General features: G+C 53.3%; 69 protein-coding genes and 1 tRNA gene (1 of these 70 running past the window's edge). 60 read left to right on the top strand and 10 right to left on the bottom strand.

Annotated elements, in window-relative coordinates; genetic code table 11:
* The 13 genes from RJ38_RS19035 to RJ38_RS02575 all read left to right on the top strand — a co-directional run.
* Positions 1-200, top strand: a 200-nt coding sequence (locus tag RJ38_RS19035) for a hypothetical protein (RefSeq protein ID WP_039017356.1), incomplete at its 5' end; no start/stop codon positions are given.
* Complete coding sequence (locus tag RJ38_RS02520) at positions 193-846, top strand: DUF3164 family protein (protein ID WP_202903857.1); 654 nt, start codon at positions 193-195, stop codon at positions 844-846. The genes RJ38_RS19035 and RJ38_RS02520, both read left to right, overlap by 8 nt.
* 2 nt (positions 847-848) lie before the next feature.
* Positions 849-1,289 carry a regulatory protein GemA gene (locus RJ38_RS02525; RefSeq protein ID WP_039017324.1) on the top strand — a complete coding sequence of 147 codons (441 nt, stop codon included), beginning with the start codon at positions 849-851 and terminating at the stop codon, positions 1,287-1,289.
* On the top strand, positions 1,286-1,627 hold the full coding sequence (locus RJ38_RS02530; RefSeq protein WP_052245139.1) for a dATP/dGTP pyrophosphohydrolase domain-containing protein: 342 nt from the start codon (positions 1,286-1,288) through the stop codon (positions 1,625-1,627). Before RJ38_RS02525 ends, RJ38_RS02530 begins: the two co-directional genes overlap by 4 nt.
* Before the next feature lie 2 nt (positions 1,628-1,629).
* On the top strand, positions 1,630-2,016 hold the full coding sequence (locus RJ38_RS02535) for a hypothetical protein (RefSeq protein WP_039017325.1): 387 nt from the start codon (positions 1,630-1,632) through the stop codon (positions 2,014-2,016).
* A gap of 101 nt (positions 2,017-2,117) precedes the next feature.
* On the top strand, positions 2,118-2,993 hold the full coding sequence (locus RJ38_RS02540; RefSeq protein ID WP_039017326.1) for an N-acetylmuramoyl-L-alanine amidase: 876 nt from the start codon (positions 2,118-2,120) through the stop codon (positions 2,991-2,993).
* Positions 2,990-3,517: a hypothetical protein gene (locus RJ38_RS02545; protein ID WP_039017327.1), complete on the top strand. Its 528-nt coding sequence runs from the start codon at positions 2,990-2,992 to the stop codon at positions 3,515-3,517. The genes RJ38_RS02540 and RJ38_RS02545 overlap by 4 nt, the downstream gene beginning before the upstream one ends.
* On the top strand, positions 3,514-3,861 hold the full coding sequence (locus tag RJ38_RS02550) for a DUF2730 family protein (RefSeq protein WP_052245140.1): 348 nt from the start codon (positions 3,514-3,516) through the stop codon (positions 3,859-3,861). The genes RJ38_RS02545 and RJ38_RS02550 overlap by 4 nt, the downstream gene beginning before the upstream one ends.
* Complete coding sequence (locus RJ38_RS02555) at positions 3,858-4,157, top strand: VpaChn25_0724 family phage protein (protein ID WP_039017328.1); 300 nt, start codon at positions 3,858-3,860, stop codon at positions 4,155-4,157. The genes RJ38_RS02550 and RJ38_RS02555 overlap by 4 nt, the downstream gene beginning before the upstream one ends.
* A 2-nt stretch (positions 4,158-4,159) precedes the next feature.
* Positions 4,160-4,696: a phage protein Gp27 family protein gene (locus RJ38_RS02560; protein WP_039017329.1), complete on the top strand. Its 537-nt coding sequence runs from the start codon at positions 4,160-4,162 to the stop codon at positions 4,694-4,696.
* Between the two features lie 19 nt (positions 4,697-4,715).
* Positions 4,716-6,161, top strand: a complete 1,446-nt coding sequence (locus RJ38_RS02565) for a phage terminase large subunit family protein (protein ID WP_039017330.1) — start codon at positions 4,716-4,718, stop codon at positions 6,159-6,161.
* Complete coding sequence (locus RJ38_RS02570) at positions 6,161-7,648, top strand: DUF935 domain-containing protein (protein ID WP_052245141.1); 1,488 nt, start codon at positions 6,161-6,163, stop codon at positions 7,646-7,648. Before RJ38_RS02565 ends, RJ38_RS02570 begins: the two co-directional genes overlap by 1 nt.
* Before the next feature lie 54 nt (positions 7,649-7,702).
* On the top strand, positions 7,703-8,845 hold the full coding sequence (locus RJ38_RS02575) for a phage head morphogenesis protein (RefSeq protein ID WP_052245142.1): 1,143 nt from the start codon (positions 7,703-7,705) through the stop codon (positions 8,843-8,845).
* On the opposite strand, the gene RJ38_RS17945 is transcribed toward RJ38_RS02575, so the two are convergent.
* Complete coding sequence (locus tag RJ38_RS17945; RefSeq protein ID WP_156121728.1) at positions 8,846-9,868, bottom strand: Hint domain-containing protein; 1,023 nt, start codon at positions 9,866-9,868, stop codon at positions 8,846-8,848. It lies immediately after the preceding gene.
* A gap of 437 nt (positions 9,869-10,305) precedes the next feature.
* On the opposite strand from RJ38_RS17945, the gene RJ38_RS02585 reads away from it, so the two are divergent.
* From RJ38_RS02585 to RJ38_RS02715, 27 genes are all read left to right on the top strand, one after another.
* On the top strand, positions 10,306-11,265 hold the full coding sequence (locus tag RJ38_RS02585) for a phage protease (protein ID WP_039017331.1): 960 nt from the start codon (positions 10,306-10,308) through the stop codon (positions 11,263-11,265).
* Positions 11,266-11,277: 12 nt separating this feature from the next.
* Positions 11,278-12,189, top strand: coding sequence for a Mu-like prophage major head subunit gpT family protein (locus RJ38_RS02590; protein ID WP_039017332.1), 912 nt, complete (start codon positions 11,278-11,280; stop codon positions 12,187-12,189).
* A gap of 74 nt (positions 12,190-12,263) precedes the next feature.
* Entirely contained in the window at positions 12,264-12,641 is a 378-nt protein-coding gene (locus RJ38_RS02595; RefSeq protein ID WP_039017333.1) for a hypothetical protein, read from the top strand.
* A 30-nt stretch (positions 12,642-12,671) separates the two neighbouring features.
* Entirely contained in the window at positions 12,672-13,118 is a 447-nt protein-coding gene (locus RJ38_RS02600; protein WP_052245144.1) for a gp436 family protein, read from the top strand.
* A gap of 1 nt (position 13,119) precedes the next feature.
* Complete coding sequence (locus RJ38_RS02605; protein WP_052245145.1) at positions 13,120-13,566, top strand: phage virion morphogenesis protein; 447 nt, start codon at positions 13,120-13,122, stop codon at positions 13,564-13,566.
* A complete protein-coding gene (locus RJ38_RS02610) occupies positions 13,563-14,078 on the top strand; it encodes a hypothetical protein (protein WP_039017334.1) in 516 nt (171 codons plus the stop codon). The genes RJ38_RS02605 and RJ38_RS02610 overlap by 4 nt, the downstream gene beginning before the upstream one ends.
* Entirely contained in the window at positions 14,078-14,509 is a 432-nt protein-coding gene (locus RJ38_RS17950) for a phage baseplate assembly protein V (protein ID WP_052245146.1), read from the top strand. The genes RJ38_RS02610 and RJ38_RS17950 overlap by 1 nt, the downstream gene beginning before the upstream one ends.
* On the top strand, positions 14,509-14,745 hold the full coding sequence (locus RJ38_RS02620; protein ID WP_039017335.1) for a hypothetical protein: 237 nt from the start codon (positions 14,509-14,511) through the stop codon (positions 14,743-14,745). Before RJ38_RS17950 ends, RJ38_RS02620 begins: the two co-directional genes overlap by 1 nt.
* The gene (locus RJ38_RS02625) at positions 14,742-15,122 is read left to right on the top strand and encodes a GPW/gp25 family protein (RefSeq protein WP_039017336.1); all 381 of its coding nucleotides are present in this window, start codon (positions 14,742-14,744) and stop codon (positions 15,120-15,122) included. Before RJ38_RS02620 ends, RJ38_RS02625 begins: the two co-directional genes overlap by 4 nt.
* Positions 15,119-16,018, top strand: coding sequence for a baseplate assembly protein (locus RJ38_RS02630; RefSeq protein ID WP_039017337.1), 900 nt, complete (start codon positions 15,119-15,121; stop codon positions 16,016-16,018). The genes RJ38_RS02625 and RJ38_RS02630 overlap by 4 nt, the downstream gene beginning before the upstream one ends.
* A complete protein-coding gene (locus RJ38_RS02635; RefSeq protein WP_039017338.1) occupies positions 16,011-16,574 on the top strand; it encodes a phage tail protein I in 564 nt (187 codons plus the stop codon). Before RJ38_RS02630 ends, RJ38_RS02635 begins: the two co-directional genes overlap by 8 nt.
* Positions 16,574-17,818 carry a phage tail protein gene (locus RJ38_RS02640; protein ID WP_039017357.1) on the top strand — a complete coding sequence of 415 codons (1,245 nt, stop codon included), beginning with the start codon at positions 16,574-16,576 and terminating at the stop codon, positions 17,816-17,818. The genes RJ38_RS02635 and RJ38_RS02640 overlap by 1 nt, the downstream gene beginning before the upstream one ends.
* Complete coding sequence (locus tag RJ38_RS02645; RefSeq protein WP_039017339.1) at positions 17,818-18,354, top strand: DUF4376 domain-containing protein; 537 nt, start codon at positions 17,818-17,820, stop codon at positions 18,352-18,354. The genes RJ38_RS02640 and RJ38_RS02645 overlap by 1 nt, the downstream gene beginning before the upstream one ends.
* 8 nt (positions 18,355-18,362) lie before the next feature.
* Complete coding sequence (locus RJ38_RS02650) at positions 18,363-18,758, top strand: hypothetical protein (protein WP_039017340.1); 396 nt, start codon at positions 18,363-18,365, stop codon at positions 18,756-18,758.
* Entirely contained in the window at positions 18,755-19,060 is a 306-nt protein-coding gene (locus RJ38_RS02655; protein WP_039017341.1) for a hypothetical protein, read from the top strand. Before RJ38_RS02650 ends, RJ38_RS02655 begins: the two co-directional genes overlap by 4 nt.
* A complete protein-coding gene (locus RJ38_RS02660) occupies positions 19,053-20,234 on the top strand; it encodes a phage tail sheath subtilisin-like domain-containing protein (protein WP_039017342.1) in 1,182 nt (393 codons plus the stop codon). Before RJ38_RS02655 ends, RJ38_RS02660 begins: the two co-directional genes overlap by 8 nt.
* A 56-nt stretch (positions 20,235-20,290) precedes the next feature.
* On the top strand, positions 20,291-20,788 hold the full coding sequence (locus RJ38_RS02665) for a phage major tail tube protein (protein WP_039017343.1): 498 nt from the start codon (positions 20,291-20,293) through the stop codon (positions 20,786-20,788).
* 85 nt (positions 20,789-20,873) lie between these two features.
* Entirely contained in the window at positions 20,874-21,188 is a 315-nt protein-coding gene (locus RJ38_RS02670) for a phage tail assembly protein (RefSeq protein WP_039017344.1), read from the top strand.
* Positions 21,189-21,214: 26 nt separating this feature from the next.
* Positions 21,215-21,346, top strand: a complete 132-nt coding sequence (locus tag RJ38_RS18405; RefSeq protein ID WP_082005603.1) for a GpE family phage tail protein — start codon at positions 21,215-21,217, stop codon at positions 21,344-21,346.
* A gap of 5 nt (positions 21,347-21,351) precedes the next feature.
* The gene (locus RJ38_RS17955) at positions 21,352-24,144 is read left to right on the top strand and encodes a phage tail tape measure protein (protein WP_052245147.1); all 2,793 of its coding nucleotides are present in this window, start codon (positions 21,352-21,354) and stop codon (positions 24,142-24,144) included.
* The gene (locus RJ38_RS02680; protein ID WP_039017358.1) at positions 24,141-24,566 is read left to right on the top strand and encodes a phage tail protein; all 426 of its coding nucleotides are present in this window, start codon (positions 24,141-24,143) and stop codon (positions 24,564-24,566) included. Before RJ38_RS17955 ends, RJ38_RS02680 begins: the two co-directional genes overlap by 4 nt.
* Complete coding sequence (locus RJ38_RS02685) at positions 24,563-24,766, top strand: tail protein X (RefSeq protein ID WP_039017359.1); 204 nt, start codon at positions 24,563-24,565, stop codon at positions 24,764-24,766. The genes RJ38_RS02680 and RJ38_RS02685 overlap by 4 nt, the downstream gene beginning before the upstream one ends.
* 2 nt (positions 24,767-24,768) lie before the next feature.
* A complete protein-coding gene (locus tag RJ38_RS02690) occupies positions 24,769-25,749 on the top strand; it encodes a phage late control D family protein (protein WP_039017360.1) in 981 nt (326 codons plus the stop codon).
* A 140-nt stretch (positions 25,750-25,889) separates the two neighbouring features.
* On the top strand, positions 25,890-26,786 hold the full coding sequence (locus tag RJ38_RS02695) for a DUF4123 domain-containing protein (RefSeq protein ID WP_039017361.1): 897 nt from the start codon (positions 25,890-25,892) through the stop codon (positions 26,784-26,786).
* On the top strand, positions 26,740-27,210 hold the full coding sequence (locus RJ38_RS02700) for a hypothetical protein (protein ID WP_156121729.1): 471 nt from the start codon (positions 26,740-26,742) through the stop codon (positions 27,208-27,210). Before RJ38_RS02695 ends, RJ38_RS02700 begins: the two co-directional genes overlap by 47 nt.
* Positions 27,203-27,985: a hypothetical protein gene (locus RJ38_RS02705; protein ID WP_039017363.1), complete on the top strand. Its 783-nt coding sequence runs from the start codon at positions 27,203-27,205 to the stop codon at positions 27,983-27,985. The genes RJ38_RS02700 and RJ38_RS02705 overlap by 8 nt, the downstream gene beginning before the upstream one ends.
* Before the next feature lie 633 nt (positions 27,986-28,618).
* Complete coding sequence (locus RJ38_RS02715) at positions 28,619-29,242, top strand: hypothetical protein (RefSeq protein WP_039017365.1); 624 nt, start codon at positions 28,619-28,621, stop codon at positions 29,240-29,242.
* Between the two features lie 741 nt (positions 29,243-29,983).
* On the opposite strand, the gene RJ38_RS02720 is transcribed toward RJ38_RS02715, so the two are convergent.
* Positions 29,984-30,058, bottom strand: a tRNA-Thr gene (locus RJ38_RS02720).
* Positions 30,059-30,303: 245 nt separating this feature from the next.
* Between RJ38_RS02720 and RJ38_RS02725 the strand changes: the two genes are divergently transcribed.
* From RJ38_RS02725 to RJ38_RS02755, 7 genes are read left to right on the top strand one after another with little or no spacing between them, the layout of a single operon-like run.
* Positions 30,304-30,486: a hypothetical protein gene (locus RJ38_RS02725; RefSeq protein ID WP_039017366.1), complete on the top strand. Its 183-nt coding sequence runs from the start codon at positions 30,304-30,306 to the stop codon at positions 30,484-30,486.
* A gap of 27 nt (positions 30,487-30,513) precedes the next feature.
* Positions 30,514-31,782: a UDP-N-acetylglucosamine 1-carboxyvinyltransferase gene (gene murA / locus RJ38_RS02730; protein WP_039017367.1), complete on the top strand. Its 1,269-nt coding sequence runs from the start codon at positions 30,514-30,516 to the stop codon at positions 31,780-31,782.
* A complete protein-coding gene (locus RJ38_RS02735) occupies positions 31,782-32,255 on the top strand; it encodes a DUF2948 family protein (RefSeq protein WP_039017368.1) in 474 nt (157 codons plus the stop codon). Before murA ends, RJ38_RS02735 begins: the two co-directional genes overlap by 1 nt.
* A complete protein-coding gene (locus RJ38_RS02740; RefSeq protein WP_039017369.1) occupies positions 32,245-32,739 on the top strand; it encodes a GNAT family N-acetyltransferase in 495 nt (164 codons plus the stop codon). Before RJ38_RS02735 ends, RJ38_RS02740 begins: the two co-directional genes overlap by 11 nt.
* A 57-nt stretch (positions 32,740-32,796) precedes the next feature.
* Positions 32,797-34,101 (top strand): histidinol dehydrogenase, encoded by a 1,305-nt coding sequence (gene hisD / locus RJ38_RS02745; protein ID WP_039017370.1) that lies wholly within the window; start codon positions 32,797-32,799, stop codon positions 34,099-34,101.
* A 3-nt stretch (positions 34,102-34,104) separates the two neighbouring features.
* Positions 34,105-34,587, top strand: coding sequence for a UPF0262 family protein (locus RJ38_RS02750; RefSeq protein WP_039017371.1), 483 nt, complete (start codon positions 34,105-34,107; stop codon positions 34,585-34,587).
* A gap of 3 nt (positions 34,588-34,590) precedes the next feature.
* Positions 34,591-35,049, top strand: coding sequence for an arsenate-mycothiol transferase ArsC (locus RJ38_RS02755; RefSeq protein ID WP_039017372.1), 459 nt, complete (start codon positions 34,591-34,593; stop codon positions 35,047-35,049).
* 7 nt (positions 35,050-35,056) lie between these two features.
* Here the strand turns inward: RJ38_RS02755 and RJ38_RS02760 are convergent, their stop codons facing one another.
* A complete protein-coding gene (locus RJ38_RS02760) occupies positions 35,057-35,575 on the bottom strand; it encodes a hypothetical protein (protein ID WP_052245148.1) in 519 nt (172 codons plus the stop codon).
* 293 nt (positions 35,576-35,868) lie between these two features.
* On the opposite strand from RJ38_RS02760, the gene infA reads away from it, so the two are divergent.
* From infA to RJ38_RS02780, 4 genes are read left to right on the top strand one after another with little or no spacing between them, the layout of a single operon-like run.
* Positions 35,869-36,087 (top strand): translation initiation factor IF-1, encoded by a 219-nt coding sequence (gene infA, locus RJ38_RS02765; protein WP_039017373.1) that lies wholly within the window; start codon positions 35,869-35,871, stop codon positions 36,085-36,087.
* A gap of 4 nt (positions 36,088-36,091) precedes the next feature.
* Positions 36,092-36,667 (top strand): Maf family protein, encoded by a 576-nt coding sequence (locus RJ38_RS02770; protein WP_039017374.1) that lies wholly within the window; start codon positions 36,092-36,094, stop codon positions 36,665-36,667.
* Positions 36,664-37,707 (top strand): ribonuclease E/G, encoded by a 1,044-nt coding sequence (locus RJ38_RS02775; RefSeq protein ID WP_039017375.1) that lies wholly within the window; start codon positions 36,664-36,666, stop codon positions 37,705-37,707. The genes RJ38_RS02770 and RJ38_RS02775 overlap by 4 nt, the downstream gene beginning before the upstream one ends.
* Positions 37,707-37,889, top strand: coding sequence for a DNA gyrase inhibitor YacG (locus tag RJ38_RS02780; RefSeq protein ID WP_039017376.1), 183 nt, complete (start codon positions 37,707-37,709; stop codon positions 37,887-37,889). The genes RJ38_RS02775 and RJ38_RS02780 overlap by 1 nt, the downstream gene beginning before the upstream one ends.
* Positions 37,890-37,970: 81 nt before the next feature.
* Here the strand turns inward: RJ38_RS02780 and RJ38_RS02785 are convergent, their stop codons facing one another.
* The 3 genes from RJ38_RS02785 to RJ38_RS02795 are packed head-to-tail and all read right to left on the bottom strand — an operon-like array spanning position 37,971 to position 40,719.
* Positions 37,971-38,933: an ornithine cyclodeaminase family protein gene (locus tag RJ38_RS02785; RefSeq protein WP_052245149.1), complete on the bottom strand. Its 963-nt coding sequence runs from the start codon at positions 38,931-38,933 to the stop codon at positions 37,971-37,973.
* Positions 38,934-38,960: 27 nt separating this feature from the next.
* The gene (locus RJ38_RS02790) at positions 38,961-39,578 is read right to left on the bottom strand and encodes a helix-turn-helix transcriptional regulator (RefSeq protein WP_039017377.1); all 618 of its coding nucleotides are present in this window, start codon (positions 39,576-39,578) and stop codon (positions 38,961-38,963) included.
* A 1-nt stretch (position 39,579) separates the two neighbouring features.
* Positions 39,580-40,719 carry an aminotransferase class I/II-fold pyridoxal phosphate-dependent enzyme gene (locus tag RJ38_RS02795; RefSeq protein ID WP_039017378.1) on the bottom strand — a complete coding sequence of 380 codons (1,140 nt, stop codon included), beginning with the start codon at positions 40,717-40,719 and terminating at the stop codon, positions 39,580-39,582.
* Between the two features lie 96 nt (positions 40,720-40,815).
* Between RJ38_RS02795 and RJ38_RS02800 the strand changes: the two genes are divergently transcribed.
* The 8 genes from RJ38_RS02800 (at position 40,816) to RJ38_RS02835 (ending at position 49,660) form a co-directional block, all read left to right on the top strand.
* Positions 40,816-41,805 (top strand): ornithine cyclodeaminase family protein, encoded by a 990-nt coding sequence (locus RJ38_RS02800; RefSeq protein WP_082005606.1) that lies wholly within the window; start codon positions 40,816-40,818, stop codon positions 41,803-41,805.
* Positions 41,802-42,779 carry a pyridoxal-phosphate dependent enzyme gene (locus tag RJ38_RS02805; RefSeq protein WP_052245150.1) on the top strand — a complete coding sequence of 326 codons (978 nt, stop codon included), beginning with the start codon at positions 41,802-41,804 and terminating at the stop codon, positions 42,777-42,779. The genes RJ38_RS02800 and RJ38_RS02805 overlap by 4 nt, the downstream gene beginning before the upstream one ends.
* A gap of 317 nt (positions 42,780-43,096) precedes the next feature.
* Positions 43,097-44,056, top strand: coding sequence for a dihydrodipicolinate synthase family protein (locus tag RJ38_RS02810; protein WP_039017380.1), 960 nt, complete (start codon positions 43,097-43,099; stop codon positions 44,054-44,056).
* Entirely contained in the window at positions 44,047-44,979 is a 933-nt protein-coding gene (locus tag RJ38_RS02815; protein WP_039017381.1) for a 4-hydroxyproline epimerase, read from the top strand. The genes RJ38_RS02810 and RJ38_RS02815 overlap by 10 nt, the downstream gene beginning before the upstream one ends.
* Positions 44,976-46,220, top strand: a complete 1,245-nt coding sequence (locus RJ38_RS02820) for an NAD(P)/FAD-dependent oxidoreductase (protein ID WP_039017382.1) — start codon at positions 44,976-44,978, stop codon at positions 46,218-46,220. Before RJ38_RS02815 ends, RJ38_RS02820 begins: the two co-directional genes overlap by 4 nt.
* Before the next feature lie 12 nt (positions 46,221-46,232).
* Positions 46,233-47,258, top strand: a complete 1,026-nt coding sequence (locus tag RJ38_RS02825; RefSeq protein ID WP_039017383.1) for a trans-3-hydroxy-L-proline dehydratase — start codon at positions 46,233-46,235, stop codon at positions 47,256-47,258.
* A 99-nt stretch (positions 47,259-47,357) separates the two neighbouring features.
* A complete protein-coding gene (locus RJ38_RS02830) occupies positions 47,358-48,038 on the top strand; it encodes a GntR family transcriptional regulator (RefSeq protein WP_039017384.1) in 681 nt (226 codons plus the stop codon).
* 116 nt (positions 48,039-48,154) lie between these two features.
* Complete coding sequence (locus tag RJ38_RS02835; RefSeq protein ID WP_039017385.1) at positions 48,155-49,660, top strand: aldehyde dehydrogenase (NADP(+)); 1,506 nt, start codon at positions 48,155-48,157, stop codon at positions 49,658-49,660.
* 133 nt (positions 49,661-49,793) lie between these two features.
* Here the strand turns inward: RJ38_RS02835 and RJ38_RS02840 are convergent, their stop codons facing one another.
* Positions 49,794-50,558, bottom strand: coding sequence for an IclR family transcriptional regulator (locus RJ38_RS02840; RefSeq protein WP_039017386.1), 765 nt, complete (start codon positions 50,556-50,558; stop codon positions 49,794-49,796).
* 176 nt (positions 50,559-50,734) lie between these two features.
* On the opposite strand from RJ38_RS02840, the gene RJ38_RS02845 reads away from it, so the two are divergent.
* The gene (locus RJ38_RS02845; RefSeq protein ID WP_238321629.1) at positions 50,735-51,106 is read left to right on the top strand and encodes a 2,4'-dihydroxyacetophenone dioxygenase family protein; all 372 of its coding nucleotides are present in this window, start codon (positions 50,735-50,737) and stop codon (positions 51,104-51,106) included.
* Between the two features lie 325 nt (positions 51,107-51,431).
* Here RJ38_RS02845 and RJ38_RS19455 read toward each other — a convergent pair whose 3' ends face one another.
* The 3 genes from RJ38_RS19455 to RJ38_RS02865 all read right to left on the bottom strand — a co-directional run.
* On the bottom strand, positions 51,432-51,731 hold the full coding sequence (locus RJ38_RS19455) for a PAAR domain-containing protein (protein ID WP_039017387.1): 300 nt from the start codon (positions 51,729-51,731) through the stop codon (positions 51,432-51,434).
* An 11-nt stretch (positions 51,732-51,742) separates the two neighbouring features.
* On the bottom strand, positions 51,743-52,252 hold the full coding sequence (locus RJ38_RS02855) for a hypothetical protein (protein WP_039017388.1): 510 nt from the start codon (positions 52,250-52,252) through the stop codon (positions 51,743-51,745).
* Between the two features lie 649 nt (positions 52,253-52,901).
* Positions 52,902-53,858, bottom strand: partial view of a DUF4123 domain-containing protein gene (locus RJ38_RS02865; RefSeq protein ID WP_156121730.1) — the 3' portion only. It continues 339 nt past the right edge of the window; the window shows 957 of its 1,296 coding nt (coding positions 340-1,296); its start codon lies off the right edge, out of view; the stop codon is at positions 52,902-52,904.

Consider the following 53,858-nt stretch of genomic DNA (forward strand, 5'->3'; position numbering starts at 1 on the left):
ACGTGTTTCCTGATGGATTGAAAGTTTACCGCAAGTCACTGGATTATACGGTGCCAAAATCTGTGCGCGCCATGATCCTTCCCTATGCCAAACGGCGCAAGATGAGCGTGTCTGATCTGGCCGCCAAACTCATCACCACAATCGCGGAAGATGAACTTATCGACGCTGTGCTGGATGATGGGAAACAAACCTATGTCTGATCTTACTCTCTCCCCGATGTCCCAAAAACAGGAACTTAAAATGACCCCCGAAGGATATATGCAAGACGCGCAGGGCGCGCTGATCCCCCTGACGAAAGTAAAGCCGGAACATAAGCTTGAGGATGAGGTGGTGCGCCGCCTGAGTTGCGGGGCCATGTCCCTGCGTGATGCCTTGGCGGCGTTCCGGGAAACGGTCTTGGATGAGGCCTGGGCATTTCGCGATCTGGTGTTGGAAAAATATGAGGCGCGCAAAGGTGGTGCCAAGGGAAACATGACTTTGCGTAGCTATGATGGCACGCTTGAATTGCAGGTTTCTGTGTCTGACAGCCTGTCATTTGGCCCGGAATTAGACGCCGCAAAAGCCCTGATTGATGCCTGCGTTGAGCGCTGGTCTGTTGGCAGCAATGACAACATGCGCGTGTTGATCAATCATGCGTTTCAAGTGAACAAAGCGGGTCGGATTGATACTGGGCGGGTGCTGGGTTTGCGCAAGCTGGATATCACGGATGAAGACTGGAAACGCGCGATGGAGGCGATCTCTGACGCGGTGCGCGTTACCAGTTCTAAAACCTATGTGCGGTTCTATTCTGTCGATCCTGACAGTGGCGATAAAAAGCCCATCCCACTTGATCTGGCGGGGGTGTGATTATGAGCATTCGTTCCTTGCAAAAACTGGTGCATGTCGGTTGTCGTGAACTTGGTCTTGATGCGGATACACGGCGTGATCTGCAATTGGTGACCACGGGCAAATCGTCCATGTCTGATATGTCTGAGGCTGAGTTGAACAAGCTTGTGGGTGAGTTGAAAGTGCGCGGGTTTCGCCCGACTGATCGCAGTGCAAAGCGTCCCGCCTCTGATCGCCCAGATATCCGATTTTGTCATGTTATGTGGCGTCTGTTGCATGAAGCAGGCGTTGCCAAAGTGGCCGGTGCAAAAGGCTTGAATGCCTTTGTGCGGTCCCGGTTTGAGAAGACTTGGGGCCATGTGCCGCTTGATATTGATCACCTGCGCGAACCGGCCCAGATCCGGGCGGTGGTAGAAGCGCTGAAAGATTGGTGCGCCCGCGCTGGCGTGGAGCTTTCAAAATGAAAGATATTTATACAGCGCATGCCGAATGGTCAGAGAAAACTTTCGGTTCAGATCGGGGACCACTTGGCCCCTTAAAGCACTTGATTAAAGAGGCTGAAGAAGCAGCCGAATGTCCTGAAGATCCGCATGAATTTGCTGATTGTATCTTTTTGGTTTTTGATGCGGCCCGGCGCGCTGGTCATGATTATGACGCGCTTGCGCAAGCTATGTTGGAAAAATTGGAAATTCTCAAGCGTCGCCAATATCAGAAGGTTGCCGATGGAGAGCCCAGCTTTCATATCAAGAAAGCAGTCGATGTGCGAGCCGCGTTATCTGATAAAAAAGGTTCAGGTGCCTGAACATGCGTGAGGCGTTCAAACCATATCTGCCGGGTGTTCTGGCGTATATCGCTGAGGAAATCAGCGTGGATGTGGCGGTGCGCCTTGCGGAAACCCGTGGCGGGCGTGAGGTCTATATTCCACATTCGCCAAATGAGGACTGCAAATTGGCCGGGCTTGTTGGCATCACCGCTGCCCGTCAGCTGTCTAACCTGTTGGGCTGCGGCACTTTGCTTGTGCCCTGCGGCAATATCGGCGGCGCAAATGGGCGTCGTGCGCGTATTGAGGAACTTTGGCGGCTTGGCCTGAGCCAGCCCCGGATAGCTGCAGAGGTTGACGTTCATACCCGAACTGTGGAACGGGTGGTGCGCAGCCTTAAAGATGATCGCCAGTCTGATCTCTTTTCATAATCCCTTTTAAATAGCCTTTCAACCATGACCCCGACACCTGTCGGGGCGCTTATTGCATGCAGGTTTTGCGAAGCTCAATCCAAACGGACGGAGCCCCCGCAATGCAATTTAAAAACCAGATATTGGTTGATCATCCCTTTAATGCTGCACGCTGGACCGGGGGAGAAATCACCCCGGAAATCGTCGTTCTGCATGACACGGCCAGCCGCCTTGATACGGGCTCTGCCGCGCGCTTCCTGCGAGACAATGAGGCCAAGGTCTCTGTGCATTTTGTCGTGGAAATTGATGGCACCGTGACGCAACAAGTGCCGATTGATCGCCGCGCCAATCATGCGGGCAAATCCCATTATCACGGGCGCGATCATTGCAATGGGTTTTCCATCGGCATTGAGATCGTAAACCCGGGGCGCATGACGCGTGCAGGATCCAATGCACGCACATGGTTTGGCCAGCTTTTTGATATTGAGGAACATGGCATTCAGGACATCACCACGCCGGAACATGGCGCGGGTCTTTGGATGCCATATCCTGAGCCACAGATTGATGCAGTTCTGGAATTATTGCAGGCGCTGTTTGGCGCAAGTGCTGACCTCAAAGACATTGTGACCCATTGGTATATCTCGCCGGGGCGCAAGATGGACACCAACCCACTATTCCCACTGAGCCATATCAAAGCACGTGTTTTGGGGCGTGATGATCCGGCTGAGGATGCGGCAGATGGACAATCCACCGCCCTCACAGATACCAATCAACTCATTCAAGTGGATGCGCCCGGCGACACGTTGAACCTGCGCCGCTGGCCATCCTTCAATCCCAACACCATCGCCCAGATCCCGGATCAAGCCATCTTGCCAGTCCTGCGCAAAGGCACGTTCAACGGGCGCGATTGGGCGCAAGTTCTTTACGGCGGCCAGACTGGTTGGATTGTCGCCCGCTACGCCGCCGAAATTACATTTGAAACAGGACCAAAGACATGAAGAATTCTGTCATTAAAGACATCATTGCCACCGTCGCCCCGACATTGGCCACGGCCCTTGGTGGCCCTTTGGCGGGTGTTGCCACACGCGCCATTGCTGCAAAAATCCTCGGGAAGGATGACGCCAGCTTTGCCGAGGTTGAGGCGGCCATCACCGGCGCAAGTGGTGCTGATCTCGTGCGGTTGAAAGAACTTGAATATGAGTTCAAAGCCCAGATGGAAGAGGCTGACATTAAGCTTGAAAGCATTGCTGCAGATGATCGCAACAGTGCCCGCCAGCGCCAAGTGCAGATGAAAGATTGGACGCCCTCAGTGCTTGGCCTTGCCATCATCATCGGGTTCTTTGGTGTGCTGGCTTATATCTTTCGCTTTGGCCTGCCCGCTGAGGGCAGTGAGGTGCTTTTGATCATGATGGGCGCGCTTGGCACAATGACCAGCCAGGTGGGAAATTTCTTCTTTGGGTCATCCTCTGGGTCCAAATCTAAGGACGCGGTGATTGCGGATTTGAAAGGGGCGCAAGGGTGAACCTGGATCTCGACACGATTATCAAACTGGCCAGCCTCGGGTTATCACTCGGGGCTGTTGTCTTCACCTTCTTTGCCACGCGCAAGAAAGATGTGGAACACCGCTTTGAGCTGGGCCGCAAGACATTCGCGGATCATGAATTGCGGATCGCAGCGATGGAAACCGCGCAACTCAACATGCCCAAAAACACGGATTTGCACCGGCTGGAATTGACCCTGTCGGAAATCGGTGGCGACATGAAAGCCCTGCGCGCCACCATGCGCGGCATGTCTGAAAGCATGGCCCGCACTGAGGCCATTGTGAACCGCCACGAAACCCATTTACTTGACGGAGGCAAATCATGAGCGCCTATCAAAAGACCGTGGCCAAACATCGCCGCCTTGCCATTCTGCGCCACCTTGAGGGGTGTCAGGAATATACGTCCAACGCCTCAATCCTCGGCGATGTTCTTAAGGGCGTGGGCGTTGCATCTACACGCGACCAGATCGTGACAGAACTGGCATGGCTGCGGGAAAACGGCATGGCCACCTATGATGATGGCGCTGATTTTGTGGTCGTCACGGCCACCATGCGCGGCGTTGAGCTGGCCACAGGGGCCGCACGTCATCCCGACATTCAACGCCCATCCCCGCGAGGCTGATCATGCCACCGGTACGCAAAATTGACCTGCTCCCCCGCGAGCTGCGCCTTTGGCTTCAAGATGAGCTGAAGGAACGCGGCTTTGCGGGCTATGAGGATCTGGCGGAAAGCTTGAATTTCCGCTTGGCTGAGGAAGGGCTTGAGCTGACCATCGGCAAATCTGCCCTGCACAGCTATGGCCAAGAATTCCAGACCTTCGCGAAGATGCAGGAACAGGCCTCAGATGAAATCCGTGGCTTTCTGGAAAAGGCCAGCTTGAAAGATGAGGTCGATGTGACCTCGGCCCTGTTCCAGCAATTGACCACGATTCAATGGCGGCTTCAGATGATGATGGCGACCACGGATGAGTTGCCTGATCCGCGTGGCATGAAAGATCTGACCTCAGCCCTCAATAACCTGATCCGGTCCACGTCTTTGCGCGATGGTATTTTGAAAGCTGAGCGCGCCGCCCAAGTGGAAAAACTGGAAACAGCGGTTGAGGCTGGCGATATCGAGGCGGAAGCCGCGCGCAAAGCCAAAGAAATCATGGGGTTCGGTTGATGCTGAACATGGTGGCGACGTGACCGATCCCGTCATTAAATTCCTGCCATATCAAAAGGCTTGGTTGGAAGATGATACCCGCTTCAAAATCGGCATGTTCACCCGACGTGGCGGCAAAACCTTTGGGGCCAGCGGTGAGATTGTTGAGGATTGCATTGATGCTGAGATTGCCAACACCAAAGCCCGCTGGACGATCTTGTCACGTTCTGAAGCCACGGCGAAAGAGGCGATTGAAGACGCTTTAAAACCCATGGTGAAGGCCTATTACGCGGCCTATTCAACATTGGCGCGCAAGGGTCGCCCAGAGTTCTCGGAAGAGGATTTCCACGTGCCTGCCCATAAACGCGAGGTGACCCAAAATGGTGATACTCATTTTGTTGATGTGGCTGAGGCGACATATAAAGCGCAGGAAGTGCGCTTTCCCGGTGGGTCGCGTGTGACAGCTATTTCAGCCAGCCCGGATGCGGCGCGTGGCTTTGGCGGCAATATGTTGTTTGATGAATTTGCCTTCCACCAAGACAGCCGCAGGATCTGGGGATCTGCCTTTCCGGTGGCGGCGCGTGGTGGTCATAAAATCCGGGTGATCAGCACGCCAAACGGCAAGGGCAATAAGTTCTATGAGCTGATGACCACGGCAGCCAATGGCTGGTCGAAACATCACGTTGATATCTATGAGGCCGTGAAACAGGGCCTTGATGTTGATATTGATGAGCTGCGTTCTGGCATGGCCGATGAGGATGCCTGGTCTCAGGAATTTGAGCTTAAGTGGTTGGACGCGGCATCCTCATGGCTGGATTATGATCTGATCTCAGCTTGTGAGCATCCACTGGCCGGGCACCCTGCGCTCTATCGCAAAGGCCCTTGCTTTGTTGGCGTTGATATCGCGGCGCGCAATGACCTCTTTGTTATCTGGGTGATGGAACTTGTGGGCGATCAGCTTGTGACCCGGGAAGTCATTGCCCGGCGTCGCATTAAATTTGCCGAACAAGATCGCCTGCTGGCCGATGTGTTTCGGCGCTATCATGTTGTGCGTTGCGCGATGGATCAGACGGGCATGGGTGAGAAGCCCGTGGAAGATGCCAAAGCCGCCCATGGCGAAGATCGCGTTGATGGCGTGATCTTTGGATCTGGCAGCAAGTTGGATTTGGCGACGGGTCTCAAGCAAAGCATGCAGGACCGCAAAAGTATGATCCCGGCAGGTGATCCAAATCTGCGCGCCGATCTTCATGCGATCAAATCTATGACTGGCCCCACGGGCATTCGTCGCCTTGTGGCGGATAGTGACACCGATGGCCACGCCGATAGGTTCTGGGCCATGGCGCTGGCCGTTGCCGCATCACAAACCACCTATCAACCCTATGTTTACCGCCCGGTCACGCCTGCGACGCTGCACCGCGTCCAGGAAGATCAGATCCGCCTGTTGAAACTGACTGCAGGATTTAAAACACGCAAAGGAATATGGTGATGGCCGTTCTCAATCAATATGGCCGCGCGTTTAAAAACCCGCTGCGCAAAAACCTTCTGACCCAAAAGGTCGCGGAACCCGGCATCACATCCATTCGTGATGCATGGGCCCCATCGGTGGCCTCGGGCCTGACACCGGCGCGGCTGGCGTCGATCTTGCAGGCAGCGGCTGAAGGTCAATTGCATGACTATCTGGTGCTGGCCGAGGAAATGGAAGAACGCGATCCGCATTATGCCTCTGTGCTTGGGGTGCGCAAACGTAAGGTGTCCAGCGTAGTGCCAACGGTCACGCCTGCTTCAGATGATGCGCGTGATGTAAAGATTGCCGATGATGTGCGCGAACATTTGGCCCAGCACGACGGCTTTGCGGATCTGGTGGAAGATATGCTGGATGCGCTTGGCAAAGGCTTTTCCCAGGTGGAACTTTTATGGGGGCGTAGCAAAGACAAATGGTGGATTGATGAGTTCATCTATCGTGACCCGCGTTTCTTTATGTTTGATCGCGACACTGGGCGCGAGGTTCGGTTGATTGATCAGGAAGACATGGTGGATGGCGTGCCGCTTGCGCCGTTCAAATGGATCAGCCACCAAGCCCGCCTGAAATCAGGCCTTGCTGGTCGCGGTGGTTTAGCGCGTCTCGTGGCCTTTGGCTGGATGTGCAAAAGCTACACCACAAAGGATTGGATCGCCTTTATTGAAACCTACGGTTTGCCACTGCGCCTTGGCCGTTATGGCCCCAGCGCCACGCCTGAAGATGTCGAGATCCTGTTTCGTGCTGTGGCCAATATCGGCACCGATGCGGCGGCGGTGCTGCCGGATAATATGCGCATTGATTTTGAACAGATTGCCAATGGCCCCGGCAATGACATTTTTGAAAAGCTGGCGCGTTGGGCCGATGAGCAAACCTCAAAGGCGGTGCTTGGTCAAACCATGACCTCAGACAGTGGCTCATCGCAGGCGCAGGCCAATGTGCATAATGAGGTGCGCCATGATGTGGCGGCCTCAGATGCGCGGTCTGTTTCGGGCACGTTGAACCGCGATCTTGTGCGTCCCTATGTTGATCTCAATCACGGGGTGCAGGCGCGTTATCCCAAGCTGCGGATCGTGATTGAGGAAGCTGAAGACGTCGACATGATCCTGAAGAATGCGGATCGGTTGATTGGCAAAGGCCTGCGGGTGAAGCAATCAGAACTACGCGCCAAACTTAGGTTCTCGGAGCCGGATGCCGATGATGAGGTGATGGGTGGCGCGCCTGTCAAGAAACCAACACCGGAAACTGAGGTGCAACATCGCAACCAAGCTGATGCGCCCAGCGTGGATATCAATGCTGCCATGGCTGAGCTGGAAGGCGATCTATCTTCGACTTGGGAAGATGTGCTGTCAGGTGTCTTAGATCCTGTGGTGGCGCTTTTGCAGAGTGCCACGGATTATGAGGAAGCGCAGAAAATGCTGACTGAGTCTTCCCGCAAATGGACAACCGCGCCTTGATTGAAAGCCTTGTGAAAGGTGCTGTAAAGGCCCGTGCATTGGGTGATCATCGGGATGACTGAGTTCACAGATAAGCCCGGATATAGTTTTAATCCCGGCCCGCCGCCTGAGGTATCAAAGTTCTTCCGCAACAAAGAATTGCTGCCCGCCTTTAGTTTCCATGATGTGGAACCGGAAGAACATGCGGTGGGCTTTACCGTCGCCAAGGCGATGAATGTGGATGTGTTGGAAAGCATCCAGGGTGCGCTGCAAAAGGCGATTGATGAGGGCATTCCTTATGATCAGTTTGCCCGTGAACTAAAGCCGCGCTTGCGTCGTCTGGGTTGGTGGGGCGTGAAGGATCAGATTGATCCGCTGACCGGCAAGGTTCAAAGCGTGCGGCTTGGATCGCCCCGCCGCCTGAAAACCATTTACCGCGCCAACATGAGATCCGCACGTGCTGCCGGGCAATGGGATCGCATCCAGCGCAGCAAACGTGCTTTGCCGTATCTGGTGTATTTACTGGGGCCAAGTGAGCGGCATCGCCCAACACACCAGGCCAAATCTGGCCTTGTGCTGCAGGTCGATGATCCATTCTGGCAGACGTGGTATCCGCCCAATGGTTGGAATTGCGCCTGTCACGTGCGCCAGATCACGCGCCGTGAGGCGGAAACCCGTGGGATCGGGCAAAGCCCCCGCATTCCAATGCGCGACACATTCAATCCGCGCACGGGTGAGATTAAGCCTGTGCCATCGGGTATTGATCCGGGTTGGGAAAGCAACCCCGGGCTGGTGCGTCAGCGTCATATGGAGCGGTTGCTGGCTGAGAAACTAGATGCGGCCACGCCCGACATTGCCCGTGTTGCCGCCCGTGACATGGCCACAAGCTGGCGCATGCAGCGGTTGCTTGATGGCAGTGCAAAGGGCTCTGTGTCGGTCGCGATGTTGCCCGAGGATCTGGCCCGTGCGATTGGCAGCCGGTCGCGTGTCGTCCAGGTCAGTGATGAGACGCTGGCGGGGATGAAAGAGGCTGGCGATGTGGTGGAGGTTGGTGATCTGGCTGGGATTGCAGATCTTGTGGAAACCGGGCGGGCCGTGGTTGCGGATGACGGCAAGGCGCTGGTTATTGAGGGGAGCGATGTGGGGCTGCGTGGGGTTAAGATTGAGAACGTGGGGGATGATGGGTTGAGGTTGGTGGGATTTGGAGCCTCAAATTGACTACGCTTTGCCTATTTCTGCGAGACATTTACCTTCAAAGGATCTTAGCATTGGTCGTGCGAGAGGAAGGGGGAATGCATTCTGAACGGCCAATTCTGGAAAGAGGAGCAGAATCTCTCTTTGCGTTTCGTAGTCTTGTCCCTGCAAGCTTTGAGAACTGGGAAAGAAGCTCTCACTCGGAGAGTTTTCAGCGTAGATTATCTCATGTTGATCGAACAACAGATGTATGTAGCAAACGCTGTCTTTTGGCTCTTTGAATATGGTGTCACCGTTGACCAGATCCTTTGCAGCTACAAATACCTGCTCTTCGGCAAATAAAAGTTCAGCCCGCCAATCAGAGATTAACATACGATGGTTTGGTGACACATACATTGTTCGCGTGTTACCCAGCGCGCCTTTGCTAATTCGTATAGGCGCAAAATTACCAGTGCCTGCCACCGTACGCGACCCAATCCAGCGTATAGTCTGGAGATTATGATCCATCGTCACGACTTTATCCCCAACGGTCAGAGACTGAATGGGTACATTCCCGAATTCGGTCATGATTAAGGTATCGCGTGTGAAGCAAGTGATTATGTCATCGTAATTCAGACGTGGAAGGACTGTAAGCCGGACAACTGCATATGTTTCGCCCGGGATTAGTACGAAATCAGTTACATAGCCTTGCAATGACGAAAAGGACCCAGAGTTTGCATTATGGAGATCATAGATCGAGCCGACGACATTACCGTTAGAGTCAGTGACACGGAACTGGTTCTCCGGATTGCTTGGAGTATTTGTAAATACAGTTCCATCTACGGTACCCGTCAATAATTGAGATGTAGGTGCTGCAAAGAAATTCCCTGGTGCGCCATCATTAAAGATATTGTTTTGAGAATCCGTATCCTCAAGAGTTACAGAGGTTGCCGCTGCAGTTGCTGAAGCTGTGAAAAAGCCTGTGTTGCTCAGAAATCCAAAGCTGTAATTGCTTTGCGTTATTCCCAGATCAGAAAGGGAGTACATTGAGAAAACACGCGTAGCCACTTTAATCTCCACATTGGTTAAGTGAGCGTAAGTGCCTAATCTTTACCGCACAAACCGTAACTTGCGTTATCCCACTACGTGGAATTATTACAAATTGGCCGCCGATACTGTAATTTTGGTATTTCTATCATAACTGATCTACCTCTCTCTAAGAGGCCTATTGATAATACCTTATTATGGCGACACACGTTTCAAGTTATGTGCAGCCGCATCCAGCCCCCACCTTCGCCGTTAAAAGGTGTTTAAAAGGGTCTGTGGCGCGCTTGCGGAATTTTCCGGGGCGTCGTAGCCTTTTGGCAGGGATCGCGCTCTGTGGCTTATTTCTGAGACCTTAGGTTTCGGCGCGCGATTATTCCTTTTCCCTTACTTTCAGATTATTTCTGACCCCGACACTTGTCGGGGCGCTTTTCCTTGCGCGGGTTTGGCATTGTCGCCACATGGATACTGATCAGACCCCTTTAGAAATCTTAGAGCTGAACTTTGCAGAAGGCGATCTGCCGGAGTGGGTTCAGCTTATTCCGGCAGGCCCGGGCATTCGCGGCATTGATGGCCGTGTTTGGACGATGAATGACGCGGGTGCGGTGGTTGATACCTTCCGCAACCGTGGCATTGATCTGCCAATTGACCTTGAACATGCGACCCAGATTAAGGGCGCGCGTGCGGAAGCGGCACCGGCCATGGGCTGGATCCATGAGATGGAAGCGCGCGCAACCGGTCTCTGGGGCCGCGTCAAATGGAATGAAGATGGCGAAGCGCTGCTGCGTGCGCGTTCTTATCGCTATCTGAGTCCCGTGTTTTCCGCTGCCAAACGCACAGGTTCCGTGTCGCGCATGGTTTCTGCGGGTCTGACCAATAATCCCAACTTAGATCTTGTTGCCCTCAATCGTGACGGCGCTGAAAAGGAGAACACCCTGATGGACAAAGATGTCCTTGAGGCGCTCGGCCTCAATTCCGATGCAACGCCTGCGCAAGCTGTGACTGCGATCACTGCGTTGAAAGCGGCAGAAACCACAGCCATGAACCGGGCGCAGACGCCTGATCCGACATTGTTTGTGCCGCGCGCTGACTTTGAACTGGCTTTAAATCGCGCTTCACAGTTTGAAGCGGCTGAGACTGAGCGCGAAGAACTGGCGATCAATACCGCCCTTGATGATGCGGTGACTGCGGGCAAGATCGCACCGGCCAGCCGTGATTATCATCTGGCGTCTTGTCAGGCTGAAGGCGGGCTTGCGCGTTTCCAAAGCATGATCGCGGCGTCCCCTGTGATCGCGGGTGGCAGCGGCCTTGATGGCAAAAACCCCGACGAAAACAAAACCACAAAATTGACCGGCGATGAGCTGGCCGTCTGCACTGCCTTGGGCATGTCAGAGGCTGATTTCATCGCAGGCAAATCCTAGGAGTAATCTGCCATGATGGTCACCCCCGCCATTCTTACCGCCCTTCAGGTCGGTTATAAAAAGAACTTTCAAGACGCGTTCACAGCGACGCGCCCGGATAGCGACTACAATCGCGTTGCCACCACGATCACCTCAACCTCAGCCTCTGAGACCTATGGTTGGCTCGGCAAGTTCCCCAAAATGCGGGAATGGGTTGGCGCGCGTGCGGTCAAAGATATGAAAAGCCATAGCTATTCCATCGCCAATAAAGACTTTGAGGCCACGGTCAGTGTTGGTCGCAATGATATTGAGGATGACAACCTTGGGATCTACGCGCCATTGTTTCAGGAAATGGGTGTCAGTGCCGCGCAACAGCCGGATGATCTGACCTTTGGCCTGATGGCACAGGGCCGCAGTGAACTTTGCTATGACGGGCAGTATTTCTTCGACACGGATCACCCGTCTTTCGATGAAGCTGGTGCCGCAACTGCCGTGTCCAATGTGGATGCTTCAGGCCTTGGCACCAATCCCTGGTGGTATCTTGTGGATACAACCCGGCCTCTCAAACCCATGGTGCATCAAGAGCGCAAGAAACCTGAATTTGTCTCCCACACCGATCCGAACCACTCAGATCATGTCTTCCACAACAAAGAATTCCTTTACGGTGTCGATGCGCGCAGCAATGTGGGCTTTGGTCTGTGGCAGATGGCCTATGCCTCCAATGCCGCCCTTGATGGCGACAGCCTGGACGCGGCGATTGAAGCGATGCGCCTGCTTAAAGACAGCAATGGTCGCCCATTGGGCATCAAGCCAAGCCTGCTGGTAGTTGGTCCAAAACTACGGTCGCAAGCCAATAAAACCGTGAAGGTGATGTTGGGCGATGGTGGTGCATCCAATGCCAATTACAACGCGGTTGATGTTCTCGACACCTCCTGGCTGACCTAATCCAGCGCAAGAATTGACATAGGGCGGGCCATCACGGCCCGTCAATCTCTCCCCATTTTCTGAAAGCAGATCCCATGATCCCCACAGGACCCGTTCTCATTGCCGCGCGCGCTGCCACTGGCTTTTGGCGTTGCGGTAAACAATTCAGCAAAGCCGGTGTGATTGCTCAGGTGAAAGACTTCACGGATGAGCAATGGCTGCGCCTCACAGGTGAGCGCATGCTGATCATCAAACCCGCCTCTGATGCCGATGCGGCAGAATTGCAAGATCGTGCCACGCAGATCTCTGAAGCGATCCAAACGCTGAGCCCGGAAGATTTCCAGAAAGACGGCAAGCCCCGCGTTGATGCGCTGAATGCGCTGTTGTCGGATGATCTCGGCAAGATCTCAGCTGCTGAGCGTGATGCGGTGTGGGCAACAATCTTGCCCGCTGACGACAGCACCGAAGACTAATTTCCACACCCCAGAGAACGGACCTTATCCATGGCCTATGCCAGTCAGGCAGATATCACACTGATCTATTCCGAGGATGCGCTTTATGTAGCGGATCGGGATGGCGATGGTGTGGCCGATGCCCCGGCGATTGCGCGGGCCATGGATCTCGCCTCTGGGGAAATCGACAGCTATATTGGTGCGCGCTACAGCCTTCCGCTGGCAAACGCACCTGCGATCCTGATGCAGTTCTGCGTCGATATCGCGGTCTATCGTCTGGCCTTGTCGCGCGACGTGCTGACCGAAGAACACCGCCGCCGTTATGAAGATACAATCAAGCACCTCAAAGATATTGCGCGCGGCACGGCGGCATTGATTATGCCCGGCGCAACGTCTGGAAACCCAACACCCGGCACCACGGCACCAGCTCGCCCGCAACCGATTGTATCCGGTGGCCCGGAGCGCATCTTCACCCGTGCCAAAATGCGGGGGCTTTGAGATGTCAGGCATTGCTCTTTCTCTGACAGCACCCGGTCTTGATGACGCGATCCGCAGGCTTGCGCGATTGCAGGGTTTTGAAATGGCGCAGCTGGCTGATGATGCCGGGACACTTTTGGAAAGCTCTGCCAAGAACCGATTTGAAACCAAGGAAGCGCCCGATGGCACGCCCTGGGCGGAATGGTCTGAGGCTTATGATGAGACCCGCAATCATGACAAACATTCGCTTTTGGTTGGGGAAAACAACCTGCTCGAAAGCGTGCAAAGCTATACCCAGGGCAGCGATGTCACCGTGGGTTCAAACCTGATTTACGCCGCTCATCACCAGCTTGGCGGTGAAGAGATTGGCAGCGGTATGCCTGAGCGTCCCTATCTTGGCATGTCATCTGATGATGTTGAAGATCTGCGCGATCTCGTGACCGCCCATATGGACGGGACCCTGCAATGAGCGCCGCCCCCGATACACTTTCAAACCTGCCACAGATCATTTGTGATGAGGTCAGCATCCGCTTGCCGGATCTCAAAGCCTGCAAACCACATGCCGGAAAATTCTCGCTGGAAGAGCTGAAGAAAAGCGGCCTCACGTCACCTGCCGTTGTGATCTCAACACTTGGGGCCAAACAGGGTGAAGGTTACGCCGGACATTCCACTGAGTTCCTGCTTTCAATGGCGGCTTATGTCGTGTGCAAAGATGCGCTTGGCCTGCAACGTGATCTGGCGGCCGCCAATATCTGCCAGGTGTTGCTGGAATTGGTGCCCGGAAAAAACTGGGGTAATCCAGCCTGTGGTCAGGCGCAAGGCGTGGCGATGCACACGCTGATCTCAGCCAAAAGCAAAGACAGCGGCGTCTCGCTTTGGGCGGTGACCTGGAACCAACCGATCACGTTTTTCCAATCCAGCCCGGCACCGCTTGGCGCGCAAATCTATGTCGGTGGCACGCCGATCAGCGGGGCAAGCTGATGTCATATGCCGATTCAGAAGCAGATCGCCGGATTGCCAATATTATTTCCGTGGGCCGCGTCACGGCTGTGGACCCTGCCAAATCTGCGGCGCGTGTGCAGATCGGGGATCTTCTCACGCCGTTTATTCAGGTGGGGCAACTCAGCGCCGGTGCGATTCAATTCTGGTGGATGCCAAGTGAGGGCGAACAAGTCGTGGTCGCCGCACCTTCAGGTGACATGGCGCAGGCGATGATCATTTGCTCAATCTATGCAGGCAATGCCCCCAGTTCAGATGCCGGCACGCCAATGATCAATCTCAATGGCGGCGAGATCCACGTGAACGGCACGATGATTGTTTCTGGTGACGTGATCGCCAGCGGTGTCAGCCTTGTTCACCACACGCATTCCGGCATCAAACCCGGTCCCGCAAATACAGGAGAACCCAACTGATGGAAAAACCACAGGACTATATCGCAAATGCTGACGGCTGGATTGCTGGCAAATGGTGCGCCAAGGGCACGTCCCTGCGGATGACCGCACATGCGGCCAAATATGAACAGGTGACACTGGCCTCAGACGCAAGCCCCAAAGTTGAGCTGACCGGCGCGCTGGATGATCCTTTGGTCAAATCCACAGGCCTTGCCGCAAAAGCTGCAACCGAAACCAAGAAACGTGCGCGCAAATGAACATTGCTGTCAGCACAGGCATGGATCGCCAGACGGGGCGTAGGATCACGGGGGATGCGCATTTGGCGCAATCCATCGCTGACATCCTCACCACGCCCAAAGGCACGCTGGTTATGCTGCGTGATTATGGTTCTGACCTGCCTGACATTATTGACCAGCCCATCAATGGCGAAACTCTGATTGATGTCTATCAGGCAACTGCTGAGGCGCTGGATCGATGGGAGCCGCGCCTGAAGCTTGAGCGCGTGCAGATCACCCAAGCCCGCGCTGGCTTTGCCGAACTTGAACTGAGCGCTGAGGTCACCGGCGACAGCCGTGTGCTGCCGGTCGCGGTGGATCTCGTCAATAATCCCTTCAATACTGGGGGCGCGTCATGAGCCGCTTTTCTCAGGTCGATCTCTCAAAACTGCCCGCGCCGGATATCATCAAACCCGCCGCATATGAGGTCTTACTGGCCGATATGAAGCTTGAGGCCATTCAAGCCATGCCTGAACTTGCACCGTTTCTGGCACTGGAAAGTGAACCTGTCAGCAAACTGTTGCGGGTCTGTGCATGGTTTCGGTTTTTGGATCGCTTAGAGTTCAATGACGATGCACGCGGTTGCATGTTGGCGCTGGCGACTGGTCCCAATCTTGATGGCTTGGCGGCCTTTTGGGGCGTGGAACGTCTGATCATTCAGGCCGGGGATGATCAGGTGGACCCGCCGATCCCTGAGATCCTGGAAGATGATGCCGCCCTGCGTGCGCGCACCCAGCTTTCGCTTGAAGGTCACACATCTGCGGGCACAATCGGGGCTTATATTTTCCATGCGATCTCTGCCGATGGTGCGGTGAAAGATGCCGCTGTCAGCCGCCCCGCGCCGGGTGAAGTTGAGGTTGCTGTGCTGGCCCATGGTGGTGATGGCACCCCCTCTGCAGCACTATTGGCATTGGTTGTGGATGTGCTGGATGAGACCCGCCCGCTGTGTGATCTCGTGACTGTAAAAGCCGCTTCAATCACTCTTTACAGCATTGAAGCCGTGCTGACTTTGATGCCCGGCGCTGACAGTGCGCAGATCCTCGCGGCAGCCCAGGCTGAGGTTGCTGAGTTCATCGCGGTCCATCACAATCTTGGCCATGACATCACCCGGGCGGGTTTAACGGCGGCGCTGTTTCGGCCCGGTGTGCAGAATATTGATCTGATTGTGCCTGCCGTTGATCTGGTGATTGCACCGGATGAGGCTGCGTTTTGCGGTGCGGCCCCGATCCTGACGGTTGGGGGCTTTAATGTCTGATAGCATTTTGCCCCCCAATGCCACCCGTGTTGAATTGGCTTGCGAACGTGGCATTGCCGTGAGCCGTCCAGATCTCACGCCTGTTGCGGCTTTGATGAACCCAGACACATGCCCGGTGCATTTGCTGCCTTGGCTTGCTTGGGCGCTGTCTGTGGATTTTTGGGATAGCGGTTGGAGCGAGGAAACCAAACGCGCATCCATTCGTGAATCTGTGAGCATTCACCGCGTCAAAGGCACGCTGCAATCTGTCAGGCGCGCCCTGAAGGCTGCGGGTTATGGCGACGCCACAGTGGTTGAGCGTTACGGCTATGAAACCTACGACGGCGCATACAAATATGACGGATCAATCACGTATTCCGAGCCTGATCATTGGGCAGAATATCGCGTTTATCTGACTCGCCCGATTACGATTGAGCAGGCTGCGCAGGTGCGCGCCATTCTGCGCCTAGTGGCCCCAGCACGGTGCCACCTAAAGGGCTTATTCTTCACCGAAGCCCTGAATTCTTACAATGGCCGCATCACCTATGACGGCTCATATACTTATGGAGTTGCCTGATGGCTGATCTTGTTGAAATTGCTGAATTTACACCTGGAATTTTCCAAGTCGAAACAAGCACTGCCGTCATGGGAGGGCCACCTAATCTTGCGACAAAGACAGGTGGCCCGAATATTGCAGCCCAACAGCTTGCGAACCGGACGCTCTATAACAAGCAAGAAATTGAGGCTCTGAAATTGGCACTTGGGAATATTGACGTCTCTGCCCAGATCAATGCGGCTATTGCTGCTTTGGTCAATGGTGCGCCTGGTGCGTTGGACACGTTGAATGAACTGGCCGCTGCGATTGGCGACAATGAAAGTGAACTGGCTGCGTTGTTGGCGCAGATCGCCGCGTTGTCTACCAAAGTCGATGGCGCAGGGGTGCCAATCGGTCAAGTTTCGGGCTTCCATTCAAGCGTTGCGCCTGCGGGTTGGGTGGTCTGTGACGGTTCCGCAGTCACGGCACTTTACCCTGATTTGCGCACGCATCTTTTGGCGCAACCCGGTGTGGTGACCGATGTCATTGGTAATCCGCTTTTGCCGGATTATCGCGGTGAATTCATGCGCGGCTTGGATGCTGGGCGTGGTGTGGATACGGGGCGCGTGTTGGGATCGGCACAGAGTTGGGCAATCGAAAACATTGTTGGTACTTTTGACGGAAATGTTAATGATAACAATTCCATCAAAACGGGCACGTTTTACGTACAGTCTACGTCAGTCACTGGCAGTGGCAGCGACGGTGTTGCGGGTGGCGGTAGCGTTGGCTTTGATGCGTCACGTACTGTTCAAACATCAAATGAAACTCGCCCGCGTAATATCGCGGCCTTATTCTGTATGAAAGCTGCTGATCAGGCTTTAACCGGGGGCATGGCTGATCTCGCACAACTTTTGACCAGCGTGGCAACACAGGCAGAGGCTGAAGCTGGCGTTGATGACACAAAAGTCATGACCGCCTTAAAAGTAGCGCAAGCTCTGACCAATGCAGGCTTTGCATTATCTGAACATGTGTTTGGCGTCGGTCAGACCCGAACGGATGTCACGGGACTGCGGCCAGCCAATCTTTCCATCCATAACAACACACCAAAGATGCGGCACATCCTTTTTGAGGCGAATTCAAACACCACACTATCCACATCTGTTGATGGGGTGGTTTGGGTGTCTCATCCTCTGGTCAACGCATATGATCAAGGGTCATTTTTTGTGATGCCATGGGAACATTACAAAGTTAACAAAACCACATCCACATTCTGGGAGATCAGCTGATGCTGTATTATTTTTTCCATTCCTCCAAAGGCATGTGGGCAGTAGTATCGGAACCAACCCCTGATCTTTTGGCCTCATATCCTGAGGGAACGATCGCGCTTCCTGGGAGACCATCTGATGATCATCAATGGAATGATGTTGCTGGTGAATGGCAACATGTAGCGCCGCTTGTATCGGGTGCTGATATTGACGCGGAACGCAACCGGCGCATCACGGCAGGCTTCAACTTTGAGGGCCATATCTTCCAGGCCGACCCTGAAAGCCTTGCCAATATCACGGGTGCCACCACATCGGCCATTGGTGCGTTGATGGCAGGCAAGGCAGGCGATGATGTCAATTGGGCAGACCCCGCCACGCCTTTTGTGTGGCTGGCTGCTGACAACACGCTGGTGCCCATGGGACCTGCGCAAGTCGTGGCTTTTGGCAATGCCGCCATGGCCCATAAATCGCAACACATCCATGCGGCGCGGGTTTTGAAAAACACGAACCCAATCCCCGCTAACTTTGCGGATGACAACTTTTGGGGTGCGGTCTGATGCAGAGTATGAGCCGCCCATCATTCCATGATTTAACCACGCAACAACAACGCCAGTTCGGCAATGGTGTTGGGCCGTACTGGTTGCCTAATAACATGCGCAATCTGATCACCAAAACCGCGAGCTGGTTCTTTAAAGATGCAAGCTGGCGTCACCATGATTTTGGCTATGCCGTTGGCGGTGATCGTTGGGATCGGGCGCGCTGTGATTGGAAGTTCTTCACGGCCATGCTGCGCGATGCGGTCTCACAACCCGTGGTCTGGTCACTAATTGCCGTGCCTGCAGCGCTTTTGATCAGCGTTGTTTTATTCCTTGCCGTGCGCATTGGCGGGCAGTTCGGATCGTTTGAATATCGCGACAGCTACGCCAGCCTTGAGGATGTGATTGGGGGATACCGCACATGAGCCTCATATCTCGCATCTTCAAGAAACTGGCGCGCCGCAAACGCAAAACAGGGACGTTGCGCAAATCCGTGTTTCGACCTGGGCGCAACAGAATGAACGACACTGCGGCAACGCTGTGGCAGCGCAAATATCGCTTTCGGGAAACGCCCGCTGTGCGCGCCGGAACAAAGAGACGCTACGTCCGCGAGCGCAAAACCCGGCGTCATATCTCACGCAAAAAAGGGGCGCTATTTTTCATGAGCTGCACTGATCCAAACCAAGAAACCCACTTTTACAAAACCATAGGAGGCATCCATGCCTGAACAATTTCTTCACGGGGTTGAGGTCATCCAAGTTGATGACGGCATTCGCCCCATTCGTATTGCAAAAAGCTCAGCAATTGGCTTCGCAGGAACCGCGCCAGATGCCCCTGAAGGCTTCCCTCGCAACGAACCCGTGCTGATTAAGGGGCCGCGTGATGCGGCTCAACTCGGCTCGGGAGGAACACTCAAAGATGCCTATATGGCAGCATATCAGAATGGTGCTAGTGAAGTTGTGGTCAGCCTCGTACCTGAAGGTTCAAGCGCTGCAGAAACAATGGCTAACGTTGTTGGCGATCCTACGGCGGGGACCGGCGTATGGGCCTTGCAAAACGCAGGCAATAAATTGGACATCGTCCCACGTATTAATGCTGCGCCAGGGTTCACAACTGGATTACCTGCCGATGGGGTAAATCCAGTGGTTTCAAACTTGATTACTATTGGTGACAATACGCGTGCCATCGTTGTTAAAGATGGCCCAAATACTACAGAAGAAGACGCGAAGTTGGATCGGCAAAACTACGGTTCTGACCGTTTGCTGATCGTTGATCCTGCTGTGCGTGTGTTTGATACGGATTCTGCCGCCTATACCACGCGGCCAAACTCAGGTTATATTGCTGGGTTAATCGCCAAACGTGACGTCGAAAAAGGTTTCTGGTGGTCACCTTCCAACCAAGTGATCCGTGGGATCTCTGGTACTGCAAGGCCTGTCAGTTTTCATCTGTCTTCATCTGCAACTGAAGCCAATCGCATGAATGAGGCCGAGGTTGCCACCATCGTGCGCCGAAATGGCTTCCGCCTGTGGGGTAATCGAAGCACCAGTGCTGATGCACAATGGGCCTTCCTCTCTGTGCGGCGCACAGCTGACATTATCTATGAGAGCATTGAGCAAGCGCATCTTTGGGCAATGGATCGTCCAATGTCTGCCCAACTGATCATGGATATTCGTGACGGCGTGCAAGCGATGGGGCAACAATTGATCAATTCCGGCGCATTGCTTGGGTTCAATTGCTGGCTTGATCCTGAACTCAACACAGAGACCACGTTGAAATCAGGCAAGCTCTATATCGATTTTGATTTTGAGCCACCGGCACCGCTGGAACACCTGATTTTCCGCGCCCATCGCAATGGCACTTACTATGATGAGCTGATCTCAGATGTGAGTGCTGCCGCCTAACAATGGGGGCGCATGCAGCGCCCTTTCAATTCCCGTAATTTATAAGGATATGCGAGATGCAATACCCGCGTAAAATTCGCAACTTCAGCGCCTTTATTGATGGCGTCAGCTATGCTGGCCGCGCGCTTGAGGGCAAACTGCCAGAGCTTAAACTGCAACTGGCCAGCCACCGGGGTGGTGGCATGGATGGCCCCATGGCCCAGGACATGGGCATGGAAGCTATGAAGGCCGAAGTGACCCTGGCCGATTGGCCGCCTGAGCTGATCAAAATGTTTGGCACACGCCAACGCATGACCCTGCGCCCCGGCGCCATGGGCGAACATGATTTTTCCGCAGACAGCTTTGTTGCCACCATTGGCGGGCGTTGGTCGATGGTCAACTTCAGTGATCTCAAACCGGGCTCTGATGTGCCCCTGAAACTCACGCTGGAAGTCGATTGTTTTCGCATGCTGCATAATGGCGATGAGCTTTTTGAAATCGACATCGAGGCGGGCAAACGCGTGATCGGTGGCGTCGATCAGCTTGCTCAAATCCGTGCGGCCATGGGTCTCTGATCACGCGCCCAATCTGACTTTCCCAACATCTTCAGGCGGCATGTGATCGCCTGATTAAACCCTCTTTCAAACTGGATTAAATCCCATGTCAAACGTCACCAAAATGAACACTGTCGCCCTTGCCACCGCTGTCGAGATCGACGGCAAACAGGTCTCAGAAATCTCCCTGCGCAAACCTTCCAGCGGTGAGCTGCGTGGGCTTTCCCTCGTGGATATCATGCGCATGGAAACCAACACCATGATCAAGCTGCTGCCGCGTATCACGCAGCCGCCATTGTCGCCCGCCCAGATCGGCGCATTGGATCCTGCAGACCTCACGGATCTCGCGGGGAAGACTGTGCTTTTTTTCGTGAAGAAGAGCCAGTTGGAGGGACAGGTTCTGGAACTGGAAGCGAATTAAAACTCCCCGATGATGTTGAAGAGGCGATGGCTGACATCGCCTCTGCCTTCCATTGGTCGCCTGCTGACATGGACACAATGGCCGTGGAAGAGCTCGCCCGCTGGCGTGAAAAAGCCCGCGCCCGCCATGAAGCCCAGAACGCCACAACACAGGACTAACTCCCATGGCCACCGGCAATCTCAATGTTGCGATGATCTTAAAACTGGTCGATCAGGTCTCGGGGCCAGCGGCGGGGGCTGTAAGTGCTTTGCGCGGCATTGGTGCGGCGACGGAACAGGCCGGGCGCGCTGGTGTGGCTTGGTCAAATGAACAGCTCGCCGCCAACCAAGCCCGCATGCAAGGATTGCAATCGCAAGCCCTTGGCATCGCCGCCACGGGGTATGCGTTTTATCAGGCTTTAAAGCCCGCGATTGAGTTTGAAAGCGCCATGGCCGGTGTCTCGAAAGTCGTGGATTTTGACAGCCCGGACGGCCTTGCCCAGATGCAGGAAGACATTCTCGCCATGACCACATCCGGCGCGCTCCCCATAGCCGCCGAGGGCATTGCGGCAATCATTGAGGCGGCAGGTCAGGCCGGTGTGGTTGATTCAGCGCTGCCCGATGATGAGGAACGCGCCCAGCTTATTGCATTTGCGCGCGATGCGGCCCAGATGGGCGTGGCCTTTGATATCTCAGCCGAGCAATCCGGCGCATCCATGGCGCAGTGGCGCAAGGCAATGGGGCTGAGCCAATCGCAAGCGCTTGGCCTTGGGGATGCAATCAACCACCTCTCAAACAACATGAATGCAAGCGCGCCGGATCTTGTTGAGATTATCAGGCGTCAGGGGGCTGTGGCGCAATCCGCAGGTCTGGCTGAGGTTGAGATCGCTGCACTTTCGGCGGCCTTTCTATCCGGTGGGGCCAGCCCTGAGGTTGCTGCGACAGGTATGAAAAACTTCCTTGGCGCGCTGACTGCAGGTGAGGCTATGACAGCCCGTCAAAGCGCGGTGATGCAGACCTTGGGTTTTGACGCGGTAGAACTGTCACAACGCATGCAGGTGGATGCCAAAGGCGCAATCATTGAGGTGATGGAAGCCCTTTCTGAGTTGCCTGCACATGCACAGGGCGCGTCTCTGAGCCAATTGTTTGGTGAAGAAAGCAAAGGCGCGATTGCACCGCTTTTAAATAATATCACACTTGTCAGCGAAGCCCTCGGGCTGGTTGGGGATGAGAGCTTGTTCGCGGGGTCGATGCTGGAAGAATACGCTAAGCAATCAGAGACCACGGCCAATGCGCTGAACCTGACCAAAAACTATGTGACGGGCCTGTCAATTGCGGCGGGCAGTATTTTGCTGCCGGAGCTAAACCAACTGTTGGCGACCGTGCAGCCGGTGATCTCTATGATCACGCAATGGGCTGAGGCACACCCTGAACTGATCTCGCTGATCGCCAAACTGGCGGCGGGTATTTTGGTGATGAAGGTTGCCTCACTGGCCCTACGCTGGACCTTATTTTCTGCCCTAACACCCATTTTGCATTTGATCCGGGCCGGGTCTTGGCTTCTGATGATCCTGCCGATGCTTGGCCGTGGTATCCTCGCTTTGCTCAATCCAATGAAGCTCGTGCGCGGTGCCATGATCGCCCTGCGTTACGCCTTCATTGCCAGTGGCATTGGCGCGATCTTGGTTGGTGTCGCCATGGCGGGCGTCTGGATTTACAACAACTGGTCTGGCCTCAAATCCTTCTTCACTGGCTTTTGGGTGGCGTTTCGCGAGGCCCTTGGCCCGGCAGCGCCGATGCTGGACGGCATCATTGAAAGCGCCAAATCGCTTTGGACATGGTTCACCAATCTTTTGGGGCCACTTGATGCCAATGCGCAGACTTGGACAGGTTGGGGCACGGCGGCGGGCACGGCCATTGGTGGCGTCGTGACGGCGGTTATGAATTGGACCGGCGTATCCAGTGAGCTGATCACCACCATCGCGGGGGTTTACGGCGGGTTTCTGGCTTTGCGTTTGATTTGGAAACTGCCCCTTAGCCCTCTGCGTTTGGCCGGTCGCGCCATTGGTTGGATTGCCAAGGGGCCGTTGATTTGGGCGATGCGTGCGGTTGGTTTACTGTCGCGTGCTTTCCTGCGCTTGGGGATCATGGTCATGGCCAATCCCATCGGCCTTGTGATCGCATCCGTCGCGGCTCTTGCTTTTGTTGTTTATCAGAATTGGGACAAGATTGTTGCCTACTTCACAGATAAGGTGGAGGTCATCCGCGCGGCCTTTGATGAGGGGCTTCTACAGGGTGTGTTGACCAGCATGGCCGAGCTAAACCCCTTCACACTTATGACCGACGTCATGAAAGGCTTGGTCGTCTATGTGATGGATTTGCTTGGCGTACCGGATGAAATCACTACCGCCTTTTCTGAGTTCAGTCTCTGGGATACCGGTGTCAATCTTTTGCAGTCGCTCTGGGATGGGATGGCTTCTATCGTGGAAAATATGACGGCCTCGATCTCGGCAAAGATTGCCTCCCTCAAGCCACAATGGCTGACCGATCTGCAGAACTGGGTTGGGGGCGATGACAGCACCAGCGCCGAGCCAGGGCGCGATCGTGGTGGCCCTGTGCGCGCGGGCGTTCCTTATATGGTGGGTGAACGTGAACCCGAGCTTTTTGTGCCCGGTGTTTCCGGTTCCATCCTTCCAGCCCGCGCGATGAAAGCCGCCATGGCGGCCAGCATGATGGCGGCACCTGCAGCCGCCGCCCCAAATCAAGCCGAGATCTTGCAATCTGTGGATCAACGCCCGGCGATCTCAGCACCTGCATCGGGTCAGCAGATCATTCGCCAGGGCGACCAAATCTGCATCACCGTGCAGGCCGCACCCGGCATGGATGCGGCAGAGGTGGCGCGTGAAGTTGAACGCCAGCTTGCCCGTCGCGCAGATGCCCGCCGTGGTGATTTACATGACGGGGGGATGTTTGAATGAACCTTGGTTTTGTCATGATGGCGCTTGGGGCGTTTCGCTTTGGCATGGCGGGCGGGGCCTATCAGACGTTTTCGCGCAGCGCATCTTATCGCTGGAGCAAAGTGAACCGCATTGGCCGCACGCCAGCCCTGCAATACGCGGGGCCGGATGCGCAGGAAGTGACAATTGAAGGCGTCATCTATCCGCATTTTAAGGGCGGGTTGCATCAAGTTGAACTGATGCGCCTGCAGGCTGGCTTGGGCAAGCCAATGATGATGGTGGACGGGCTCGGCTGGGTTTGGAACCGCTGGGTGATCACCCGTGTGGAAGAACGCAAAAGCGTGTTTCTGCGCGATGGGGCCCCACGCAAGATTGAGTTCACCGTGACTCTGCAGGCCTATGGCCAAGACGGGGCGATATCGCTGATTGAGAGGCTCTTATGACCCCGTATCGCACCAAAGACGGTGACATGATTGATGCCATTTGCAAGGCGCATTATGGATCTGAAACCATGGCGGAAGCGGTCTATGAGGCCAATCCCGGGCTGGCGGCCATGGGATCACTTTTGCCCATGGGCGTGGTGGTCTTGCTGCCAGAACGCACGCCAGAACCCGTGCGCCAACCCATTCGGCTGTGGGGCTGATCATGCAGATTGATTATCAGATCATAGCCGATGGCGACGACATCACAGCGCTATTTAAAGACCGTTTAACAGGGCTTTCAATTACAGATGAAGCGGGCTTCAAATCCGATACCGCTGAAATCACAATTGATAACCGCGATCAGCGCGTGGCCTTGCCTGTGGTGGGGGCCAAGCTTGAGATCGCCCTTGGGTTTAAGGAAACCGGCCTGACCGCCATGGGCCACTATATCGTTGATGATCTCGCAGGTGAAATCATGCCCGAGACCATGACAATCAGCGCCAAGGCGGCTGACATGCTCGGCACCATCCGCGCCCCCAAAACCCGCGCTTGGGAAGCCGTCACCTTGGGTGATATCGTGGGCACCATCGCCGGTGATCATAATCTGAAACCCGCGATCAGTGAGGATCTCAAGCCCGCGTTTTATACCTATCTGGCGCAGACATCCGAGAGTGACCTCAATCTGCTGACCCGGCTTGCGCGGGATCTTAACGCGACCGTTAAACCTGCTGCCGGTCACCTGATATTTGTGCCCCGTGGCAGCGGTAAAACCGCCAGTGGCGAGGATATTCCATCGCTGGTGATCCACCGCACAGATATCTCGCGCGGATCTTGGAAACTCACAGGGCGCGGTAAATACGGCAAGGTCACGGCGGAATGGGCCGAGTTGGGAACAGCTGTGGTTCACCGTGTTAGTGCCGGAGACAAAGCACCCGAGCTGAAGTTGCGCCATCGGTATGCCTCAGCGGCTGAAGCCACCCGTGCAGCACAAAGCGCGTTGGCCGCAGGTGTGCGCGCCAGTGGCAAGATCAGCCTGCAGCTTGGTGGGTTTTACGGCGATTTAGGCGCTGAGGCTCCGATTGATCTGCGCGGTGTGCTGCCGGAATTGGTGGGCGTCTGGAACGTGACCCGGGTGGAGCATCGGTTGGGGGAAACGCTGGTGACATCTGTGGATGCAGAACGGGGGGAGAAGGAAAAAACTTGAGCGAGCATCGGCTTAGATGTTGCGGCCCATCCCAGTCAACGGACTGGAGCAGATTGCGAGTCCACCTCATCGCGCCTCTCTGCTTAATCTGCTGTATTCCACGCGCATTCGCGTGATTTTTATAGAGATAGTGAATTACGATGGGTGTATTTGAGCCATGGGTCGCGGAGTGCCACCTACAGAATATTGAAACCACAGACGAATATCTCTGCAAAGCCGCGATCTGGGCAGATGGTCATCCGTTGTTTCGGGCGCGACTGAAAGCCCACTTTCAAGGCAGTGGTTATAAGCTGCTTTGGTTGGAAGAATGCCTTACCGCGTCGCAATATATCGCGCGCCACGGCCAGCAAAAAGAAATCGGATCACTGGCTCGTGCCGTGCATGACGGGCGCGTGATCCAGTTATCTGAGATATTAGCATCAAACGGTGGCGTAGTCGCTCAACCAGAAGCCTATCTGAAGATTGAGGAAATCACTGGTATTGAGCCGCTTGATCAGCAGTTTGGCGTGCATCCTAGGAAAACTGTTCCAGATGCGTTGCTTGAGCCCTTGTTTGGTGAGGTGCCCCCAACGGACGTCGAAATTGAGAAATACGGCGGCATTGATGCAGTGCCGTTGATGAAAACCTACGCCATTCTCGATGCCGCCAAAATGCCCTACATGCTGACCACGCAGCTCGATAGTTCTGGCTTGCAACATCAATCTCTGTTTCAGGGCGAAACTGCCGAAGAGTTGAAAGAACACGCGCCATATCTCGTGCAGCTTGAGGACGGCAATAGGTTCACAGAAAAGCTATTCACCGGCCCAAAGGGAGTTAATGGCCTTTGGGAGAAAGAGCTGGGCATCTACATCCGTTCCCGCGCAAGTTTTTCCGACGTCCGTAAGCACTTCAGAAAGTTCACAAGACTGCAGGACAACAAGGGAGCTTGGTATTATTTGAGGTTTTGGGAGGAAAATACAGTTCTTTCCATCTTCTCACTAAAGGAGAATCGTGAGACGATTTGTCGATTTGTCGATTTGTCGATTTTTCTGTATTGATGGTTCTGGCGAAACAATACAAATTTTCACACCAAAATGCACCTTGAAATCTTGTTGCAGTGAAGGTTTTTCTCCAGAAGATATCGAGAAAATATCAATTACTAACTTCGTGGGGCTTATATTGCCTCAATTGAAGGCGCTAAAGCTTAGCGATGACGCAAAAAAAATTGTGCGTGAAGCTCTACAAGATACAAGCGATCCTGAAATAATTGAAAAGCTGAATGCATCTGCAAAGTATCTAGTTGATTCCGGGTTTAAGAAAAAAACTCAATTAACTGAGCTGTTAAAGCTGGAGAAATGCTCGAACTTCACATTCTTACGCGACGAAGAAGTTTGTTATCTTATTGGCTCTAAAACGCCCGATTTTGCCATGTTTGTGAAGCTAACAAACATGGCGCTTAGAAAAGGAATGAAGAATGACTAACACCGAAATAGGAAGCATTATTAAATCATGCGACCAATCCTTAACTGTTTTTCTTGGCGGTGCTGGTATGGCTGGTGGTTATAATGAAGAGTTTATGACTGTTTTTCGTGAGGCCGGTATATGCAATCCCGTCTACGGAAATTACTCAGGCTTTGGGTGGACAGACACAGGCGGTAATGTTGATATGGGTGGTGATGCCGCCGCAGTTATACTTTTTAACGATATGAACATATTACGTGAAATATATCATTGGGACGGAGAGCGATGGTTATATAAAATGGGGCCAAATGAAGAACACTGGGCCCCCCTTGAAGAACACCCACAATTAATGCGCATTGCTCAGAATGGAAACTATTCACTTCCAGAAATTGGCGTTTCAGACCCCATACCGAGGAAGCAAGATACGTTTAACTTTGTTGGCTACTCTTGGGGGGGCGTCATAGCCTGCCTGTCAGCGCGCTTGCATGCACTGGCCGGACATGAGGTGGATACACTGGCTTTAATTGGCGCCCCTGTGAACCCAAGCTTGTTAAATTGGGTCCGTGAAATGCCAAACATTAAAAATGTTATCGTCAAGAACCTCACAGAGTTCGGAGATCCGATCTATGCGGGCATGTCTGACGCATCATTAATGGGATGTGTCCCAGAGCTAGCAACTTCCATGGCTACAAAGCCACCGGGGGGACATTTTTATTATTCCGGCTCAAACACTGCTGAGTCTATACAAAGAAAACGCAATCTCGTCCAAATACTTGTAAGCCAAGGATTGTCGTAGAGCTTTAAAATGGAAACCGTATGAGAAAATATGCCCTATCGTACATAATAATCACTATATTTTTCTGGGTAGCGTACCAGTTTTTCTGGTACTATGTGGCTCAGCCAAAATATGTAAATGCCTCCGGCGTTCCCTCGGCGCAAATATACCTTGGGCAGCTATGGAGTGTTCTAGTGTACTTTTTGCCAATCAGGTTTATCATATTTGCTACCATTCCGATCTTTTGGAGACGTGATACCTGTGCTCTACGAGGATATGCATGGACGTATGTTATACTTTTGGTGCTAACCATAACAATAGATGTCCCAATTTGGCTGCTCATTGAATTCTTTATCACGCGCCTATCGGTTCTAACTTAAGCCGCACAGGGTGGTGATGAATGATGGCCAGTTTTTGGAGCGCTCGGCAAAATGCATACTTTGTAGCTATCACAAAGCCCGTTCCAAACCTAAGTAGTTGTTGAAAACTTTCGCTCTGCCGTGATTGCAGATATTAGCTGCATTGGGGCTGATAGCCGTCATTGCCAGCGGTTTTTGATGAAAACAACCCTGCTGCAACTTTCTCTGTCAAACACTGCAAGAATCCGTGGCGAGCTACATCCAGATTACAAAATTTTCAGATACGAGATTACTTATGGAAGACGACACACCTCAAAAGCTCGGCTTCAGTATAATCCGAAATCATGAGGCGTTGGCATTACTCTTACTCTCAATGGCTTCGTATATTTTCACCTACTCTAGCCAGAAAGCATATTTGCGCAGTTTTGGCATTGATGAGATGTTTGTCATGATTGAGCTAACAGCGGTTCTGAGATCGGGAGTCTGGCTGATAGGCTCTTTGACCGTTCTGATTTATATTTGGAATGCCCCCATCAAGCCTCTGATCTGGCTCCTGAAGCTTGCGTTCGTTTTACGAACGGTCCTACTTTTCGGAGGTCTATCGTGGTTAGTTTACTCAGCTTCGGGAGTAGTATGGGTAACCGTAATCCTAATCGTATTAACAGCTTTACTCTTGCTCACCGAATGCACCCTAGTTTGCATACACCTAAAAAAACACGGTGGCTTCAGTGGGTATTTAGATAAGCAGATAATTGATGAAAGTGAGGTACAATCAATTTTCGTTAGTGGCCGTATTCTGGATAGCCCAAGCGCATCAATATTCCTCGTTTTAGCCTTTTCCTGCATACTTCCTTACGCCATTGGCGGACTTATTGGAGCATGGGAGGGGGCTAATAAATCTGGTCTTGTCGCGGTTTAGTTCCGGTCTCTTTCGAGCAATGTTTGCTATGAAGGAGATAGAGAATGGCAAAGAGATACACAGACGAGTTTCGGCGTGATGCGGTGCGCATGGCGACGACGAGTGGCTTAATGCTAGCCCAAAAATTGCTGTCTTGGGGCATCTTATAGATCGTTCCAAAAAAATCGAGTCTCACAAATGTTATGATCAACCACGTGATTTCAAACGCGCACTGCAAGAAGAGGGCTGGACGGTTTCTAAGAGCAGGTTTTCAGTAAAAGGCAGCAATGAATACATAATGTTGAACCAACAAGCCGCCCTTAGCCTTAAAGGCCTCGCAGATGATGCCGCAAAATCCGCAATTCGCACGTGAATTGAAACTGCTTCAATAAATGTCCAAGAGGGCAAAATTTAAATGGTAATCTAGCCGCCCAAACGCCCAAAAAATCTGCATTTATATTTTTTCTTTTTTGTTTTCTAACCACCTTTGAAATTTAAAAATGAAGAAAGTGAAAAGTAAGAAAAAGTGGGCTTTTGGGCGGCAAATCCATCACATGCAATTTGCTCTATTACCTCGTATGCATTTGTGGAAAACCCCTCCCGACGTTGGCAGCTATCAATATTCCCGTGTTAGTAAAGGCGAACGATTGCATTTAGGGGGAAATACCTTCCTCATTTGTTGGAATGTACTTCGGGGTTTCGTGGGGTTTCCATTTTCAGCGTTAAAGGATGTCCAGAAAAATAAATGTATTCCGTGAGTTATGGTGCTGCTGGGGAGAATTGAACTCCCGACCTCGTCATTACCAATGACGCGCTCTACCACTGAGCTACAGCAGCCTGATTTCTGTAGTAACATACAGAAAAGAAACCCTATTTGAAACCCCAATTCATAAAGTGAGTTGAAATATTCATATTTAACAACACGCTGCCAGTTTAGACCTCACCCTTACCAATGACGCGCTCTACCACTGAGCTACCACGGCATCTGAACTATTGTTCGATGTGCGGCTGAGTAACTTTAATTTTTGACAGACGCAAGCATAATCTAGACGGTTTTTTCACCTTAGGGTACACAGTCGTCTATGACACATGATACCGATACCGCACAAAGCGGAAAGAAAATCAAAAAAACAGCTGCCCAAGAGCGCGAGCTCCGTCTAAAAGCGGCGTTGAAATCAAATATGGGGCGCCGCAAAGCACAGGCGCGCGCACGTGTATCAACAGATGATGATGCGCAAGATATTACGAATGAAAAGAAAGACTGATGTTTTTCAATACAGGTGGGCAGTGAAATGGATTCGATAATTGTAACTGGTGGTAAAGCACTTTCGGGGGAAATCCCGATTGCGGGGGCAAAGAACGCCTGCCTAACCCTAATGCCTGCGACGCTTCTCAGCGAAGAACCGCTGACACTGACCAATGCGCCACGACTGTCTGACATTAAAACGATGAACGAACTTCTGTCGTCATTGGGTGCGGAGGTGACTTCGTTGCAAGATGGGCAAGTTCAGGCACTTTCATCCCACGGGCCAATCAACCACGTTGCCGAATATGACATCGTGCGCAAAATGCGTGCGTCAAACCTGGTGCTAGGCCCGTTGCTTGCACGAGAAGGCCAAGCGGTTGTGTCTTTGCCTGGTGGCTGCGCGATCGGCGCACGCCCAATGGACATCCACACAGATGGCCTAGAAGCCATGGGTGCAAAAATTGACTTGAAGGATGGCTATCTTCACGCCAAAGCCCCTTTGGGGGGGCTTAAAGGTGCTGTAATCAACTTCCCCTTTGCCTCTGTTGGGGCAACGGAAAATATCATGATGGCAGCGACCTTGGCCAAAGGCACGACTGTCATCAACAATGCTGCCCGCGAACCTGAGATCGTGGATCTGGCGGATTGCTTGCGCAAAATGGGTGCGCAAATTGATGGCGACGGCACATCAAGCATCACCATTCAGGGCGTCGATCGCCTGCACGGTGCAACCCATCCTGTTGTAACTGACCGGATCGAACTTGGCACATATATGCTGGCGCCTGCGATCTGCGGTGGCGAAGTTGAATTGCTGGGTGGCCGCATTAATCTTATCGAAGCCTTCTGCGAGAAATTGGATGCTGCGGGTATTTCCGTAACAGAAACACAACGTGGGCTGAAAGTCGCGCGCAAGAATGGCCGACTGTCTGCTGTTGATGTGACAACTGAACCTTTCCCAGGTTTCCCAACGGATCTTCAAGCGCAGATGATGGCGCTGCTGTGTACTGCGGAAGGCACGTCAGTGCTGGAGGAAAAGATCTTTGAGAACCGCTTTATGCACGCCCCTGAATTGATCCGCATGGGCGCTCAAATTGACGTTCAGGGTGGCACAGCCACTGTGACGGGTGTTGATCGTTTGAAAGGTGCCCCAGTCATGGCAACCGATCTACGCGCATCTGTTTCGTTGATTTTGGCAGGCCTCGCCGCAGAAGGGGAAACCACAGTCAGCCGTGTGTACCATCTTGATCGTGGGTATGAACAAGTCGTACGCAAGTTCTCGGGTGTTGGTGCGCAGATCGAAAGGATCAAAGAATAATGACGGACGCAAAATTCGAAGATGGTGCCGAGCAACCGTTGCGCCTGATGGCCGCGGATGTGGATGATCTGAAAATCGTCTCAGCGCTGACGCAAGATGCAGTATTTCCTGGAAATGAGATGTCATTTCAGAAATCAGAACGCCGCTTTGCTTTGTTGTTGAACCGGTTCCGCTGGGAAGACAAAACGGCGGCAGAACGGCGTGGTCGTGACTTTGAACGTGTGCAAGCTGTGCTGTTCATCGATGACGTTGTCAACGTGCAAACCCAGGGCGTAACCCGTGATGCAGATACAGTTTATTCCCTCATGGCTATGGAATTCGAAGCCGGTGAAGATGGCACAGGTTGTCTAAATCTGACCTTATCTGGCGATGGCGCAATCGCCTTAAACGTCGAAGCCTTGAATGTATCGCTAAAAGACGTGACGCGGCCTTATGTTGCGCCATCCAAGTCGGCCCCGGACCATGCCGACTGACTTAAACGTCCGCAGGTTACGACCTGCGGACTATGCGATCTGGCGCTATATCCGTCGCACAGCCCTAAAGGTAGATCCTGCACAATTTGACGAAACCTTACGGGGTTTCGACAAGACCTCAGATCATGAATTTCAGGTCGCGCTTGAACACAATACGATTTTTGCCGCGTATGACGAAGCCATCCCCGTCGCCATTGCAGGCAGCTACCCCGTAAGCGCCCCTCGTGATGGGAACGTCGTGCATATTTTTGGTGTTTGGGTAAAGCCGCCTTACCGCGGGCGAAATTTGGCGCAAAGACTGATCGAGCACTGTATTCCCGATCACGCCCAGGCAGAGCTTTTGGTGCGGATTGACAATATGCCAGCGATCGACGCGTATCGGCGCATGGGGTTTCTGCAAGCCAACGCGCCTGCAGATGCCATATGTTATTGCGCAACAGACAATGCCCCGGGGATTTACATGTTGCGACGCGCTGCCCCTTGAGGGCCACGGCCCCACGCGGTATGGACGTAGCAACCAACACCACCGAGGCCTTGCGCAATGCCGATTTTTTTGAACTCCTCCGATGACGACTTTGAAACCCGTTTCGCAGCGTTTCTCACCACAAAACGCGAAGATTCGCCGGAAGTGGATGATATTGTGCGTGACATCATTTCAGATGTGCGTGCGCGGGGTGACGAAGCGGTTCTTGAATTAACCGCCAAGTTTGATCGGCTACAATTGCGCGCGGATCAGTTGATGTTCACCCCCGACGAGATCGCAGCGGAATGTGCGAAAGTCTCGGATGAAGAACGTGCGGCACTTGAATTGGCCGCGGAACGTATTCGTGCATATCATGTAAAACAATTGCCGCAGGACGAAAGCTGGACGGATGAAACTGGCGCCACACTCGGCTGGCGCTGGGGCGCTGTCGACACGGCTGGTCTGTATGTGCCCGGCGGTTTAGCAAGCTACCCCTCCTCCGTCCTGATGAACGCCATTCCAGCAAAGGTCGCCGGTGTCGAAAACCTTGTGGTCACCGTCCCTACCCCAGACGGAATTATCAACCCGTTGGTCATATTGGCCGCAAAATTGTCCGGCGTCGATGTGATCGCGCGCGTCGGGGGGGCACAAGCCATTGCCGCGCTGGCCTATGGCACGGCGACGATCCCCGCGGTGGACAAGATCACTGGGCCCGGAAATGCCTTCGTGGCGGCAGCCAAACGACGTGTATTTGGCAAAGTCGGAATCGATATGATCGCAGGTCCCAGCGAGATTCTGGTTATTGCCGATAAGAACAATGACCCAGATTGGATTGCGGTAGATCTACTAAGTCAGGCAGAACACGACAAAAGCGCCCAATCAATCCTGATAACAGACGATCCCGACTTTGGGCGCGCAGTGACAGCGGCAGTGGAAAACCGCTTAGAAACACTTGAACGGCGTGCTATCGCGGGGCCAAGCTGGCGCGATTTTGGCGCTGTCATTACAGTCGACGACCTTGACAAGGCCACGCAACTGTCAGATCGCATCGCACCTGAACACCTAGAGTTATGCGTTGATGACCCTGATACATTGGCCGGAAAAATCAAGCATGCAGGCGCGATATTCCTTGGGCGCTTCACCCCCGAAGCCATCGGTGACTATATTGGTGGGCCAAACCATGTCTTGCCGACAGCGCGCTCTGCGCGATTTAGCTCAGGCTTGTCTGTGTTGGACTTCATGAAGCGCACCACACTTTCAAAGATGACACCGGGCGCGTTGTCCGCAATTGGCCCCGCCGCCGTGACCCTCGCCAACAGCGAAAGCCTAGAGGCCCATGGGCTTTCTATTGCATTACGCTTGAAACAACTGAACAGTGATTAAGTTATGACAAATCGAATCTGCCACATTGAGATTGACGACAGCGGCCTTGCCGCTCCGACGCCGGAAATCGAACAAGAACGTAAAGTTGCTATTTTCGACCTGCTCGAAGAGAACAGCTTCACCCTGCCCATCCGCGAGGACCGCGAAATTCCGGCCGGGCCCTATCGTATTTTGCTGGCGATCCGTGAACGCCGCTTGGTTTTTGAAGTTGCGACCGAAAATGAAACCAACATTGGTGAATTCCATCTGTCACTTGGGCCATTTCGCCAAGTGGTGAAGGATTACTTCCAAGTGTGCGAGAACTATTTCGACGCCGTTAAAACCCTACCACCAAGTAAGATCGAGGCCATCGACATGGCGCGACGCGGCATCCACAACGAAGGTGCAAACGTGCTTCAGGAACGTTTGGAAGGCAAGGCAGCTGTTGACAAAAACACTGCCCGCCGTCTTTTCACCCTGATCTGCGTCTTGCACTTCGGAGGCTGATGCGTGGCAGAAGACCTTCCCGGATCAATTCTGTTTTGTTGTGACTACAACGCCGTGCGGTCACCTATGGCCGAAGGGTTGATGAAAAAATACTATGGTTTTGAAACCTACGTTCAATCCGCAGGTGTGAAGAATGACCTCGAAATTGACGGGTTTTCTATTGCTGTTTGCGAAGAAATGGGCGTGGAAATTTCACGGCACAAATCGCGCAGCTTCGACGAGATGGAACAATGGGGCGACGATTTGTCTGGGTTTGACTTGGTTATAGCTTTGTCACCCGCCAGCCAGCGCCGGGCACTGGAGCTGACACGTTTCTATCATCTAGATGTCGAATATTGGCCGATCCTAGATCCAACGGGGTTGGGTGAAACGCGTGATGCCAAACTTGCATCCTATCGCCAAGCGCGTGACCAGATTAGTGAACGTTTGATCGCACGCTTTGGGGCGCCAAGCCCCAAGTAACATCATACTACACAAGGCACGACCGAACGCCCATTTGGATCAAATCAGCGCCGCTGATCCTGTAAAACCCATCTAATCTCTGACGCCCTTCGCGCATGTACCACGATTTGATTGGTTCAGGGTAGTGATCTGCAATTACCTGCGACCAATATTCAAAGTCAGTGTTGCTTAGCTGGCGACCGTGGAAGCTGGGGCCATGGAAGCCGAATGCCGTTTCTGGAGAAACGCAAGTGGCATCAAGAACAAGATACATTGTACAAGAGGACAAACAATGCTGTCCGCCAATTTGAACTTGCTGTCCACGTTCGCGGATCCCGGCGATTTCTCGCAATCTGTGGCGCACGTTGCCGCCGCTGTCATTCAGCACAAGCACAGGATCATCTTGTTGTTTATCAAACGCATTTGCGCCTGATGCCACAATCAACATCAACGTGAAGAGAACCGCTAATAAAACGGCACCTCTATTTTGAAATGTGTTGAACTTTCGCGGTTCAGCACGTGTTTCACTACCATATTTTTCGTTCATATTTCACCCAAACCGACGCCCCCCGGCGACAGACCCCTCTCGTTTTCGACGTCTGATCATTCAGCCATCTTGGCACGATGAAACATAATCATCCTTAAGCTCTGGTTTATATTTTGAATTGAATCGCCCTGATTTACGTCGATTTTTTCCAAAAATTGAAACATGGCACCAAGAATCTGTGTCTGTTTTGATAGTTTTCTGCGTTTTTACATGATCTGGCCTTGAAATAACTCGCAAAGGCCGTCATCTAACAAGCGCCCGCGAAGTGTCGGGTTTTTTAGGACGGAGTCATCATGGCCAAGGAAGAAATGCTCGAATTTCCAGGTGTTGTAACGGAACTCTTGCCGAATGCGACATTCCGGGTCGAGCTTGAAAACGGCCACGAGATCATCGCACATACGGCAGGTAAAATGCGCAAGAACCGTATTCGTGTTCTGGCAGGCGATAAGGTACAGGTCGAAATGACCCCTTATGACCTGACCAAGGGTCGCATCAACTACCGCTTTAAGTAAGCACATGAAGCTGATCCTCGGGTCCGCCAGTCCGCGCCGCAGGGAACTGTTGGCGCAAATTGGCGTTGTTGCAGACGAAATTCGCCCGGCGGATATCGATGAAACACCTCGCAAGGCGGAATTGCCCCGCCCTTATGCCACCCGCTTGGCCCGTGAAAAGGCCGAAGCGATTAACATTGCCGCTGATGAAGTCGTGCTGTCCGCCGATACGATTGTTGCGCTTGGCCGTCGTATTCTGGGCAAGCCTACGGATGAGGTCGAAGCACGTGAATATTTGCAGCTGCTATCGGGTCGTCGCCACCAAGTGACCACGGCAGTTGCTTTGCGCAAACATGACCGCATTTGGGAAGTCTCGACGACCACGGCTCTGCGCATGAAACGCCTGTCAAAAGCCGATATCGACGCCTATATCGCCACGGGTGAATGGGAAGGCAAAGCCGGTGCTTATGGCATTCAAGGTTATGCCGGGCGTTTTGTCCCTTGGATCAATGGATCATATACCGGCGTCGTCGGATTGCCCTTAACGGAAACAGCTGGCTTGCTTACTGCGGCCGGACTGATGGAAGGAACATCACAATGAACGGTCGTATCGCTGTCCTTGGACACCTGAAGGATCAAGCCGCTGCCGCCTTGATCGAAGACGGTAAACTTGTTGATTTTCTAATTGATATGCCAGGTGAAGGACTGCGCCCTGGCGCCATTTGCCGTGCGATTTGTGAGCGCCCCATCAAAGGCCAGGGCGGTATTTTTCTGAGATTGCCGAACAATGGAAAAGCCTATCTAAAACAAGCCAAAGGATATGCACCGGGCCAAATCCTGTTGGTGCAGGTCACCGGTTTTGGTGAAGACGGTAAAGCGACCCCCGTTACCCCAAAAGTTCTATTCAAAAGCAAATATGCAATTGTAACGCCCGGCGCCCCCGGCTTAAACATATCCCGTTCCATTAAGGACGACGACTTGCGTGATGAGCTGATGGTCATCGCCCATGAAGAAATGGAAGGCTCTGACGCAGGCCTTATTTTGCGTTCGGCCTGTGTCGGCGCTGACAGCGAAGAAATCGCGGAAGATGTTGCAGCCATGCGCGCCATGGCCGACCAAGTGATGGCTGACGCGGACGGCACTGAGGCCGAGTTACTGATTGACGGCCCTGATGCACACCATCTCGCATGGCGCGAATGGGATGCCGCCAGTGTCGCGACGGATGATGAGGCTTTTGAAAACAACCAAGTTTATGACCTGTTGGAAGCCTTCACCTACGCCCGGGCCCCCCTATCTGGTGGCGGCCACATCTATGTCGAACCCACGCGTGCGCTTGTTGCGGTCGATGTGAACACTGGCGGGGATATGTCACTTGCGGCTGGCTTGAAGGCAAATCTCGCAATGATCAAAGAACTGCCGCGCCAACTGCGCATTCGCGGCCTTGGCGGCCAGATCACGCTTGACCTTGCTCCTATGCCGAAAAAAGATCGCAAGATGTTTGAACACAGTCTGCGGGCGACATTGCGCAAGGATACGATCGATACTGTGTTGGCGGGATGGACACCTCTTGGCTGTTTTGAACTACAGCGCAAACGTGAACGTCTTGCCCTACGCGACTTATTGCCAAACGGTATCTTCTGATGGCTGCCCCCTGCCCCATTTGTCAAATTGCTTCCGACGAAAAATATCGGCCGTTTTGCTCAAAGCGCTGTGCAGACATTGATCTTGGGCGTTGGTTCGATGGGACCTACACGCTTGCGGATCAGGAAACCAGCCAAGACGATGTGGTGCCTGAAACGGAAACAGAACAAGCGCAACACTAAAGCAAACCGGGTGGGCCCGAAGGTGGCGTAGGTCGTCATTGTGGCTTGAGTTAGGTCTTCCAACTCAAGCCAGTTTCCCTTCTATATTTGACCTTCAGACAGAGCCAACTTCAAAACTGCCTGCGCCGCTGCAATGTCCTCAACGCCCAAACCAATGGATCGGAAAAATACCGGTGACCCGGGCTTGGGCAAGGGGGCCGCGTTGACAGCGAGCTCAGCCAAATCGCCTTGGATCTCAGTGCTGTTCCAGTCATGGCTTTCGGCAGCAATCACCATTTCCCCGGCAGTGCTTGGCGTTGTCGCCCGATAGTCGCAATACACCTGTGCCTTTGTGATCCAACTTGGGGCAACTTCATGCGCTCGGGCCACATTTGTGCTGATCGACGTGACAAGCGTATCTGTTCCAATAACACGTTCATCAATCACCGGCGTACCAGATGATGTGCAAAGCATCACCACATCTGCGCCGGTGGCAGCCTGTTCTGCACTGTTGGAGAATTGAACGTCGGGGGTCAAACCGCGCCATTCATCTTGGCGGTTGGCATCCGCGCCCAGTCCCGGCGAATAGACACAAACATTGGCCCAAGGACGCAATGCTTTGACATGTCGGTAATGCGCCTGAGCAACAGGCCCGGACCCAATAATCGCCAGTTCAGTCGCTTGCGCAGGTGCCAAAAGATCAACAGCCAACGCGGTGGTCCCTGCGGTGCGCTCTGTTGTCAGCTGGCCTGAATCACACAGCAATAAGGGCATCCCGGTTTCCATGGACATCAGCAACGTCCATGCCGTGATGATCGGCTTGCCTTCCGTGACGATGTAGGGCGAAAGCTTGGCACCAAAGACGCCGGATTGTCCCTGCGCACCCATGTAGGTGATAAAGTCGCCGCGATCTTGTGGGAATAGCGTGACGGTTTGATCTGGTTGAACAGCTTGCTTTGCGCCCAGCTCTGCGAACATTCCGCGCAATTCCGCAGCAAGATCAATCTTCGATATGCAGGCAGATATTTGATCCGCGCCCAGAACGATTGGTGTTTTGACAGTCATAAGTATGCCTTCAATGTTTGATTTTAGTCATCCGGCGCTTGCCTTCAGATCATTATATATGGTCGCCCGGCTCACCCCCAGTAAACGCCCCACATAGGATGCGGCATTGCGTTCTGACAAAGCACCAGACGCTTCAAGGGCCATTAACAATTCGCGCCGGCTTGTGCGATTCAGTGCATCGGCGCGCACGCCCTGTTGGGCACACCAATCACTGACAAAGATATTCAACCGTTCATGCCAATCGTTCTGAAACAGCGCCTCTGGCTGGTCTTCAGAGGGTCGGCTGGGCATCAAGGCCCGCACCATTTGTTGTAGGTTTTGCAGGTCGGCTTGGTCGTGATTGATGCATAAAACGAATTCCGCGCCACCTTGATTATTACGCATAACAACACTGATCGACCGAATAACACTGCCGTCCCAATTCACCTTTTCATATGGCCCAATTACAGTGTCACTGGGGCGGAAATCGATCTCTTGCATATTGGATGGATCGCCCAACTTGCGTTGAGAATAAGCATTGGCAATATGGGCGATGGTTTCGGTGGACAGATCATGCACGACCACTTCAACTCGATCCCCCATCAGGTGAGGGATCGCATCTGCAAGGCTTATCGCATTGGACAAGGTTGCGGTCGACGTGTTCATATCAACGTCCCTGTAGAATGTCTGCAGTCAGCGCATTGAGATGCACAAGCCCTTCCCGCAAATGGTCTTCCGGCAAAGCTGAGCTAAACCGAAAATGCCCCTCAACCCCGAAACGCGACCCAGGGATCAACAACAAGTTCTTCTCTCGAAGAAGGCGCATACACAAATCTTCCGATGAAATAGGCAGATCAAACCCCACAAACGACATGGCAGACGCTTCGGGTGGGACAACTGAAAACACACCCGGGTGCTGTGCAAGCCCTTCGGTTAAAACATCAAATCCCGTTCTGATCAATGCCTTCGCACGGATCTTCAACTTTGACCTGGCAGGTTCCGCAAGCGCTTTGTCCGCAAGTTCCATTGATAGCATCGAACTGGCAATCGACGCATATTCATGCCGCCGCCAACACTGTGTTATGATCTCTTCCGGACCAACCAACCATCCAAGGCGCAAGCCAGGAAGCCCGTAAGCCTTTGACATAGAATTGACAATCAACACGCGATCATAGGTTCCCCAAAAAGATGGCGTTTCAACATCGCCTTCGCGTTCCGTGCCGGCATAGACTTCATCCGCGACGATCCATGCGCCAACCGACGCAGCCGCCGCAATAATCTGGGCGCGATCACCTGCGGTTAACACCCGGCCCGTCGGATTGTTCGGGTTCACCACATGTATAATTCGGGTTTTCTCATCAACGGCTTTTGCCAACGCATCCGTATCAACACCCCAATCATTGGTTTCAATCAGATCAACCCAACGAACTTCATTCCCACGATTGGCCGCGTTGCCGGAAATTTGTTCATAGGTTGGACGGAAGCAAACGATGTTGTCACCTGGTTCAAGCAGGGTGCTGGCCACCAATGTATTCGCTTCTGTCGCCCCGACTGTGATCATCACCCCTTCTGATGACGCCCCCGGATAGAATCCAGATATTGTATCTCGCAAAGACTGCTTTCCGTTCACCTGCGGATAATCAATCATGGTTTCCATCAGGGTCGGCATATCAATTTCGGCTAGATCAACCAGCCCCTGAAATGACATCGGATGCACGCCACTTTCTGAGAAATTGAACTTCACGCCATGTTCCAACTCAGACAGAAACTGTTCGACCTTAAAAGGATGGAAATCAGGGCTGAACATGGGGTGTCCTTTCGCAGGAATTCAAGAAATTGACAGATTTGTATAATTTAGATATTTTAGTCCAATCAAATCGTCAAGACGGAATAAATTCACTTTATGACAAAGACACCCATGCAACTTTCCCGAAATGAAATTTTGGACCTGTTTGACCTATCAGCTGGGGCAGACGCCATACGCAACGCCTATATCGCACAGTCTCAGGACACTGTTGAATCGCCTGATGTGACATATTTGGGGTTTCCAAGCGCACGTGGCGATTGCCACGTGAAATCTGGTTTTATCCATGGGACGGAGGGCTTCGCGGTCAAAGTCGCGACCGGCTTTTACGACAACCCCGCACACGGCTTGCCAAGCTCAAACGGCTTGGTTCTATTGTTAAGCTCAGAGACGGGCCAATCCCTTGCAATACTTCAAGATGACGGCTGGTTGACCGACATCCGCACAGGACTGGGCGGTGCGGTTGCGACCATGGCCTTAGCGCAACCCAATTTTTCGAAAGTGCTTGTGGTCGGCGGCGGCACGCAGGCACGACACCAAGCGCAATGTCTGCATTTTCTGGCGAAACCCCAGAACATAGAATTCACGTTCTGGGCCCGCAACTTCGACCAAGCCAAACAACTGTCGTCCGAGATCGCTTTGACTGGCTTAGATACCCGACCAACGGACGACCTAAAAGAAGCCTGTTCTCAAAGCGATGTGATCATCACCACGACCCCATCCACAAGCCACTTGATCCATGCAGATTGGATCCGCCCAGGCACACATATCACAGCAATCGGTGCTGACAGCCCCGGCAAACAAGAACTAGACGTTGATTTGATCAAGCGGGCCGACCTGCATGTGTGTGATGCTTTATCACAGTCGCTAGATCACGGTGAATTCCAGTCGGCACATCGCGCCGGATTTCTGTCTGAAAAGAACACCACTGAACTGGGACACATTCTTGGGCGTACACATCCTGGGCGCATCAATGACGCCGACATTACAATTGCGGATTTAACCGGGCTTGCCGTTCAAGATGCCGCCGCCGCATTAACCGTCTATCGCGCTGCCTTGGCGGCTCAAGATACGAAAGCCTCATCATGACTCTCCCCTCAAACTCCCCCTCCAAGCAAGTGCTACAGTCCGCATCCCTGTCTGCCATCACACGGCGACGCATCGCGCATCTCATTCGCAAAACCGACCTACTGCCAACCCGCATGACACTGCCGGCAGGTACCGAGATTCACTATAAGACCGAGAACTTTCAATTCACCGGATCCTTTAAGCTGCGCGGGGCCTCTGCAAAGCTAAGCGGACTGCCGATTGATCGCCCGGTGATCACGGCCTCTTCGGGCAATCATGGAATCGCGTGTTCCCTTGCAGCGCAACGCACAGGGCATAATCTAACAGTGGTCCTGCCAGAAAACGTGATAGCCCAGAAACGTGAAAAGATTGAATCCTTCGGCACCCGTGTCATTATCGCAGGCGCAGATTCATCCTTGGCCGAGGTACACGCGCGATCGCTGGCACAAGCCGAAGGCCACACATATGTGTCGCCATACAACGACGCAGACGTCATCGCAGGACAAGGGACCATCGGTCTAGAACTGCTGGAACAAATGCCACAGATCGACAATATTTTAATTTCCATGGGGGGTGGCGGTTTGATCTCTGGCATTGGGTCCGTGATGAAATCGATGTCGCCGGTCACGAAAATCATCGGCGTCAGCGCAACAAATACTGCCGCTTTGGCCGCCTCTATCAAGGCTGGGCAAATCGTCGAAACTGAACATTTTGATACATTGGCCGATGGCGTCGCAGGCGGGGTGGATGCGAATTCACTGACACTTCCCCTCGCAACCGAAGTCATTGACGAAATCATCCATATTGATGAACAAGCGATCGCAGAAGCATTGAAGATCATGGCATGGACCGAGAACATGATCGTGGAAGGTGCAGCTGCCATGGCACTGGCGCCCCTGCTGGCGTCACCCGAACGATATGCAGGGAAAACCAATGTCGTTCTGTTATGTGGCGCAAACTACGATAAACCTAGCATTGCGAAACTCTTGGTCTGATCTACGACCTTTCGGCGACAGTCCGGCAATAATATGCGCTCAACGGTCGCCTAAATCGCAACCGGTGAATGCCTGATCTGCTTTGCTTGAATTGGGCCGTATATGCAGTGGCCATCCGATTGGTAACGGGCCGGAAATTCTCCTTGCCGCGTGGTGAATTCATGACGGTAAATTTGTGATTGGATTTTGGATCCAATTATTGTATTCAACTTATGCCGAGTCTCTTTTGCCAGTCAAAAACAGAGGCAAAGCACATATTTACTTGGCAACCGCCAACCCGAACCGCAATCAATCGCGAAACAAAAAGGGACACCCCTATGTCTGAGAACATCTTCACCGGCACCATGCCCGCCCTCATGACCCCATGCAAAGCCGATCGTACACCTGACTTTGACGCGCTTGTGAAAAAAGGCCGCGAAATGATCGCAGCGGGCATGTCTGCGGTTGTTTATTGCGGCTCTATGGGTGATTGGCCTTTGCTCAGCGATCAAGAACGTATGACTGGTGTTGAACGTTTGGTCGAAGCTGGCATTCCCGTTGTTGTTGGCACCGGTGCGATCAACTCAAAATCCGCCGTGGCCCATGCCGCACATGCGCAAAAAGTTGGCGCAGTTGGGCTTATGGTAATTCCACGCGTTCTCTCACGTGGATCTTCCCCTGCGGCACAGAAAAGCCACTTCAAGGCAATCCTAGAAGCGGCGCCTGACGTGCCCGCGATCATCTACAACAGCCCGGTATATGGTTTTGCCACCAAGGCTGACCTGTTCTTCGCTCTGCGTGCGGAACACAAGAACCTGATTGGTTTCAAAGAATTCGGCGGCAAAGACGATTTGCGCTATGCAGCGGAACATATCACCAGCCACGACAGCGAAGTCACCCTGATGGTTGGCGTTGACACCGAAGTCTATCATGGTTTCGTCAACTGTGGCGCAACAGGGTCTATCACGGGCATCGGCACCGCCCTGCCAAAAGAAGCACTGCTTCTTGCGTCTCTCGCAAAGAAAGCTGCTGCCGGCAACGCCGAAGCTCGGACGCGCGCATTGGAACTGGAAGAGGCCTTTGGCGTGCTGGCCAGCTTTGATGAAGGCACCGATCTTGTTCTCTATTACAAATACCTTCTCGTGCTGAACGGCGAAGAAGAATACCGCCTGCATTTCTACGAAACTGACGAACTTTCCGACGCCCAGCGCAACTATTGTGAACAACAATATGCCCTGTTCAACGCATGGTTCGCCGATTGGTCAAAGCAAGGCGGGATCATCGCTGAATGCATGTAATTGATAGCCACACCGGTGGGATGCCCACACGGGTGATCCTTGATGGCGGTCCCAACCTTGGGTTGGGGTCGTTGGATATCCGTGCGCAGACGCTGGCCGACCACCATCAAGACTTTTATAAATCAGTCATGCTGGAGCCCCGCGGACAGGCGGGCATGGTTGGCGCGCTGCTGGTGGAACCTACCAATGCAGATTGCGTCACTGGCGTTATATATTTTGACGCCGAAGCCGTGCTTGGCATGTGTGGGCATGGCACCATTGGGCTGGCGGTAACGCTGTTACACATGGGCCGCATCTCCACCGGGACACACAAAATAGAGACCCCGGCAGGCATCGTCACTGTCGATGTGCATGACGCCAATACGGTCTCGGTGACCAATATCGAAAGCCACCAGATACACGCCAATGTGACGGTTGACGTGCCAGACCATGGCACAGTCAGTGGCGACGTCGCCTATGGCGGCAATTGGTTCTACATCATCGATCCAAGCCCGCTGGCCGTCACCACTGCCAACATCCCCGCTTTAGCCGACCTCGCCATTGCCACACGCGACGCCTGTAATGCGCGCAGCATCGGCGGCCCAAATGGGGAAGCCATCGACCATGTCATTCTGCGCGGGCCTGACCCCGAAACCGGTGCCCACAGCCGTAACTTCGTATTATGCCCCGACGATGAATATGATCGATCCCCCTGCGGTACGGGCAGCTCGGCGTATCTGGCGTGTCTGGCGGCATCAAACCGCTTAAATCCTGGGCACGAAATTATTTTGGAAAGCGTCATCGGCAGCGCGTACCAAGCGTCATACCAACCCGGTCAAAACGGCGGCGTCATTCCCACCTTAAAGGGCCAAGCTTGGATCATGGCCGAAAGCACGTTGATCTTCGACGCAACCGACCCCTTTCGCAAGGGCATTTATTTGTGAGCGCGCCCAGCGATATCATCGTGATTGGCGCCGGTATCATCGGTATCAGCACAGCCCTTGAATTGACCCGCGCAGGTCACCGTGTTCGCGTGTTTGATCGTGACGGCATTGCCATGGGCGCGTCTCTTGGCAACGCGGGCGCCTTCGCTTTTACCGATATTGTTCCGCTGGCCACACCTGGCATCATGCGCAAAGCCCCGAAATGGCTGCTAGATCCGCTTGGCCCGCTATCAATCCCCCCGCGATATGCATTGAAGATAGCACCTTGGATGTTGCGGTTTTGGCGCGCCAGCTGGCAGGATCGTTACGCGCATTCCGTTAAGGCACAAAGCACGTTGATGGATCTGGCCCGCAGCGCTTTGGAACGCCAGATCAAAGCCACGGACGGCGAAGACCTAATCAAGCGCCAAGGGCAGCTGCAATTATTTGAAGGCGAAACAGAATTCCGTGCAAGCCTGCCCGGTTGGGACCTGCGCCGCGATCATGGCATCCGCTTTGACCTACTTCAAAGCCCCGAGGCCATTGCAGAAATTCAGCCCGGAATTGATGCGCGCTTTACTCATGCTGGCTTCACCCCCGATTGGATCAACACTGTGGATCCCAAGACCTGGACGGAACATCTTGCCCAGGCCTTTCTTGCGCTTGGCGGCACGATTGAACGTAGCGATGTCCAAGCCATCACCCCACACGAAAACCACATCTGCGTAAGCCATTCCAACGGCACAGAGACCGCCGAAAAAGTGATCGTCGCTGCTGGCGCTTGGTCTCATCACCTGGCCAAAACCTTGGGTGATCACATCCCGCTTGAAACAGAACGCGGCTACAACACCACCCTGCCCGCCGGTGCCTTTGACATTCGCACGCATCTCACATTTGGCGGTCATGGCTTTGTTGTGTCCGGGATAAATGATGGCGTACGGGTCGGCGGGGCTGCGGAAATGGGTGGATTGAACCTGCCGCCAAATTATAAGCGTTCTGACATTCTTCTACAAAAGGCAGCTAGCTTTCTGCCCGGCCTAAACGCCAAAGGAGGCACGCAGTGGATGGGGTTTCGCCCCTCAACGCCTGACAGCTTGCCCGTGATTGGCGCGTCACCGCATGCCGCCAATGTGATCTATGCCTTTGGGCACGGTCACCTTGGCCTCACCCAATCCGCCGCCACCGCCGAGATCGTCACCGCACTTGTGCAAAACACCCCATCCCCCATCGCAACCGACGCCTATAGGCCTGAACGTTTCTAACCGGAGAACACCATGCGCAGCAGCAAAACCATCCATGTCATCTCTGCTCATGCGGAAGGCGAAGTCGGCGATGTGATCGTCGGCGGTGTCTTACCGCCCCCAGGCGAAACCCTTTGGGATCAGCGCAGCTTCATCGCGCAAGACCAGACCCTTAGAAATTTTGTGCTGAATGAACCGCGCGGCGGCGTCTTTCGCCATGTGAACTTGCTTGTGCCACCCAAACACCCAGAGGCCGACGCGGCCTGGATCATTATGGAGCCGGAAGACACCCCCCCGATGTCAGGGTCAAATTCGATTTGCGTGTCCACTGTGTTGCTGGATGGCGGCCTGATCCCGATGCAGGAACCGATAACCGAGATGGTGCTTGAAGCCCCGGGGGGCCTGGTGCGTGTGCGGGCGGAATGCCGCAATGGCAAAGCCGAACGCATTTTCGTGCAAAACCTGCCATCCTTTGTGGATAAACTTGATGCCACACTTGAGGTCGAGGGCCTTGGCAGCATCAAGGTTGATACAGCTTACGGCGGTGACAGTTTTGTTGTCGTCGATGCACAATCGCTTGGCTTTGACATCAACGAAGACGAGGCCAAAGACATTGCCCGTCTGGGCGTGAAAATCACCAATGCGGCAAACGCCCAACTTGGCTTTCACCATCCTGAGAACCCAGATTGGAAACATATTTCGTTCTGTGCCTTCTGCGGGCCGCTCAGTGAAACGGAAACCGGCCTCACCGGGAAATCAGCCGTCGCCATTCAGCCAGGCAAAGTCGATCGTTCCCCAACAGGCACAGCTGTTTCCGCCCGCATGGCACTGATGGCAGCGCGCGGGCAGATGAAAACGGGCCAAACCTTTGATGCCGTGTCCATCATCGGGTCACGTTTTTCGGGGCGCATTCTTGGCGAAACCCTCGTCGGCACGACCCCCGCCATTTTGCCCGAAATCTCAGGGCGCGGCTGGGTAACTGGTATTCACCAACACATGCTGGACCCTGATGATCCTTGGCCAGGTGGGTATCGCCTCAGCGACACCTGGGGCGCGTAATCCCCAAACAACAGGGGGCAAAATTTCGATTTTATCCCCTGCCTTTCCAACAGTCTTTCGGGTAAGTATCAAAGACGCGTAGATGCAAAGGGCAATTGAATGGTGGGCAAACGGACAGTTAACAAGCAGAGCCTCCCCGAGATCATCGCAAATGATTTGCGCGAGCGCATCTTAAGCGGCGAGTTGGGCGAAGGCGAAGCCATCCGACAAGAAGCCTTGGCCACAGAATATGATGTGTCGCGCATGCCCATACGCGAGGCCTTGAAACGTCTCAGCGCTGAAGGTCTGGTCGATTGGGCCAACAACCGTGGTGGCACTGTCATACGCCATTCCATTGACCAAATCGGCGAGATTTTTGACCTGCGAGAACTATTAGAAGTCGATCTATTTCGCCGCGCGATCCCCAATATGACGCCCGCCGATTTTTCCCGTTGCGAAGAGTTGATGCAAAAGATGGAAGCGTCCTATGACGGGGATGACGTCGGACAATGGGGCGAGCTAAATTATGACTATCACGCCGCCCTTTACGCCGCCTCTAACCGCGATTTGACCCGCGAACTTCTGAACCGGATCGGCCTACAGTCTGACCGATACATTCGCATGCATCTTAGCATCATGAAACAGCGCGAGCCTGCCAAAGACGAACACCGCCAATTGCTGGCCTATGCCAAAGCCGGTGACATTGAAAACGCCTGTAGCCTACTGGAACGCCACATCAGGCGCACCCGTGATGAGTTGCTAGAAATGGTGACGGCACGGCGTTCGCAAGAAGGCAAATAAACGCGCGAGCGCATGCTCTGCGACTTGCAAAATCCTAAAAATTGGATACAATATCCACAAATTCAAATCTGCGTAGAATTCGCGCAAAAAACACATCCAGAATACGGAGCAAACTTATGACTTTTACCCCACACGGAAAGCACCTCATCGCGGGTGAATGGCTTACGGGCAGCGAAGATTTCACCTCTGCGCCAGCACATGGGCCTGCGCATAGCTATTCCGTTGGCCGCGTGTCAGATGTTGACGCCGCAGCCCAAGCTGCTGAAGACGCCTTCTGGAGCTTCGGATACACCACTCGCGAAGTTCGCGCCAATTTCCTAAATGCCATCGCGGATGAAATCGAAGCCCGCGCTGACGCGATCACCGAAATCGGCACCCAAGAAACTGGCCTGCCAGAAGGCCGTTTGCAAGGTGAACGCGGCCGCACAACAGGTCAGCTGCGTCTGTTCGCATCCCACATTTTGCAAGGTGATTATCTTGATCAGCGTCATGATGTGGCACTGCCAGATCGCGCGCCCCTCGCCCGCCCTGATCTTAAAATGATCCAACGTCCTATCGGGCCTATTGCGGTATTTGGCGCGTCCAACTTCCCGCTCGCGTTTTCCACCGCAGGCGGCGACACAGCAGCGGCCTTCGCGGCAGGGTGCCCTGTTGTCGTCAAAGGCCACAGCGCTCACCCTGGAACCAGTGAAATTATTGCCGAAGCAGTGCTTGCCGCCATCAAATCATGTGACCTGCACCCCGGTGTCTTCAGCTTGATCCAAGGCGGAAACCGCGAAGTTGGCGGCGCTTTGGTGCAACATCCCTTGATCAAAGCGGTTGGTTTCACGGGCTCTCTGGCAGGCGGCCGTGCATTGTTTGATCTTTGTGCCGCGCGCCCAGAACCCATTCCGTTCTTCGGCGAGCTTGGGTCAGTCAACCCGATGTTCATCTTGAACAACGCACAGAACGCACGCGGTGAAGACATCGCAAAAGGCTGGGCTGGATCATTGACCATGGGGGCTGGCCAATTCTGCACCAACCCTGGCATCGCGATCGTCCACGCCGGAGATTCAGGCGAAGCCTTCGTCAAATCAGTGCATGACGCCCTGTCAGAGACTGGCGCACAAACCATGCTGACCGATGGAATTGCCTCAGCTTACCGCGATGGCCAACGCCGTATTGCGCAAACCTCTGGCGTTCAAGATGTGCTGACCTCAACCTGTGATCAGCGCGATGCCACACCTTACCTTTATCGCACCACTGCACAAAACTGGCTGCAAAATGAGGCCCTCGCAGAAGAGGTCTTCGGCCCACTCGGTGTGGTCGTTTTGGCGGAAAATGTCGATGAAATGCGCGAGATTGCCCTAAGCCTGCAGGGCCAATTGACCTGTACCTTGCACATGGATGATGACGACACGGTTGCCGCGCAATCTTTGATGCCTGTCCTTGAACGCAAAGCGGGGCGCATCTTGGCGAATGGCTTCCCAACCGGTGTAGAAGTGGCCGACGCAATGATCCACGGTGGGCCCTATCCTGCATCGACGAACTTCGGCGCAACCTCCGTTGGTACATTGTCGATACGTCGCTTCTTGCGCCCAGTTTGCTACCAAAACCTGCCCGCTGCGTTGCTGCCTGCATAAGGGCACACTAGTCGTAGCGAGACAGACATACATCCGGTGGAGGCTTCAATCGAATTGTGGCCTCCACCCATTGGGGCCTAGCGCCGCTTTTTTCGTCATAACTTCAATTCCCGCCATGTCTCGACAGAGCAACCTATTCCGGGCTCCCTAAGTTTCCTGAAATCGCCCTGACGCATTCCAAAAGTGGCTTTGCATAGCTGTCTGGATCGTCGCGCAGCCGGTATAGCGGAACAGAGACACTAACTGCGGCCGCAGGCAGGCCCCGGTCGTCAAAGATCGCAGCGCCGAAACAGGCGATGCCAACTTCGTTCTCTTGATCATCAAATATATACCCGTCTGACCGACATGCTTCGATTTGTGCCTTGAGCGTCTCGGGATTGGTCGTGGTGAATGGGGTGATCGCATCAAGCGTAACGCCCTCAAGCATCGCTTCGCATTTCTCGTTGGGCAGCGCCGCCAAATATGCCTTGCCCACGCCGCTGGAATATAGAGGCACAAAAGTCCCGATTGTTGATCCCATCCGCACCGTTTCGTGGCTTTCGATCTTGTCAATATAGACAAGGCCTGCGCCGCTTGGGACTGCCAGATGTACTGTTTCGCCGGTTCGATCTCGAAGTGTTTCCAACAGGCTACGCGCGATGTCGCGGATGTCAGATTGGGCAAGCGCTCGGCGCGCCAGCATGACCAAACGTGGCCCTAGTTTATAGCGCCGATCCGTCGTCTGAATAATCATATCTTCAGCCTCTAGCCCCGCCAGAAGGCGGTAAAGCGTCGGACGGGTCAGGTTACATTCTTCCATCAATTCGCGAAGGACCGGCGGCCGTGGGCGGTCCGCGATATGTTGCAGCAGGTCGATATTGCGAGAGAAGCTCTGTGTTCCCTGAACGGTTTTAGTCATAGTTCCTCTTCCATAATTGACTCTTTGCCCAAGCCGGACATTCTGTCCATATTATTGATTATCATCCACAATATGGACATTTCGTGCGGAATACAACGAAAAACACGACCGCATCGTTTCGCGTTCTCAATGCCCCCACCAAGCCTGTAACGGCCCGCTCACAAAAGGAAGCACACATGCCACTGGTCAATGAAGACGCAAACCCCCGCGTACCCTACAAACACCCAATGCCACAGGATGCACTGCCGGATATCGTCATTCCCGATGCATTGTCCGAAAACGATCCGCGCATGTGGGTGCAGCAGACGGAAACTGTGTTTTTCCGCCCCCTATGCCTGAACGTGTCTCAGGGATATTGGATGAACCTTCTGAAGGTGACCAAAGCAGGCGTTCTGTCCCGTCATCGCCACCCAAACCCGGTGCATGGCTTTGTTCTGAAGGGGCGCTGGCATTACCTAGAGCACGACTGGGAAGCGGTTGAGGGCAGCTATGTTTATGAACCTCCCGGTGAGACACACACCCTACGCACCGCGCCAAATGGCGGGTAATTTATATACTTCAGCACAAGCTGCTGTATATATGCGCTATTTTAACCTAGATCTTGATCTACCAATTCGCAAAATGGGTCATCAAACTTCTCCCTAGGAAAAATATGCCCTGTTTTCGACCGAAATACCAGAAAATTCGGGGTTACACAATTACGTGTTTCGATAGATGGCAATGCAATTATTATGATGAATTGTGGAATGCTGATTTGTTGACTAAAGGCGCCGGAGACTGAACCATTTCAAACTGAAGCCGGAGGCTGTTAACTAATTTATGGAAAGCCAAATACCCCAAAGGTGAGACCCATGACGAAGAAAAAAACACCCCCTAGTCGCACATGAGGGTCGGCGCCCCAACCGTTATCTTACCTCCATGAGCGGTGCTGTCCCCTATACGCATCACGCCTTTGCCGTTGATTTTTACTAGGCTAGAACCTTTAGTCATCTTGTCTGTTCCTGGCATACCAGTGCAGGTGCATTTGCCGCCTTCGATAGCTAGAGGGACACCGTTGAACTTTACAAGGCTTTGCCCTGCATCCATCACCGGGCCACCAATGTGAGGTTTGGGGCCGGGGTCAACTTTGGGGCAGACGTGCATGTGACCAAGAAGGGCGATCGGTTTAGGCATGATGTGTCAATCTATCTTAACGGGGCATCAAGTTGATCAAAATTGTTAAAGTCTAAACGATCAAAAATATACTCACTGTCCACCAATTTGATATAGGCGTGCTGCTTCCAAACGCTTGGCCATGTAGATATGATGCCCAACTCTCCCCAAAAACCACTTTCTCTGTGTCCATATAAGTCCTTGTCCAAATTAGACAGCTCATCGATTACAGATCGCCTTTGCTTCGAAAATAGATTGATTCCACAGAAGGTTATAGGTTGCTTCGCGTCTTGAATATGGATCGCAACCACTTTTCCCAAGTGAAACTCGACATCAAGAACATCGTGATAAGGCCCATAATCTCTGTATTGTTTTGCTACACAATTTTCTATGAATGGTAACTCATCATCGCTATATTTGAATTCTTCCCAAAGGTTTCTGCTGGCTATCGGTTCGCCTAGAAGCTTATTTACTTCATCAGGCGACATTCCAAAGTAAAGATCGCGATAGTGCGACTGCGGTACAAAAATCTCGTCTGTCATCTACGTCTCCTCCCGGGCGTACCCTGTCCTGCTGGGAGCCCATATTTTTGTTTATTCTGATTTATACATTCCATGTAAGCGGCGGCGTCGGCAATAGCTTCATTATACCGGCCATCTGGAAATTTTGATTGTATGTCAACAACATCCATTAGGAAAGCTTCGCGAAGCTTTCCTTGGCGAATTAATGACCTTTGACGGTTTCTGTAGTTGCTAGCAGCGCTACTACTACCCCAACTGGCCGTTTGACTGTGATCGTCTGGAGACATTTGAATTGACGGCATTACACCGGTTCGAGCATTCACGGGATAAGCACCACTCGCGGGCATATGGTGACCCTCAAATCCGTCACCTCGCGTTCTTGCATATGATCCACCTTTATACCCAGAGCTGTTGGTCGGTAGTCCGCCTGCCAGCAACTGACAGGGGCTAACGAGTTCATCCATCTTGCGGCAAGTCCGACAGTTTCTCCGGCGTTGAATCTCACGCTGCAAAATACGCCGCCCTGACCGAATGCCGTTATTTGCAGCCGCTGCCGCTGCCGCTGCGGCGGCGCGTCGCGCAGCGGCAGAAGCAGCAATTCTTACCCCGGTCTTTATCGCGTACCCCACTGCGGCTCTTACAACAATGGCTGCTATGAATGGTAATACCATTAGAGCGCCTCCAATTCTTCGGGGGAGGCATTAGCAATATCCTCGACAATTCCTTCGACAATATCATCGGACAATTGATGAGTATCCCGGATATGTGTAAGCACTTGGTTATTTGTCAGGACTTCCTGCCCGGTAATCAGCGCCAACAACGCCCACAGCCCGAATCCATATTCGGTTTGTAAACCAATTTTATCGCCAACCTGTTCTGATTTTAAAACAAGCCCCTCAAGTTCTTTTTGCGATAGCTTCTGAGTGTATTCTGGTGCGGATTCATGTAAATAATCTGAAACCCGCTTGCGAGATATGGTCAACTGGCGCTTTTCAACACCAATTAGTGTTTTCTCCGATAGCCGCAAGACGCCTTTTTGAGCTTCTGGTAATCTTTCTGGTATCTCAGCCTGAAGCCAGTTCTTTTCATCTGTCCATTCAGGATCTGGCTCAAACAAAAGGCGGTTAGCCGGGCCGAAAAAACGGCCAATTTCTGGGCCCGTCATGCCGAAGATCACTTGTGCGATCACATTTGCGTCAGCATGACGGAATAGAACCATTGTGTGGGTGTCTGTTACTGGCGGCGTAGACCCGTCGTGGGATTCAGTCTCCACCTCGTCCCACTCCTCAAGCATCTCTTTGGGGTATAGCACCATATTAATGCTTCTAAGATGTTTATAAAGCTTGTCCACACCCTCCGGGCATTGCCAGAACACGGCGGCGGGCTTGTCGCCAATGAGATCGAGGATGGCCTCTACGGTATCGTCATAGCTGCGACCCGTGACCTTCTCGCTCTGCTCATTCAGGATCACCATATGAGGCGCGGTGATGATCTGCTCCGGGTCGTTTTCGCCTCGATCCAGATAGAGTGATCGAGAGATAAAGTCTCCGTCAAATAGCGCCTTGGGAAGATTGTCAAAATGCGCTCCATCCAGAACCGCAAAGACCGGTTCCTTTTTGTAATCAAG

The sequence above is a fragment of the Halocynthiibacter namhaensis genome (assembly GCF_000812685.1).
GTDB classification, from domain to species: Bacteria; Pseudomonadota; Alphaproteobacteria; order Rhodobacterales; family Rhodobacteraceae; genus Halocynthiibacter; species Halocynthiibacter namhaensis.

What these genes read in the sequence shown, in the direction of transcription:
- RJ38_RS02520 (WP_202903857.1), top strand. Translation starts at nt 193, where the DNA reads ATGTCTGATCTTACTCTCTCCCCGATGTCCCAAAAACAGGAACTTAAA.
- RJ38_RS02525 (WP_039017324.1), top strand. Translation starts at nt 849, where the DNA reads ATGAGCATTCGTTCCTTGCAAAAACTGGTGCATGTCGGTTGTCGTGAA.
- RJ38_RS02530 (WP_052245139.1), top strand. Translation starts at nt 1,286, where the DNA reads ATGAAAGATATTTATACAGCGCATGCCGAATGGTCAGAGAAAACTTTC.
- RJ38_RS02535 (WP_039017325.1), top strand. Translation starts at nt 1,630, where the DNA reads ATGCGTGAGGCGTTCAAACCATATCTGCCGGGTGTTCTGGCGTATATC.
- RJ38_RS02540 (WP_039017326.1), top strand. Translation starts at nt 2,118, where the DNA reads ATGCAATTTAAAAACCAGATATTGGTTGATCATCCCTTTAATGCTGCA.
- RJ38_RS02545 (WP_039017327.1), top strand. Translation starts at nt 2,990, where the DNA reads ATGAAGAATTCTGTCATTAAAGACATCATTGCCACCGTCGCCCCGACA.
- RJ38_RS02555 (WP_039017328.1), top strand. Translation starts at nt 3,858, where the DNA reads ATGAGCGCCTATCAAAAGACCGTGGCCAAACATCGCCGCCTTGCCATT.
- RJ38_RS02560 (WP_039017329.1), top strand. Translation starts at nt 4,160, where the DNA reads ATGCCACCGGTACGCAAAATTGACCTGCTCCCCCGCGAGCTGCGCCTT.
- RJ38_RS02570 (WP_052245141.1), top strand. Translation starts at nt 6,161, where the DNA reads ATGGCCGTTCTCAATCAATATGGCCGCGCGTTTAAAAACCCGCTGCGC.
- RJ38_RS02575 (WP_052245142.1), top strand. Translation starts at nt 7,703, where the DNA reads ATGACTGAGTTCACAGATAAGCCCGGATATAGTTTTAATCCCGGCCCG.
- RJ38_RS02585 (WP_039017331.1), top strand. Translation starts at nt 10,306, where the DNA reads ATGGATACTGATCAGACCCCTTTAGAAATCTTAGAGCTGAACTTTGCA.
- RJ38_RS02590 (WP_039017332.1), top strand. Translation starts at nt 11,278, where the DNA reads ATGATGGTCACCCCCGCCATTCTTACCGCCCTTCAGGTCGGTTATAAA.
- RJ38_RS02595 (WP_039017333.1), top strand. Translation starts at nt 12,264, where the DNA reads ATGATCCCCACAGGACCCGTTCTCATTGCCGCGCGCGCTGCCACTGGC.
- RJ38_RS02600 (WP_052245144.1), top strand. Translation starts at nt 12,672, where the DNA reads ATGGCCTATGCCAGTCAGGCAGATATCACACTGATCTATTCCGAGGAT.
- RJ38_RS02605 (WP_052245145.1), top strand. Translation starts at nt 13,120, where the DNA reads ATGTCAGGCATTGCTCTTTCTCTGACAGCACCCGGTCTTGATGACGCG.
- RJ38_RS02610 (WP_039017334.1), top strand. Translation starts at nt 13,563, where the DNA reads ATGAGCGCCGCCCCCGATACACTTTCAAACCTGCCACAGATCATTTGT.
- RJ38_RS17950 (WP_052245146.1), top strand. Translation starts at nt 14,078, where the DNA reads ATGTCATATGCCGATTCAGAAGCAGATCGCCGGATTGCCAATATTATT.
- RJ38_RS02620 (WP_039017335.1), top strand. Translation starts at nt 14,509, where the DNA reads ATGGAAAAACCACAGGACTATATCGCAAATGCTGACGGCTGGATTGCT.
- RJ38_RS02625 (WP_039017336.1), top strand. Translation starts at nt 14,742, where the DNA reads ATGAACATTGCTGTCAGCACAGGCATGGATCGCCAGACGGGGCGTAGG.
- RJ38_RS02630 (WP_039017337.1), top strand. Translation starts at nt 15,119, where the DNA reads ATGAGCCGCTTTTCTCAGGTCGATCTCTCAAAACTGCCCGCGCCGGAT.
- RJ38_RS02635 (WP_039017338.1), top strand. Translation starts at nt 16,011, where the DNA reads ATGTCTGATAGCATTTTGCCCCCCAATGCCACCCGTGTTGAATTGGCT.
- RJ38_RS02640 (WP_039017357.1), top strand. Translation starts at nt 16,574, where the DNA reads ATGGCTGATCTTGTTGAAATTGCTGAATTTACACCTGGAATTTTCCAA.
- RJ38_RS02645 (WP_039017339.1), top strand. Translation starts at nt 17,818, where the DNA reads ATGCTGTATTATTTTTTCCATTCCTCCAAAGGCATGTGGGCAGTAGTA.
- RJ38_RS02650 (WP_039017340.1), top strand. Translation starts at nt 18,363, where the DNA reads ATGAGCCGCCCATCATTCCATGATTTAACCACGCAACAACAACGCCAG.
- RJ38_RS02655 (WP_039017341.1), top strand. Translation starts at nt 18,755, where the DNA reads ATGAGCCTCATATCTCGCATCTTCAAGAAACTGGCGCGCCGCAAACGC.
- RJ38_RS02660 (WP_039017342.1), top strand. Translation starts at nt 19,053, where the DNA reads ATGCCTGAACAATTTCTTCACGGGGTTGAGGTCATCCAAGTTGATGAC.
- RJ38_RS02665 (WP_039017343.1), top strand. Translation starts at nt 20,291, where the DNA reads ATGCAATACCCGCGTAAAATTCGCAACTTCAGCGCCTTTATTGATGGC.
- RJ38_RS02670 (WP_039017344.1), top strand. Translation starts at nt 20,874, where the DNA reads ATGTCAAACGTCACCAAAATGAACACTGTCGCCCTTGCCACCGCTGTC.
- RJ38_RS18405 (WP_082005603.1), top strand. Translation starts at nt 21,215, where the DNA reads ATGGCTGACATCGCCTCTGCCTTCCATTGGTCGCCTGCTGACATGGAC.
- RJ38_RS17955 (WP_052245147.1), top strand. Translation starts at nt 21,352, where the DNA reads ATGGCCACCGGCAATCTCAATGTTGCGATGATCTTAAAACTGGTCGAT.
- RJ38_RS02680 (WP_039017358.1), top strand. Translation starts at nt 24,141, where the DNA reads ATGAACCTTGGTTTTGTCATGATGGCGCTTGGGGCGTTTCGCTTTGGC.
- RJ38_RS02685 (WP_039017359.1), top strand. Translation starts at nt 24,563, where the DNA reads ATGACCCCGTATCGCACCAAAGACGGTGACATGATTGATGCCATTTGC.
- RJ38_RS02690 (WP_039017360.1), top strand. Translation starts at nt 24,769, where the DNA reads ATGCAGATTGATTATCAGATCATAGCCGATGGCGACGACATCACAGCG.
- RJ38_RS02695 (WP_039017361.1), top strand. Translation starts at nt 25,890, where the DNA reads ATGGGTGTATTTGAGCCATGGGTCGCGGAGTGCCACCTACAGAATATT.
- RJ38_RS02705 (WP_039017363.1), top strand. Translation starts at nt 27,203, where the DNA reads ATGACTAACACCGAAATAGGAAGCATTATTAAATCATGCGACCAATCC.
- RJ38_RS02715 (WP_039017365.1), top strand. Translation starts at nt 28,619, where the DNA reads ATGGAAGACGACACACCTCAAAAGCTCGGCTTCAGTATAATCCGAAAT.
- RJ38_RS02725 (WP_039017366.1), top strand. Translation starts at nt 30,304, where the DNA reads ATGACACATGATACCGATACCGCACAAAGCGGAAAGAAAATCAAAAAA.
- murA (WP_039017367.1), top strand. Translation starts at nt 30,514, where the DNA reads ATGGATTCGATAATTGTAACTGGTGGTAAAGCACTTTCGGGGGAAATC.
- RJ38_RS02735 (WP_039017368.1), top strand. Translation starts at nt 31,782, where the DNA reads ATGACGGACGCAAAATTCGAAGATGGTGCCGAGCAACCGTTGCGCCTG.
- RJ38_RS02740 (WP_039017369.1), top strand. Translation starts at nt 32,245, where the DNA reads ATGCCGACTGACTTAAACGTCCGCAGGTTACGACCTGCGGACTATGCG.
- hisD (WP_039017370.1), top strand. Translation starts at nt 32,797, where the DNA reads ATGCCGATTTTTTTGAACTCCTCCGATGACGACTTTGAAACCCGTTTC.
- RJ38_RS02750 (WP_039017371.1), top strand. Translation starts at nt 34,105, where the DNA reads ATGACAAATCGAATCTGCCACATTGAGATTGACGACAGCGGCCTTGCC.
- RJ38_RS02760 (WP_052245148.1), bottom strand. Translation starts at nt 35,575, where the DNA reads ATGAACGAAAAATATGGTAGTGAAACACGTGCTGAACCGCGAAAGTTC.
- infA (WP_039017373.1), top strand. Translation starts at nt 35,869, where the DNA reads ATGGCCAAGGAAGAAATGCTCGAATTTCCAGGTGTTGTAACGGAACTC.
- RJ38_RS02770 (WP_039017374.1), top strand. Translation starts at nt 36,092, where the DNA reads ATGAAGCTGATCCTCGGGTCCGCCAGTCCGCGCCGCAGGGAACTGTTG.
- RJ38_RS02775 (WP_039017375.1), top strand. Translation starts at nt 36,664, where the DNA reads ATGAACGGTCGTATCGCTGTCCTTGGACACCTGAAGGATCAAGCCGCT.
- RJ38_RS02780 (WP_039017376.1), top strand. Translation starts at nt 37,707, where the DNA reads ATGGCTGCCCCCTGCCCCATTTGTCAAATTGCTTCCGACGAAAAATAT.
- RJ38_RS02785 (WP_052245149.1), bottom strand. Translation starts at nt 38,933, where the DNA reads ATGACTGTCAAAACACCAATCGTTCTGGGCGCGGATCAAATATCTGCC.
- RJ38_RS02790 (WP_039017377.1), bottom strand. Translation starts at nt 39,578, where the DNA reads ATGAACACGTCGACCGCAACCTTGTCCAATGCGATAAGCCTTGCAGAT.
- RJ38_RS02795 (WP_039017378.1), bottom strand. Translation starts at nt 40,719, where the DNA reads ATGTTCAGCCCTGATTTCCATCCTTTTAAGGTCGAACAGTTTCTGTCT.
- RJ38_RS02800 (WP_082005606.1), top strand. Translation starts at nt 40,816, where the DNA reads ATGACAAAGACACCCATGCAACTTTCCCGAAATGAAATTTTGGACCTG.
- RJ38_RS02805 (WP_052245150.1), top strand. Translation starts at nt 41,802, where the DNA reads ATGACTCTCCCCTCAAACTCCCCCTCCAAGCAAGTGCTACAGTCCGCA.
- RJ38_RS02810 (WP_039017380.1), top strand. Translation starts at nt 43,097, where the DNA reads ATGTCTGAGAACATCTTCACCGGCACCATGCCCGCCCTCATGACCCCA.
- RJ38_RS02815 (WP_039017381.1), top strand. Translation starts at nt 44,047, where the DNA reads ATGCATGTAATTGATAGCCACACCGGTGGGATGCCCACACGGGTGATC.
- RJ38_RS02825 (WP_039017383.1), top strand. Translation starts at nt 46,233, where the DNA reads ATGCGCAGCAGCAAAACCATCCATGTCATCTCTGCTCATGCGGAAGGC.
- RJ38_RS02830 (WP_039017384.1), top strand. Translation starts at nt 47,358, where the DNA reads ATGGTGGGCAAACGGACAGTTAACAAGCAGAGCCTCCCCGAGATCATC.
- RJ38_RS02835 (WP_039017385.1), top strand. Translation starts at nt 48,155, where the DNA reads ATGACTTTTACCCCACACGGAAAGCACCTCATCGCGGGTGAATGGCTT.
- RJ38_RS02840 (WP_039017386.1), bottom strand. Translation starts at nt 50,558, where the DNA reads ATGACTAAAACCGTTCAGGGAACACAGAGCTTCTCTCGCAATATCGAC.
- RJ38_RS02845 (WP_238321629.1), top strand. Translation starts at nt 50,735, where the DNA reads ATGCCACTGGTCAATGAAGACGCAAACCCCCGCGTACCCTACAAACAC.
- RJ38_RS19455 (WP_039017387.1), bottom strand. Translation starts at nt 51,731, where the DNA reads ATGCCTAAACCGATCGCCCTTCTTGGTCACATGCACGTCTGCCCCAAA.
- RJ38_RS02855 (WP_039017388.1), bottom strand. Translation starts at nt 52,252, where the DNA reads ATGACAGACGAGATTTTTGTACCGCAGTCGCACTATCGCGATCTTTAC.